At 43.3% G+C, this 57,671-nt stretch carries 47 protein-coding genes and 1 riboswitch (1 of these 48 running past the window's edge); of the genes, 34 read left to right on the top strand and 13 right to left on the bottom strand.

Translation table 11 applies throughout. The features are described 5' to 3' along the window. The 3 genes from MWG72_RS08315 to MWG72_RS08305 all read left to right on the top strand — a co-directional run. Nucleotides 1-279 carry the final stretch of a flavin reductase family protein gene (locus MWG72_RS08315; RefSeq protein ID WP_247143742.1) on the top strand. Its footprint begins 744 nt before the window's first position, so the window shows 279 of its 1,023 coding nt (coding positions 745-1,023); its start codon lies beyond the left edge, outside the window; it ends in the stop codon at nt 277-279. Nucleotides 280-321: 42 nt separating this feature from the next. Beyond that, complete coding sequence (locus MWG72_RS08310) at nt 322-1,488, top strand: fatty acid desaturase family protein (RefSeq protein WP_247143741.1); 1,167 nt, start codon at nt 322-324, stop codon at nt 1,486-1,488. Between the two features lie 261 nt (nt 1,489-1,749). Continuing rightward, a complete protein-coding gene (locus MWG72_RS08305; protein ID WP_004280391.1) occupies nt 1,750-2,100 on the top strand; it encodes a hypothetical protein in 351 nt (116 codons plus the stop codon). 69 nt (nt 2,101-2,169) lie between these two features. On the opposite strand, the gene MWG72_RS08300 is transcribed toward MWG72_RS08305, so the two are convergent. After that, nucleotides 2,170-2,892, bottom strand: coding sequence for an HAD family hydrolase (locus MWG72_RS08300; protein WP_247143740.1), 723 nt, complete (start codon nt 2,890-2,892; stop codon nt 2,170-2,172). Between the two features lie 292 nt (nt 2,893-3,184). Here MWG72_RS08300 and MWG72_RS08295 point away from each other — a divergent pair, with 292 nt between their 5' ends. The 4 genes from MWG72_RS08295 to uca all read left to right on the top strand — a co-directional run bounded on the left by MWG72_RS08295 (nt 3,185) and on the right by uca (nt 9,460). Then, nucleotides 3,185-4,078: a LysR family transcriptional regulator gene (locus MWG72_RS08295; protein ID WP_004647024.1), complete on the top strand. Its 894-nt coding sequence runs from the start codon at nt 3,185-3,187 to the stop codon at nt 4,076-4,078. 205 nt (nt 4,079-4,283) lie between these two features. Beyond that, nucleotides 4,284-4,395: riboswitch (guanidine-I (ykkC/yxkD leader) on the top strand. 28 nt (nt 4,396-4,423) lie between these two features. Then, the gene (locus MWG72_RS08290) at nt 4,424-5,161 is read left to right on the top strand and encodes an urea amidolyase associated protein UAAP1 (RefSeq protein WP_247143739.1); all 738 of its coding nucleotides are present in this window, start codon (nt 4,424-4,426) and stop codon (nt 5,159-5,161) included. Between the two features lie 11 nt (nt 5,162-5,172). Beyond that, the gene (locus MWG72_RS08285) at nt 5,173-5,835 is read left to right on the top strand and encodes an urea amidolyase associated protein UAAP2 (RefSeq protein ID WP_247143738.1); all 663 of its coding nucleotides are present in this window, start codon (nt 5,173-5,175) and stop codon (nt 5,833-5,835) included. Between the two features lie 4 nt (nt 5,836-5,839). After that, nucleotides 5,840-9,460, top strand: coding sequence for an urea carboxylase (gene uca / locus MWG72_RS08280; protein WP_247143737.1), 3,621 nt, complete (start codon nt 5,840-5,842; stop codon nt 9,458-9,460). 42 nt (nt 9,461-9,502) lie between these two features. On the opposite strand, the gene MWG72_RS08275 is transcribed toward uca, so the two are convergent. After that, a complete protein-coding gene (locus tag MWG72_RS08275) occupies nt 9,503-12,277 on the bottom strand; it encodes a TrlF family AAA-like ATPase (protein WP_247143736.1) in 2,775 nt (924 codons plus the stop codon). A 703-nt stretch (nt 12,278-12,980) separates the two neighbouring features. On the opposite strand from MWG72_RS08275, the gene MWG72_RS15535 reads away from it, so the two are divergent. From MWG72_RS15535 to MWG72_RS08260, 4 genes are read left to right on the top strand one after another with little or no spacing between them, the layout of a single operon-like run. Continuing rightward, a complete protein-coding gene (locus tag MWG72_RS15535) occupies nt 12,981-13,112 on the top strand; it encodes a hypothetical protein (protein ID WP_004647016.1) in 132 nt (43 codons plus the stop codon). Beyond that, nucleotides 13,105-13,548, top strand: a complete 444-nt coding sequence (locus MWG72_RS08270; protein WP_004280384.1) for a CopG family ribbon-helix-helix protein — start codon at nt 13,105-13,107, stop codon at nt 13,546-13,548. Before MWG72_RS15535 ends, MWG72_RS08270 begins: the two co-directional genes overlap by 8 nt. Nucleotides 13,549-13,559: 11 nt before the next feature. Continuing rightward, the gene (atzF, locus tag MWG72_RS08265; protein WP_247143735.1) at nt 13,560-15,368 is read left to right on the top strand and encodes an allophanate hydrolase; all 1,809 of its coding nucleotides are present in this window, start codon (nt 13,560-13,562) and stop codon (nt 15,366-15,368) included. Then, nucleotides 15,365-16,387: an ABC transporter substrate-binding protein gene (locus tag MWG72_RS08260; protein ID WP_247143734.1), complete on the top strand. Its 1,023-nt coding sequence runs from the start codon at nt 15,365-15,367 to the stop codon at nt 16,385-16,387. Before atzF ends, MWG72_RS08260 begins: the two co-directional genes overlap by 4 nt. 68 nt (nt 16,388-16,455) lie before the next feature. Here the strand turns inward: MWG72_RS08260 and MWG72_RS08255 are convergent, their stop codons facing one another. The 7 genes from MWG72_RS08255 to MWG72_RS08225 all read right to left on the bottom strand — a co-directional run bounded on the left by MWG72_RS08255 (nt 16,456) and on the right by MWG72_RS08225 (nt 22,434). Next, a complete protein-coding gene (locus tag MWG72_RS08255; protein ID WP_004280373.1) occupies nt 16,456-16,785 on the bottom strand; it encodes a DMT family transporter in 330 nt (109 codons plus the stop codon). Nucleotides 16,786-16,793: 8 nt separating this feature from the next. Beyond that, entirely contained in the window at nt 16,794-17,675 is an 882-nt protein-coding gene (locus tag MWG72_RS08250; RefSeq protein WP_247143733.1) for a hypothetical protein, read from the bottom strand. Beyond that, the gene (locus tag MWG72_RS08245) at nt 17,672-18,679 is read right to left on the bottom strand and encodes an isopenicillin N synthase family dioxygenase (RefSeq protein WP_247143731.1); all 1,008 of its coding nucleotides are present in this window, start codon (nt 18,677-18,679) and stop codon (nt 17,672-17,674) included. The genes MWG72_RS08250 and MWG72_RS08245 overlap by 4 nt, the downstream gene beginning before the upstream one ends. 77 nt (nt 18,680-18,756) lie before the next feature. Continuing rightward, a complete protein-coding gene (locus MWG72_RS08240; protein WP_004280366.1) occupies nt 18,757-19,638 on the bottom strand; it encodes an ABC transporter ATP-binding protein in 882 nt (293 codons plus the stop codon). After that, complete coding sequence (locus MWG72_RS08235) at nt 19,638-20,582, bottom strand: ABC transporter permease (protein WP_247143729.1); 945 nt, start codon at nt 20,580-20,582, stop codon at nt 19,638-19,640. Before MWG72_RS08235 ends, MWG72_RS08240 begins: the two co-directional genes overlap by 1 nt. 246 nt (nt 20,583-20,828) lie before the next feature. Beyond that, the gene (locus tag MWG72_RS08230) at nt 20,829-21,845 is read right to left on the bottom strand and encodes a CmpA/NrtA family ABC transporter substrate-binding protein (protein WP_247143727.1); all 1,017 of its coding nucleotides are present in this window, start codon (nt 21,843-21,845) and stop codon (nt 20,829-20,831) included. A 10-nt stretch (nt 21,846-21,855) separates the two neighbouring features. Beyond that, entirely contained in the window at nt 21,856-22,434 is a 579-nt protein-coding gene (locus MWG72_RS08225) for an ANTAR domain-containing response regulator (RefSeq protein WP_004280362.1), read from the bottom strand. A 503-nt stretch (nt 22,435-22,937) separates the two neighbouring features. Between MWG72_RS08225 and nirB the strand changes: the two genes are divergently transcribed. The 13 genes from nirB to MWG72_RS08160 all read left to right on the top strand — a co-directional run bounded on the left by nirB (nt 22,938) and on the right by MWG72_RS08160 (nt 38,826). Then, nucleotides 22,938-25,484 carry a nitrite reductase large subunit NirB gene (nirB, locus tag MWG72_RS08220; RefSeq protein ID WP_247143726.1) on the top strand — a complete coding sequence of 849 codons (2,547 nt, stop codon included), beginning with the start codon at nt 22,938-22,940 and terminating at the stop codon, nt 25,482-25,484. 24 nt (nt 25,485-25,508) lie between these two features. Then, nucleotides 25,509-27,119 carry a nitrite reductase small subunit NirD gene (nirD, locus tag MWG72_RS08215; protein WP_004280358.1) on the top strand — a complete coding sequence of 537 codons (1,611 nt, stop codon included), beginning with the start codon at nt 25,509-25,511 and terminating at the stop codon, nt 27,117-27,119. Nucleotides 27,120-27,302: 183 nt separating this feature from the next. Further along, the gene (locus tag MWG72_RS08210) at nt 27,303-30,080 is read left to right on the top strand and encodes a nitrate reductase (RefSeq protein ID WP_247143725.1); all 2,778 of its coding nucleotides are present in this window, start codon (nt 27,303-27,305) and stop codon (nt 30,078-30,080) included. Further along, nucleotides 30,077-30,703 (top strand): molybdenum cofactor guanylyltransferase, encoded by a 627-nt coding sequence (mobA, locus tag MWG72_RS08205; RefSeq protein WP_247143724.1) that lies wholly within the window; start codon nt 30,077-30,079, stop codon nt 30,701-30,703. Before MWG72_RS08210 ends, mobA begins: the two co-directional genes overlap by 4 nt. Nucleotides 30,704-30,932: 229 nt before the next feature. Then, nucleotides 30,933-31,958, top strand: a complete 1,026-nt coding sequence (gene moaA / locus MWG72_RS08200; protein ID WP_247143723.1) for a GTP 3',8-cyclase MoaA — start codon at nt 30,933-30,935, stop codon at nt 31,956-31,958. A 2-nt stretch (nt 31,959-31,960) separates the two neighbouring features. Next, complete coding sequence (locus MWG72_RS08195) at nt 31,961-32,227, top strand: MoaD/ThiS family protein (protein ID WP_247143722.1); 267 nt, start codon at nt 31,961-31,963, stop codon at nt 32,225-32,227. Nucleotide 32,228: 1 nt separating this feature from the next. Then, complete coding sequence (locus MWG72_RS08190; protein ID WP_005100271.1) at nt 32,229-32,768, top strand: molybdenum cofactor biosynthesis protein MoaE; 540 nt, start codon at nt 32,229-32,231, stop codon at nt 32,766-32,768. A gap of 68 nt (nt 32,769-32,836) precedes the next feature. Then, entirely contained in the window at nt 32,837-33,760 is a 924-nt protein-coding gene (gene moaCB / locus MWG72_RS08185) for a bifunctional molybdenum cofactor biosynthesis protein MoaC/MoaB (protein ID WP_247143721.1), read from the top strand. Next, on the top strand, nt 33,757-34,998 hold the full coding sequence (locus MWG72_RS08180; RefSeq protein ID WP_247143720.1) for a molybdopterin molybdotransferase MoeA: 1,242 nt from the start codon (nt 33,757-33,759) through the stop codon (nt 34,996-34,998). The genes moaCB and MWG72_RS08180 overlap by 4 nt, the downstream gene beginning before the upstream one ends. Nucleotides 34,999-35,045: 47 nt before the next feature. Beyond that, nucleotides 35,046-35,813 carry a molybdate ABC transporter substrate-binding protein gene (modA, locus tag MWG72_RS08175; protein WP_247143719.1) on the top strand — a complete coding sequence of 256 codons (768 nt, stop codon included), beginning with the start codon at nt 35,046-35,048 and terminating at the stop codon, nt 35,811-35,813. A gap of 6 nt (nt 35,814-35,819) precedes the next feature. Then, the gene (gene modB / locus MWG72_RS08170; protein WP_034609008.1) at nt 35,820-36,503 is read left to right on the top strand and encodes a molybdate ABC transporter permease subunit; all 684 of its coding nucleotides are present in this window, start codon (nt 35,820-35,822) and stop codon (nt 36,501-36,503) included. A 1-nt stretch (nt 36,504) separates the two neighbouring features. After that, nucleotides 36,505-37,146, top strand: a complete 642-nt coding sequence (locus tag MWG72_RS08165; RefSeq protein ID WP_005096928.1) for an ATP-binding cassette domain-containing protein — start codon at nt 36,505-36,507, stop codon at nt 37,144-37,146. A gap of 330 nt (nt 37,147-37,476) precedes the next feature. After that, the gene (locus tag MWG72_RS08160; protein WP_005170866.1) at nt 37,477-38,826 is read left to right on the top strand and encodes an MFS transporter; all 1,350 of its coding nucleotides are present in this window, start codon (nt 37,477-37,479) and stop codon (nt 38,824-38,826) included. Between the two features lie 302 nt (nt 38,827-39,128). Here MWG72_RS08160 and cynS read toward each other — a convergent pair whose 3' ends face one another. Then, a complete protein-coding gene (cynS, locus tag MWG72_RS08155; RefSeq protein ID WP_174894403.1) occupies nt 39,129-39,578 on the bottom strand; it encodes a cyanase in 450 nt (149 codons plus the stop codon). Nucleotides 39,579-39,864: 286 nt separating this feature from the next. On the opposite strand from cynS, the gene MWG72_RS08150 reads away from it, so the two are divergent. The 3 genes from MWG72_RS08150 to MWG72_RS08140 all read left to right on the top strand — a co-directional run bounded on the left by MWG72_RS08150 (nt 39,865) and on the right by MWG72_RS08140 (nt 42,923). Continuing rightward, nucleotides 39,865-40,674, top strand: a complete 810-nt coding sequence (locus MWG72_RS08150) for a formate/nitrite transporter family protein (RefSeq protein ID WP_004280337.1) — start codon at nt 39,865-39,867, stop codon at nt 40,672-40,674. A 66-nt stretch (nt 40,675-40,740) separates the two neighbouring features. Continuing rightward, entirely contained in the window at nt 40,741-42,471 is a 1,731-nt protein-coding gene (locus tag MWG72_RS08145) for a bifunctional protein-serine/threonine kinase/phosphatase (protein ID WP_247143717.1), read from the top strand. A gap of 254 nt (nt 42,472-42,725) precedes the next feature. After that, a complete protein-coding gene (locus tag MWG72_RS08140; protein WP_121980329.1) occupies nt 42,726-42,923 on the top strand; it encodes a hypothetical protein in 198 nt (65 codons plus the stop codon). 157 nt (nt 42,924-43,080) lie between these two features. Here MWG72_RS08140 and MWG72_RS08135 read toward each other — a convergent pair whose 3' ends face one another. Further along, nucleotides 43,081-43,248 (bottom strand): hypothetical protein, encoded by a 168-nt coding sequence (locus MWG72_RS08135; RefSeq protein ID WP_004280333.1) that lies wholly within the window; start codon nt 43,246-43,248, stop codon nt 43,081-43,083. A gap of 329 nt (nt 43,249-43,577) precedes the next feature. On the opposite strand from MWG72_RS08135, the gene MWG72_RS08130 reads away from it, so the two are divergent. Continuing rightward, a complete protein-coding gene (locus MWG72_RS08130; protein WP_004646984.1) occupies nt 43,578-44,495 on the top strand; it encodes a LysR family transcriptional regulator in 918 nt (305 codons plus the stop codon). Nucleotides 44,496-44,996: 501 nt separating this feature from the next. Continuing rightward, nucleotides 44,997-47,204 (top strand): TonB-dependent receptor family protein, encoded by a 2,208-nt coding sequence (locus MWG72_RS08125; RefSeq protein WP_247143715.1) that lies wholly within the window; start codon nt 44,997-44,999, stop codon nt 47,202-47,204. Nucleotides 47,205-47,266: 62 nt separating this feature from the next. On the opposite strand, the gene MWG72_RS08120 is transcribed toward MWG72_RS08125, so the two are convergent. Together MWG72_RS08120 and MWG72_RS08115 are read right to left on the bottom strand one after the other, a co-directional pair. Beyond that, nucleotides 47,267-47,875 (bottom strand): MarC family protein, encoded by a 609-nt coding sequence (locus MWG72_RS08120; RefSeq protein WP_004646981.1) that lies wholly within the window; start codon nt 47,873-47,875, stop codon nt 47,267-47,269. A gap of 28 nt (nt 47,876-47,903) precedes the next feature. Next, complete coding sequence (locus tag MWG72_RS08115) at nt 47,904-49,940, bottom strand: choline transporter (protein ID WP_247143713.1); 2,037 nt, start codon at nt 49,938-49,940, stop codon at nt 47,904-47,906. 270 nt (nt 49,941-50,210) lie between these two features. Here MWG72_RS08115 and betI point away from each other — a divergent pair, with 270 nt between their 5' ends. The 5 genes from betI to MWG72_RS08090 all read left to right on the top strand — a co-directional run bounded on the left by betI (nt 50,211) and on the right by MWG72_RS08090 (nt 57,395). Beyond that, on the top strand, nt 50,211-50,789 hold the full coding sequence (betI, locus tag MWG72_RS08110) for a transcriptional regulator BetI (protein WP_247143711.1): 579 nt from the start codon (nt 50,211-50,213) through the stop codon (nt 50,787-50,789). Nucleotides 50,790-50,810: 21 nt separating this feature from the next. Continuing rightward, nucleotides 50,811-52,286, top strand: coding sequence for a betaine-aldehyde dehydrogenase (gene betB / locus MWG72_RS08105; protein WP_247143709.1), 1,476 nt, complete (start codon nt 50,811-50,813; stop codon nt 52,284-52,286). Between the two features lie 11 nt (nt 52,287-52,297). Continuing rightward, nucleotides 52,298-53,953, top strand: coding sequence for a choline dehydrogenase (gene betA / locus MWG72_RS08100; protein WP_247143707.1), 1,656 nt, complete (start codon nt 52,298-52,300; stop codon nt 53,951-53,953). A 128-nt stretch (nt 53,954-54,081) separates the two neighbouring features. Next, nucleotides 54,082-54,852: a TorF family putative porin gene (locus MWG72_RS08095; protein ID WP_247143705.1), complete on the top strand. Its 771-nt coding sequence runs from the start codon at nt 54,082-54,084 to the stop codon at nt 54,850-54,852. A gap of 341 nt (nt 54,853-55,193) precedes the next feature. Next, a complete protein-coding gene (locus MWG72_RS08090; RefSeq protein WP_247143704.1) occupies nt 55,194-57,395 on the top strand; it encodes an OsmC domain/YcaO domain-containing protein in 2,202 nt (733 codons plus the stop codon). The last annotated feature ends 276 nt before the right edge of the window (nt 57,396-57,671 follow it).

Below are 57,671 nucleotides of genomic sequence, written 5' to 3'. Positions count from 1 at the left end.
TTCCAGATTGTGGTCGATGAAAAAATTAAAGCACAGCCGGTACAGTTTTTAAGATCGCAGCAAGAGTTTCAGGCGCAGTCCAACTTACTGGAAAGTGCTGAAAAATCTGGTTTGCGACCAGCGCATGGCTGCCGGATGGGCATCTGCAACACCTGTTCCTGTACCAAGGTCAGTGGTTCGGTACGGAATGTCCTGACCGGTGAAATTGATCATGGCAATAATACCCAGATCAAACTGTGCATTTCTCAGGCAGTGAGTCCTGTGGTGATTAATTTATAAACCATTGATAAGCCATTAATTAAACTATAAGAAGGTGCTCCCATGAATATGCAAATTGATTTTAAACGACATAGCAAAAGCCAATTTCTCAGTCCGGAACAGATTGAGGAATTCGGTGCCAAAGTCGATGCAATCCGCCGCGAGGTCATGGATGATCTGGGGGAAAAAGACGCCGAATATATTTATAAAATCCGCAACTTTGTCCGCTATAGCGAAATTGCCTCACGTGGCATGCTGATGTTTGCCGGCTGGTTGCCACCGGTATGGCTGGCGGGGACAGGTCTGCTCGGTCTTTCCAAAATCGTGGAAAATATGGAACTCGGTCACAATGTCATGCATGGCCAGTTCGACTGGATGAACGATCCGAGTCTGAACGGTGTGACGTATGACTGGGATACGATTTCAACTGGCGATGACTGGAAATACACGCACAACTATATTCATCATACTTATACCAATATTGTGGGGATGGATCATGATGTGGGTTATGGGCTAATTCGAGTTAGTGAATCGCAAAAATGGGAACCACGCTTTCTGTTCAATATTCCATTGGGCATTCAGTTAATGGTGTTTTTCGAATGGTATGTTGGCCTGCAACGCCTGCATTTGGAAGACGTGATTGCTTATAAAACCAAGACCTGGAAAGAAGTTTGGGAAGAAGCAGCACCTTTGCGCCAAAAAATGCGCCGTCAGGTGTTAAAAGATTATGTATTTTTCCCGATCATTGCCGGGCCAAATGCCATTCCGGTATTTACCGGAAATGCGGTGGCCAATGTGATTCGCAGTCTATGGGCTTCTGCCGTCATTTTTAACGGTCATTTCACTGAAGATGCTGAAACCTTTGAAATGGATAATACCGACGATGAAACCCGTGCCGAGTGGTATCTGCGCCAGATTCGTGGTTCGAGCAATTTTAGCGGGACGACCTGGCTGCATATTTTGAGTGGTAATTTGAGCCATCAAATTGAGCATCACCTGTTTCCGGATATGCCGGCCAATCGCTATGCGCAGGTTGCGCCAAAAGTTAAAGCGCTCTGTGAAGAATATGGCATTCATTATAACGAAGCGAGTTTCATCAAGCAGTTTTCTACCGTTTGGGTAGGTCTCGCTAAATGTTCTCTACCGAATCACTGGACTGAGCAGGTGGTTGAAAAAACCCATGCTGCCAAATCTGTATTCAACTACTTTAAAGCGAAACTATTGTCATAATTTTTAAGCTTTACTTATTTTACCGTTTTGGTACTCCTCAATAGATTTGGATGGTCTATTGAGGAATTTTTTTTTGACCTTTATCAGATTCAATATCATTAAAATCCTCCTGTTTATGAATAAAATATGGATACAGATTTCAAAAAATGACGAAAGCAAAACAGATCCAGTACTGCTGAAACGCTTTGCCTACAACAACCTGCTTCAGCCCTAAGGGCTTCTCTCTATAATGGCCGCGTCGTTACACTTAAGGTCTCAGTTTTGAAACATCTTAAATATTTTTCAGCAATTCCATTATTAGTACTTTTAACTGCTTGTAACACCACTGAAGCACCCGCACCAGATTATCAGGGCAACTGGAAAAACACCGTGGAAAATCCAAAACTTGAAAATATTCTGGTTATTTCAAAAAATGGTGAAAATTATCTGATTACCAATACGATCAAAGATAAGGAAACCGGTAAAACCGAGAAAAAGAATCCAATGCCCGCTGCAGTGAACGAAAATGGCATGCTTCAGTTGAACGCAGGTGCAGGTATGGTCGATTTTGCAATCGATGAGAAAACCGGAAATCTGGTTGGTTCAGGCTCAATCTATAAAAAAGCCAAATAGTCAGCAAGATTTTTAAGCCACAAATAGTATTCAAGATGTCATGAACAAGGATGCTTCATGGCATCTTTTTTAGTGGATGTTGTTATTGAATGAACTTAATAATTCAGCAAAATTTTCGACATAATAATTTGCTTTGGCTTTGATCAAATCTATTTCATGAGCGGAGTGCTGGTCATACATTGCCACTACCTCGATGCCCGCATGATTGGCTGCTTCTACACCGACTAGAGAGTCTTCAATAATTAGACATTCCTCAGGTCGAAGGTTAAAGGCTTGCAAAACATTCAGATAAACTTCGGGATGAGGTTTAATGTTCTGGACATTTTCACGGGTGAGAATCAAGGAAAAGTCCTCATCAAAGCTGATTTTAGAATTAATATTTCGATTGTTATCCTGATAGCGCTGTACATTGAATAAACTGGTGGTGGTGGTCAAAGCCAGTGATATCTGTTGCTGTTTTAAAGCTTGAATCAGAAGGTCTGCCTGAGGTTTCAATTCGACGATATGATCCAGAAAATGTCGGGAAATTGTATAACGACGATTTTTTACTTCTTCTTTAGCTGGTTCAAAACCGTATTGTTCTTTTAAAAATCCACAATATTCCAGATAAGGATCTGGTCTATGTCTCAAGGCGGTAAGTTGAAGATCGCGCTGTTGCTGAATCTCTTGTAAATCGACTTTTCTGTTGGAGAGCTCATCAATCAGGGCTGCATCGACCTGATTCCAGATGCCTACAGAATCAATCAACGTACCATCCAGATCAAAACAGACCAGCTTTTTATCCTGAAACATATAAGATTTCTCTGTATTTTTACCATTTATTCGGTGGGGCTGAGTATATCGCATACGCTTTAAATGTTTAACTGACCTGAGCAAACCGGGCTGGAAATTTTGCGTTGAGGTACTTGTTGAGGTACTTTTTAATGGATTTATTCATCTGGCAAAAGTATTTTTTTCGGAAAATTACAGCGAGTTTAATCCTGAAAATAGTGGCAAAGTGTTATATTTTAATCTGACCCTCAATAGACTTATGCGGATGAAAGACCTGTCCGAATGAGGAGAAAGTTAAAGGAAATGTATTTCTGTGTTTGAACTTGACTGTAAATTGCTCAGTATTTTTTATTATGTCTATAAATTTAAAAACGTATCTCAGGCAGCCGATCATTTAGATATGAGCCAGCCAGCGGTGAGCAATCTGCTGAATAAAATTCGCCAGCATTATGGTGATCCTTTATTTTTACGTATTGGCAATGAGATGCTACCTACGGATCTGTCCAAACAGCTCTTTCCCTTGGTCAGCGAAGCACTGAGCAAAGTTGAAGCAATCAATAATTTCACGATCAATTTTGATCAGGTCACTTCACAGCAGCGCTTTACACTGGCGATGACCGATGTATCACATCTGGTGTTATTGCCAAAAATTTCCCAGTATCTGAAGCAGCATGCATCCCATATCCGTCTGAATGTGCGTCCGATTACCTCGGAAACCAGTTATCAAATGGCCAATGGTGAGATTGATCTGGCTTTGGGCTTCTTGCCAAATCTGGAGAATGGCTTTTATCAGCAGAAACTGTTTGAGCAATATTATGTGGTGATCGCGGCGAAAGACCATCCGCGCCTGACCGGTGACAGCATCACGACAGAAGAGTATTTACGTGAAACCCATATTGATATTGATGCCGGGATGGGGCATTACCATATTGAAAATGAATTGCTGAATCTGGAACTCAAGCGTGACATTCTAATGCGTCTGCCAAGTTATCTCGGGGTAGGACTGGTGGTACAGGAAACCGATGCGATTGCGACCGTGCCTTATTATTTGAGTGAAGTTTTATTATCACGTGGCAATCTCAAGATTTTTGAGGCACCGATTGCTTTCCCGACCTATTCCGTAAAGCAGTATTGGCATATGTCTTGTCATCATAAAACCAGTCATCAATGGTTACGTAATATGCTGCATGAGATTTTAAGTAAATAACTTTGCAGTTTGGATATCTTGATAAAGTCCTCATCTGTAGATTTTACAATCCTAGTTCAAGCTGGGATTTTTTATTTTGGTACATCTTGATGCCTTTTTCAGAGCCTTGCACCTGAAGTGATCAGTTCCATCTCAAAAAAAAGTATTACGAATATAAAAAATAGTATTACCAGTTTGGCACGTCCTTTGCATCTATCTACTCAATCATAAAGTGATCTAGGGTTCCGATACATGAAGATTCATGTAGGTCTGCGACCGAGAGTTCACGGCTTAAGTTTCAAGCTCAAGCTACACGGAGGGATAAAAGCCCGGGAGGTAAACCGTACAAGATTGGGATGGATGCATATGAGCACAACTACTTATCACGAAGATCAAGTCCTCTGGACTGAACGTTTACCGGGTGGACACCACTGGTCAGCACGCATCCAGCGTGGCGCAGTTTTACAACTTAAATCTTTAGGCGCAAATGCCAATGTTTCACTGTTTTGTGTGAATAGCGAAGATAAGCTTGAAGCCTATAACATGCCAGACAGCTTAAAAGGTCAACACAGCGCATTTTTAAGTACAGGGCACATTTTGGCGTCTGATTTAGGTCGTGCGATGATCTCGATTGTTAAAGATGACCATGGTTGGAATGATGCCTTTTGTGCGCCAAGTACCGCCCCGCAAATTGGAGCACAGTTTGGCACGAAGACCTTCCAGGATGCCCGCAACGACATGTACCGCAATGCTAAAGACAGCCTACTTTTAGAGATGACCAAATTTGGTTTATCTGCGACGGATCTGAGTAATACCTTAAATCTATTCTCTAAAGTGCAACCAGATGACAACGGTAACTTGTCTTATGTCGTATCTGACAATACTGATCAGGTGATTGAACTACGTTTTGAAATGGATTGTTTGGTGTTTTTATCCAGTGCACCACATGCCTTAGACAATTCTACTGAATATGCACCTGCCGATATTCAGCTCTCACTCTTTAAAGCACTGCCTTTAGGCGACACCGATGTCTGCCGTGACTCATGCCCGCAAAATCAGCGTGCGTTTCAAAATAATAACCGCTACTACGCTTTAACTGCTTAAGGGGAATGATCATGACTGCACTCGTAAACCCAACACAAAATCATGAAAAATCAGTACTTAACGAAGTTTGTCCTGCCGGTGAAGCATGGATGTGTGAAGTCAAAAAAGGCCAGTATTTCCGTATTGTTGATCTTGAAGGTAATCAAGCGGTGGATACTTTGTTTATTTCCGCACATAACCCTGAAGAGCGTTATAGCGCAACCGATACTTTGGCTATGAACCGTCAAATTTATCTAGAAAAAGGTACGACTTTATATACCAACTTTGGCAATAAAATTGCGAGTATTCATGATGACAACTGCGGTCGCCACGATACTTTAGGCGGTGCATGTTCATGTGAAAGTAACACAGTCCGTTATGCGCATGATAAATATCCAATGCACAGTTGCCGTAACAATTTCATGATTGCATTGTCACAACATCCGATTGCGAAAAAGCATGGTCTGAATGTGCGCCATATCGGTCCAAATATTAATTTTTTTATGAATGTACCTGTAACTTCAGATGGTCACCTGAAATTTGATGATGGGATTTCTGCACCCGGCAAATATGTGGAAATTAAAGCTGAGATGGATTTGATTGTGTTGATCTCAAACTGCCCACAACTGAATAACCCATGTAATGCCTATAACCCAACAAAAATTCAACTGATTGTCCGTGAAGGCGAGGTATAAGACTATGACTTTAAAATATGGGTTTAATAAAGTTCTCATCGCCAACCGTGGTGCAATTGCTTGTCGTGTCATCCGTACCCTTAAAAAATTAGGCATCCAATCGGTTGCGGTGTATTCGGAAGCAGATCGTGATTCCTTGCATGTGACTTTAGCTGATGAAGCGGTCTTTATTGGTGATGCACCTGCAAGCCAAAGCTATCTGAATGTCGATAAAATCTTAGAAGTGGCCAAACATACCGGTGCGCAAGCGATTCATCCGGGCTATGGATTCCTGTCTGAAAATGCCGAATTCTGTAATCTCTGTGAAGCACAAGGCATTGTGTTCTTGGGCCCAAATGCCGAGCAAATGAAAGCATTTGGTCTGAAACACACTGCACGTGAATTGGCAATTCAAGCCAATGTACCGTTATTGCCAGGTAGCCAATTATTGGCTGATGAAGCTGAAGCCCTGCTTGAGGCTGAGCGTATTGGCTATCCTGTGATGCTGAAAAGTACCGCAGGTGGTGGTGGTATTGGCATGCGTTTGGTGTGGAATGCGGAGGAGCTGAAAGAAGCTTATGCAACCGTGTCTTATTTAGCGCAAGCCAACTTTAAAGATGCAGGCCTTTACTTAGAAAAATTCGTACAAAATGCTCGTCATATCGAAGTGCAAATCTTTGGTGATGGCAACGGTTTAGTTCTAGCACTGGGCGAGCGTGATTGTTCGGTGCAACGTCGTAACCAAAAAGTGATTGAGGAAACGCCTGCACCACATTTAAACGATACGCAACGTGCCTATATTCAAAATGTCGCGATTCAATTGATGCAATCGGTGAATTACCGTTCGGCAGGTACCGTTGAATTTGTGATGGATACCGACACCCAAGAATTCTATTTCTTGGAAGTGAATACCCGTCTACAAGTAGAGCATGGTGTAACCGAGCAAGTCTTTGGTGTCGATCTAGTGGAATGGATGGTGACTTTAGGCAGTAGCGATTGGGTTGCACCTACATCAACACTTGAGTCTCAAGGTCATTCGATTCAAGTGCGTCTTTATGCTGAAGATCCAATCAAAAACTTTCAACCAAGTGCTGGACTTTTGACTCACGTTGAATTTGATGCCAATGCCCGTAATGAAACTTGGGTAGAAACCGGCTCCAATGTCTCGTCGTTCTATGACCCGATGATTGCCAAAATTATCGTCACAAGCGATTCTCGTGATTCTGCCATTCAAGCCATGACGGATACTTTGGCTAAAACTTCGGTTGCCGGCATTGAAACCAATCTTGAATATCTGCAAAACATTATTGAGGGTGAGGTCTTTAAAGCAGGCACGCAAACCACACGCTTCTTAAATACCTTTGAGTGGAAAACCCAAAAGATTGAAGTCCTTCAAGCAGGCATTCAAACCGCCGTGCAAGATGTCACAGGCCGTTTGGGCTATTGGGATGTCGGCGTACCGCCATCAGGTGCGATTGATCCGCTGTCTTTAAATGTCGCAAACCAATTGTTAGGCAATGTACCGAATACCGCAGGTTTGGAATGTACGCTACAAGGGCCAAGCCTAAAATTTCATTGTGATAGTCAAATTGTGCTTGCTGGTGGTGATATGCCATCTACTTTGGATGGCGTAGCCGTTCCAATGTGGCAAACTGTCAATGTACGCAAAGGTCAGGTGTTAAAATGTGGCAAGATCGCCACAGGTTGTCGTACCTACATTGGCATTAAAGGCGGTCTAAATGTGCCTGAATATTTAGGCTCACAAGCAACTTTTACTTTAGGTCAATTCGGTGGTCATGCAGGGCGTAACTTACTGATTGGCGATATGCTTCCAATCACGGCATTTACATCCGATGAAGTTCGCGCATTAAGCGATGATCAAATCCCGACATTCTCCAATTCTTGGGAAATTGCGGTGATGTATGGTCCACATGGCGCGCCTGATTTCTTTACCAAAAACGACATTGATACTTTCTTTGCGAATGAGTTTGAAATTCACTTTAACTCAAGCCGTACTGGTATCCGTTTAATTGGACCTAAACCTGAATGGGCACGTCAGGACGGTGGTGAAGCGGGTCTGCATCCATCGAATATCCATGACAATGCTTATGCCATTGGGGCGATTGATTTTACCGGTGATATGCCGATTATTTTAGGTCCAGATGGCCCAAGCCTTGGTGGTTTCGTGTGTCCTGCGGTGGTCATCAATTCGGAACTTTGGAAACTCGGTCAGCTTAAAGCAGGCGATAAAGTCAAATTTGTGCCTGTGAGCTACCATCAAGCGAAATTGCTGAATGAAAAATATCATGCGCAATTAACTGCTAAAGATACGCAAGCAGTCACTTTTGATGAATCATTCTATCCTGAAATCAGCACCTTAAAATCTGCCATTTTAGATACCTTGAAAGGTCAAAATGGTACGCCTGATGTGGTGTATCGTCCTGCCGGTAGCAACTATATGTTGGTGGAATATGGCGAGTTGGTTTTAGATTTAAACCTGCGTTTCCGTATTCATGCGCTGATGCAATGGGTGAAAGATCAAAATATTCAAGGCATTATTGACCTGACACCGGGCATTCGTTCACTGCAAATTCATTTTGATTCGACCCAACTCGATCAGATGGATTTATTGCGTATGCTTCAAGTGGCAGAAGAGCAACTGCCTGATGTGACCGAGATGCAAGTGCCATCACGTACCGTGTATTTACCATTGGCGTGGGAAGATTCACAAACCCAACTCGCAACCGAACGTTATATGCAAACCGTGCGCCCTGATGCGCCGTGGTGTCCGGACAATATCGAATTTATCCGTCGTATTAATGGCTTAAAAGACAAACAAGCTGTGAAAGATGTGGTCTATAACGCCAGTTATTTGGTCATGGGCTTGGGCGATGTGTACTTGGGTGCGCCTGTGGCAACGCCACTTGATCCGCGCCAGCGTTTGGTCACCACCAAATATAACCCTGCACGGACATGGACACCTGAAAATGCTGTGGGTATTGGCGGTGCGTATATGTGTGTCTACGGTATGGAAGGTCCGGGTGGCTATCAGTTTGTTGGTCGTACTTCGCAAATGTGGTCACGCTACCGTAAAAACCCTGATTTTGAGCAAGGTATGCCGTGGTTACTGCGCTTCTTTGACCAAATTAAGTTTTATGAAGTGTCTGAAGCGGAACTCATGCAAATGCGTGAGGACTTTAAAGCAGGGCGTTTAAAATTACGCATTGAAGATGGTGTATTGAATCTGAAAGAATACAACGACTTCTTAACTGAAAACCAAGAATCTATTTCGGAATTTAAAGCGGTGCAACAAGCCAACTTTGATGCAGAGCGCCGTCGCTGGCATGAAGCAGGTCTTGCGGAATATGTCTCTGAAAGTCTAGATGCTGTGGATGATGGCGAAGGTGTTGAAGTGCCTGAAGGTGGTTGTGCGGTGGAATCACATATGCCAGGTTCAATTTGGAAAATTGAATGTCAGTCAGGCGATATTGTGGAAGAAGGTGCGACCTTAGCTGTGATTGAAGCGATGAAGATTGAGATACCAATTATTGCACCTGAGCGTATGCGTGTGGATGCAATTACCATTGAAAAAGGGCAGACGGTAAAAACGGGGCAGGTATTGTTTACGTTGGCGCCAGTGGCTTGATGAATTAATAATAAAAAAGACCGCTTAGGCGGTCTTTTTTATTTATGAAGCTAGATTATATTTTTGTTCTCGTAATTTAAAGGCTCTATCTCCACCTTCAAGAATTTCACATATATGTGACTTAATTGTTTTCTGATTCAAGGTAGACGTGCATGTTGGATCAAAATCAAGTGACTCAATACTTCCAAATTTATATTGAAACTTATGCTTATTCATATTTGGACTATGAGTCCCATGTTGGTTGGCAACAATAATTAGCTCACTATCTGCATTTACCACGACATTAGCGTTGTGAGTCACAAGAATAATTTGTCTTTCCTTTTTCTTTTGTTTTAGAAAAGCTACCAATTCAGAGTATATTGCACGATTATCTAAGTCATCTTCAGGTTGGTCGATGATAATAGGGCACTTACTTTCACTACAATCTAAAGTCATTTTTAACACTACAAAAGCTTTTTTGCCTTGTGACATTTCATTGTAGTTGTCATCATCATAGATCACGTCAAATTTTATTTTAAACCATGAATTATCAAAGAATTCTTTAGTAAATGTTTCTAAAGTAGTACCACCTCTAAAACGAACTTCTCCTTCTTCTAAGGATTCTACTATTTCATGGTATTTATCTAATAGTTCTATTTGAGAAGTAACTTGCATTTCAGCAAATAGCTTGGCTTTTTCAGGCTGTTGGTTAATTGTTTTTTTGATAAATTCATTGAACTTGAATTTATCAAATATATTCGTTGCAATTATTTGTAGATCTTGGCTGATTGTAATTGATGATATAGCCTGTATTAATTCGGAAGCTACATTGGACATTGATAACCAAATTGTACGTTGAAACTCAGTTGTCAGACTTTCCAAAGATTTTTTTAATTCAGCAATTTTTTCTAAAATATCATCAATTTCTTGAATCTTAGCTTTTTCAATATTTAGCCTTTCTAATAATGGTTTTATAGCGTCAGAAGACCTTAGATAGACTTCGACTTTTTGAAATATGTTAGTACTTTTGATACTTAAAATTTCTTGTTCAACTTTTAGGATCTGATCAGAAATAGTTTTCTGAGATAGCTTTTTGAATTGCTCAAATTGAGTAGCTGTAAATTTTTCTATTTCACTTGCAAAAGATTCAAAGTGTGATTTTACTAGCACATAATTTAAACTAAGTTCAAATGGGTTTAACAGTTGATAGAAATCAGAACTGTGCTTATCTTCAAGTAGTTCTTTAAAAGTAATAAGACCTTCAAGATTTTTATTAAGAATTGTCAAAGTTTCATTCGAAGTATTAAAACTTGCCATTTCTTCTTGAGTTATATTTCCAATATCATTATTTTGGATTTGTATGGATAATTCATTAACTTGATTTTGAATATCATCCTTATTACCTTTCTGTGTCAATTGTGATTGATAGTCAGTTAAAGAGCTTAAAATTGAAAAATAAGTAGATACTTTTCCTGAAATTTCATGTCGTAAAAAATCACTTTGTTCTTTAAATTTAGAGAAAAGCTTATTGTCTTTTTGCTGTATCAAGTCTTTAACTATATCTTCAATACCTTGATCTTTTGACTTTGAATACATATGTCCTTGGTAAAAATATTCAATGGGTCTACTATAATCCTCCTTACCATCTTGCCAAATAATTCTAAAATTTGAACAAAGCTCATCAATATGCTGAGATTGTTCAAGGGAGTTTAGTGCGGTAGGTTTTAATTTATTTGCTAGACATTGTAATAGGGTGGACTTACCTGATGATCGCCCACCGATGATAGAAGTTAAATTACCATTAAAGTAAATTTTTTCGTTTGCAACATTAGTATTATTTAACTCGATATAATCTATTACTTCATATGAGTTTTTTATTTCAGGGCAATGTTGTCCGATATGAACACGACTTTCAGGTTCGTGAATAATTTGCTTTAAACCTTCAAAAGTTGGTTCAGCTTTAATCCAGCAATATTTTTGATCTGTTGGTTCAAATAAAGTATCTAGATCGTGAGCATCACTTCCATGTATACATGGCTTATAAGTACCATAATTATCAAGAAAGATAGATTGATCTGCAGTATTTTTCCCTAGAAAAAAGGGTTTATCAGTCAGAGTTGAAGAAAAAATGATGTCTGAAACTTTATATAGAGATTCTCTTAGTACCTTTAAAGTGGCTCCATCTTGTTGGCTATTCAAGAACTTTTCGTGACCTTGAAATGCAGAGGCGCCATCTTTATTTGAATTAGCTACCGCAACCAAACAATTTTTTCTGAAATTTGGATATTTTTTAAATGCTTTAATAATATCACTAGAATTAAGAACAAAAGAGGAAATACCATTCCTATATGCAGATTCATCACTGATATATTCTATGACTCCTTTCCTTCCTAATCGTTTAAGGTCATAAGGTGTTAGCTTGTATTGTTCTTCTTCAGTAACTGTAAATGTCAATGCATCACAGTACTGGTTTTCAAAATCTTCAATAATTTCTGGATTTAGTAGAAAATGCATATTTATAGCACTGCCTTTATCCGTGCTAGGTATAATTCTTAACTCTATATTCGGGATCAAAAGAATTTCACAAATCCTTTCTTTTTTTATTTTGTCGAAATCTGTTCTAGTATGAATTTGATCTTGAAAGTCTTTTACTTTTTTATAATTTTCAATACTAAAATAATCAGTGATGCCAATAGCTTTGATATTACATTCTACAGCTTTGTTGAAAAGTTGAATGCAGTAATCTTCAAAAGAAATATTGCCAAATTTATCGCTTTTTGCTGTACCTTTTGTATGTACGTGTAGATCCCAACGTCCCCACTCAGAGCCACGGCTCATCACTTTTCCCCTTAATATAGTTTTAAAGAACAATTGTTTAATTATTAGATTAATTGTAGATAAATATTGTTTGGAAAAGAACCTGTATGGAGGGTTTTTCTCAATTTAAATATATTTTCCGCCGAACAGTTAAATTCTCAATACTATGTAGCTAGAAACTATAAGCCTCAAACTAAATTGATATACATCAAAAGTGGTAAACTTATTGGGCAAGTTCAAAAAGCAAATCTAGCCACACTTTGATGCACAATCGAACCCCAATGGTGCAAAATGGCCTATTTTTTAGGCATCCTTAAAAAATAAATCATTGTTGTTTTGCCTCTTTTTACATATGTAATTAATTTCCCACGCATTCTGCTTAAATTTATTCTATTTGTATATTGTGGCACGCTTAATGCATTTATTTATATACAATATAAATAGAGGAGAGCAATACACTTGATCACTCATAATCACAAACATCGGTTAACCATTCATGTATAAAAAGAATAGCAAGGACATGAGCAATCAAAATGGAATAAACCGGTGAAATACAAAACTTACTTTTGCTTTAGAACAAGCCCCATTTCAATGTTATGGGGCTTTTTTTCGCCCTTTTAAGCAAGTTTATTTACCTCATCCAAATAACTAAAAATTGGCACGCTTTCTGCATTTTCCTAAGTAATACGAAATTCTGGTTTTGTAATATCCCTAGGAGATGCACATGAACAATCCGACATCAAATAAAAAAATGCATCCATGGCTTCACTTTCTGGTAGAGCTTCTCAGCGTACGTGCAGGCTTTCACATTAAACAGTCTTCCCAATATCAACCCAAGGATCAACATCGTGCCTAAACAAAAATTGGCACGGATCAGTATTACCGTGCCAGAAACAACGCTACATGCGATGGATCAAAAAATTGTCGAGCAGCACTATGAAAGCCGCTCGCAGGCCATTGTCGATATGATTAATCGTCACCTGATTGATGATCTGGTGATTCGCGATGAAGTCATGGTTGGCACACTTACTTTGCTCTATGACGTCAGCCTTAAACCGCTACGCAGTCAGCTGGTCGATCTGCAACAGCAGTATCTGGCGCAAGTGATCAACTCACTTCATATCCAGCTGGATGATGAAAAAATCCTGCAAGTCATGCTGATGCAGGGCGCGAGCAGTGATCTGAAAGAAATAAGCGAACAATTTATTGCACTGAAAGGCGTGATTAAAGGCCATCTCGAACTGATGGATGCCGTCATGCCACCTATTCCACAAAATACCGAACACACTTAAGGAGAACAGCTGTGCACAACTTATGGACTGTACAGGACTGGCAACACGCCTACCAGAATAACAATATCCAGCTTAGTGACCTGATTGAGTATGTAGCCGAGTTGAATAATGACGATCATGCCTGGATATCAATTGCGACAGCAGCACAATTACAGGCACAAATTGATGCATTGACTGGTGCAGATATTGAAAGCTTGCCACTTTATGGGGTGCCATTTGCAGTCAAGGACAATATTGATGTTGCAGGGTTCTATACCACAGCAGCATGTAAAGAGGCAGCTTATCTGGCGACTTCCGATGCAACAGCAGTAGCCAAATTAAAAGCTGCCGGCGCGATTGTCGTGGGTAAAACCAATCTGGATCAGTTTGCGACAGGTCTGGTTGGGGTGCGCTCCCCATACGGCGCCGTGAAGAACAGCTTTAATCCTGAATATATCAGTGGCGGTTCGAGTTCGGGTTCCAGCGTGGTGGTAGCCAATGGATTAGTGCCATTTTCACTGGGTACAGATACTGCAGGTTCAGGACGTGTACCGGCAGGCCACAATAACACTGTCGGACTCAAACCGACCAAAGGCTGGTTCTCGACTACAGGCCTGATTCCGGCTTGTCGCACCATCGATGTAATTTCGATTTTTGCCTTAACGGTGGATGATGCCTGGCAGGTGGCGCAAGTCATGCAGGGCTATGATGCCAGCGATGAGTATTCCAGAACGCATCCTCAAAATGTACCGAGCCAATTTTCAAAAGGGAAAATTGCCATTCCAGATACACTGGAATTTTATGGCGATGCTGAAACTGAAAAAGCGTTTAATCTAGCGATCGCACGTGTACAAAGCTTGGGTTATATGGTTGAGCCGATTGATTTTGCTCCATTTCAGCAACTGGCGACTGCACTTTACAACCGCTCTTGGGTGGCTGAACGTACTAGTGCCGTGGAAAAAATGGTGCAACGCGAGCAGACCCATCCGGTCATTGGCCAGATTATTGCGCAGGCAGACCGGTTCAATGCGGTCGATGTCATGCAGGATGAATATGAACGTGCCCACCTGAGCCGTGTTATTCAAAATACACTGGCAGATTATGATGCCTTGATGGTGCCTACTGCACCCACCATTTATCGCATTGCAGAAGTAGAAGCCGATCCTCTGGTAAAAAACAGCCACATGGGCGCTTATACCAATTTTGTCAATTTTGCCGATCTTTCGGCTTTGGCGCTACCAAATAGCATTCGTGCTGATGGTCTTCCAACGGGTGTGACCTTTATTGCGCCAGCCTGGATGGATGAAGCACTGGCCAAATTCGGGCAAAAATGGCAGCAATCGAGCCAGTTAAAGCTAGGCACCTCTGAACTTAGCTATGAAAAAACAACTGAAATCTCATCGGGTCACAGCGTAAAACTGGCTGTCGTCGGTGCACATCTGACCGGAATGCCGCTGAATTTTCAGCTGACCACACGTGGTGGCACCCTGATCAAGCAGACCCGGACTGCTTCGCATTACAAACTCTATGCTTTAAAAAATACCACACCGCCAAAACCTGGCCTGCAATACAACGCGAAAGGTTTTTCAATTGAAGTAGAGGTCTGGGACATTCCGCGTGCACTGTTCGGAGACATTGTTGCAGAAGTTCCGGCACCTTTGGGGATCGGTAATGTCCAGCTGATTGATGGTACTTGGGTCAAAGGCTTTATCTGTGAAGGCTATGCACTTGAGGATGCAACAGATATCAGTCATTTCGGTGGCTGGCGCGAATTTATAAAATCTAAACAACTTTCAAATACCAAATTTAAATGTGAATGCATAGGGGAAGTCGCAAAATGATCAAAAAAGCACTGATGTCCGTTTCCGTACTGTCTGCAATCCTTTTAAGCGGTTGTGACAATACCGCTAAAGTACCTGAACCAAATGCCAAGGCAGAAGGACGTGTGACTACTCAGCCCATCCGGATTGGTTATAGTGACTGGCCGGGATTTGTGGCCTGGCAGGTGGCGATTGAAAAAGGCTGGCTGGAAGATGCCGGAGTTAATGCCGATTTTAAATGGTTTGACTATTCTGCTTCACTCTCTGCATTCGCAGCGAATCAGCTGGACGCCGTACTGGTCACCAATGGTGATAATCTGGTCACTGGTTCTGGCGGCACCAAGGGTGTGATGATCATGGCGACTGATTATTCAGCTGGAAATGACGTGATTATTGCCAAGAATGGCATTAACTCAATTGAGGATCTGCGCAGTAAAACGATTGCAACTGAAAAAGGCCTGGTCGATCACTTGTTACTGTCCACTGCACTAGATGATGCCAAGGTTAAACTGAATGAAGTTAAACTGGTCAATACCATGACCAATGAATTGCCACAGGTTTTTGCTACTCCCGATATTGATGTGATTGCAGTATGGCAGCCGGTGGCGAATCAAGCGCTATCTGCAGTGGCCGGTTCAAAAATCATTTTCACCTCTAAAGACAAGCCGGGATTAATCTACGATACCTTGACCGTGAATCCAGCCCATCTGGAAGCCAATAAAGAGCAATGGAAAAAGGTGATTCAGGTTTGGGATAAAACTGTCAAATACATCAATGACCCGGCGACTCGAGAAGACGCTGCACAGATCATGTCTAAACGTGTCGGTGTCGATGCGAAAACCTATATGCAGTTCATTGATGGTACACATTTACTGGATCTGGCCGCCAACAGGAAAGTCTTTACCAAAGGTGAGGGTTTCGACTCGATCTATGGTTCCAGCTATCATGTGAACAAGTTCAATGTGGCCAACGGCATTTATACGACTGAAATGAACGTGGATGGCGTGATTGTTCCAACTCTGGTGCAAGAGCTGCAATAAAGCCTGATCTCTTACATAAGAAATCCCCGGTCTGGGGATTTTTTATTGGTCAGATGAGTATTAAAAAATTAAAGCTGCGTACTTTTGGAAAAGACATTGATAAAAATAATGCCAATGATCATAAACGCCAGACCGATCAGCGCGGGAAGATCCAGTTGCTGTTTAAACACCAAGAGGCCAACCGTTGAAATCAGGATAATGCCGGCACCAGACCAGATTGCATAGGCAATGCCCATCGGAATAGTTTTCATGGTCAGTGACAGGAAAAACAGGGCAACGGCATAACCGGCAATGGTGGCAAGTGAAGGCCAGAGCACGCTAAAACCATTGGAGGCTTTCAATGCAGAAGTTGCAATGACTTCTGCAATAATGGCAATCGAAAGATATAAAAAAGACATATTTCTCCCTATAACACCCGTTCTGCATGCTGCATCAGGTGATCCTGTTCTGACTTCAGCCAGCTTTCAGCTTGTGTAGTCGTGGGGGTTGCATATTGAAATTGGTAATCCGGCTGGTATATATCCAGCTCAAAAATCAGGTCAATGTTGCGACCATCTAAAATGACATGCTGAACCAGACTGCTTTCATTGAGAACTTCAAAATTTTCCAGCTTAAAGGCTTTGCCTGTTTCGCTTGTGCGGGTGCTGTAAGTTTTAGCTTGGCCATCAGTCCCGATAGAAACTTCAAAACTTTCCACCAAGGCAAACACGGTCGGATCGACTGCTTTCAAATCTATTTGAGCTACTGCACTTTGCACTTTAGGCAAACGCGTCAGGGCATAGGCAATATGATCAGCACAAATAATCAGGCCACCATCCATTTCCAGTGTCTGACCAGATTGAACATCAAGTGCAGACTGAAGGCGCAAGCCTAAAAATAAACCATGCTGTACCTGCTGGCGCCAGTCTTCGACATAGACATTACTTGGAGAAAACTCCAGAATGCAGTTGCCAATCGCATGTAGCTTGGCTGGTTCCGGCCACTGCACATGATTCTGGTAATTGGCGTAGTCTTTCACTTCCCAAGACAAGAGCTGGCTGGCGTTATCCCAAAGCGTATTGCCAATCCAGCCTTGGCGTTCCTGAACAGCAGTTCCCGTCTGGCTTTTTAGACGAAGATCAATGGTGAAACTGCGCGACTGAAACCAGTACACAATGGTGTTTTCATCGGTTAGGCCATTATAAAAACTGATACTTTTACGCCGGAAAGCACCGTATAAAAATTCTGGAATAATCTCTGGCTGAGGGGTGGTGGGCTTTAAAGTCTTAATCACTTCAAACAGATTCATGATGCTGTCTCCGTCTGTTCTTCAAGTCCAAAAGAGGAAAGTGGTACAGCATTTTTTAAGATCAGTTCACCGCTAGCAACGCGCTGTTTTAAATATTGAAAGGTCTGGGCGGTCTGATTAAACAGGTGCTCGCCCCCGATCAGGGCAGAATATTTGGAATTTTCAGTGTGAATAACCGGTTCAATCACGGTGTCATAATTGCAGGCGCAAAACAGCGGGAATGAATAACGTTCTTCCGAGACCTTTTTCACGCGGTGCTTGGTGGCAAGATATTTACCATTCGACAGAATTTCCATCATGTCACCGATATTCATCACCAGAGTGTTTTCAATTAGTGGAATGTCGATCCATTCGCCGGCTTTATTCAAAACCTGTAAGCCGGGTGCGGTGGGTAACAGCAGGGTAAAGCATTCGTAATCGGTATGTGCGCCAATCCCTTCGGCGTCCTTCACTTCAGGATTATAGGGATAATGAATCAAGCGTAGCTGACTTGGTGCATCAGTAATTATGCTTGCGAAAAAATCCTCACGAACGTCCAATGCCAGTGCAAAAGCAGAAAAAATCTGCCGGCTGATCTCACGCAGATGACTATAGTATTGGCTGACAATAGACTTGAAATCCGGATGATCTGGCCATAAGGTAGGCCCAAGCAAAGGACAGTTTTTTTGTGTAGCCTGATAATCATAATTGACATCATAGGCTTCTTTTAAGTCATAACTGTTGCCGGCAAACTGTTCTTCACCAATCGGCACATAGCCGCTATGGTTTTTTGATTTGCCAATATAATGCTGCATCTTGCTGTCCAGATCCTGTGCAAAATAGGACTGGGCCATTTCAATCAGGGCTTTGGCGTATTCAAAATTAAACTGGCTACCTTGCAGATAGAGAAATCCGACTTCTTTACAGGCTTGATCCAGAGCATTTGCTACTTCAAAACGATCGGCTAAATCTGGACTTTGCAGTTTAGAAATATCAACAAGGGGGAGTACATATTGCGCTTGCATGATAATCACCTCTAATGTTGGTCGTCCAACACAGCGATTAAAACCTTCGGGTCGTCCCAAAGGTATTTTGAATAAGATTATTTATTGTTGCTGACCTTGGTCATACGCGGAATGACCGGTAGTTCTGCCAGTGCCGGATCCAGTTCATCTTCTTCAGCATGCACCAGATAATCGACACGTTGTCTTAACTGTTTAAATTCAGGGCTAAGCATGACGTCTGGATGGCGTGGACGAGGTAAATCAACTTCAATAATTTCCTTGATTTCACCCGGATTGGCTTTCAGTGCCACAATCCGGTCAGCCAAAAGAATGGCTTCATCCATATCGTGGGTCACAAAAATGATGGTGATATCAATGTTTTGCCACAGGTCCATCAGGTGACGCTGCATTTTTTGCCGGGTATGCGGATCAAGTGCCCCAAACGGTTCATCCATCAACAGGATCTTCGGTTCATTGACCAAAGCCCGGGCAATCGCGACACGCTGTTTCATCCCGCCAGACAGCTCATGCGGATACTGGTTTTCATACTTTTCCAGACCAATGATATTGATCCATTCACGTGCCTGCGCTTCGGCCGCTGCACTACTTTGGCCTTTCATGCGCGGGCCAAACATGACATTTTCCTTGACGGTTTTCCATGGAAACAGGGTATAGCCCTGGAACACCATGCCACGCTCCGGACTTGGGCCGGTAATCGGCTGGCCATCCACCAGAATCTCACCACTGCTATAAGGATCCAGACCGGCGACTACACGGCTAAAGGTTGACTTGCCGCAACCGGAAGGCCCAATCACACAGATGAATTCACGCTTATGAATTTTCAAATTGAGTGCATTTAAAACCGTACGTTCGGTTTTGCCATGGCTGAATTTTTGCGTCAGTTGCTTCGCTTCCAGAATCACCGGACGGCTATAAATCTTGTCAAAGTATTCGCGGGTATTAAATTCAGTGTTTTGCATCAGTTAGCTCCCGGTTTCCATTTAAATAAGCGTTGTCCCAGTTTCATTAAAATCACATCACACAGCAGACCAATCACCCCGATAATCAGGATCGCGGCAAAGACATTATCAAAGTTCTGATAACGGGCTTGCTGGGTAATGAACCAGGTAATCCCGGAGGTACTGCCGATTAGTTCTGCTACGATCAGGTAAGTCCATGCCCAGCCGAGCAGCACACGCAGATTGCGGTAAATTTCAGGCAGGGCGGCAGGAATCACCACATGCAGCAGGCTTTTGAATTTATTGGTGCCCAAGGTAAAACCGGCTTCAATCAGGCTGCGATCGACCAGACGTGTGGTATTGGCAATAATCAGGATTTGCTGGAACAGGGTTCCTATCACAATAATGGCAATTTTGGGTGCATCATTAATTCCGAGAATTGCCACTGCCAGTGCACCAAAGGCCGGAGCAGGTAAATAGCGGAAAAACTCAACAAAGGGTTCGGTCAGCTGGGAAATTTTATTTGAAAATCCGCATAAAATACCGAGTGGAATACCAACCAAGGAAGAAATAAAGAACGCGGTAAAGACCAACTTGATACTGTGCCACAGACTTTCATGAAACCAGGGTGCATTGGCTTGGGTAGGCTCCGTGGTAAAAGCTGTGATCAGTGCAATTGCCACTTGATGCGGTGCAGGCAGATAAATCGGGTTGACCAGAATACCCTGCGGCGGAGCCAGACCCTGATCTACCGCAGACTGCGCAGCAGAAAAAAACTGGTCTTTATCAATACGACTCTCGACCTGTAAATAGGCAACACTACCTGAATCCGTAATCTGGACTTGTGGATGCCAGATAAATGGCAAATAACTGACTGCACACCAGATCAGAATTGGTATTAAAAACGACCCCAAGCCAAACAGTAACTTATTTCTTTGACTGAGTTCACGCGCAACGTAACTCATAGTGTTGCCCCTCAATATTACAATTTTTATAAAACGTAATACTGATTAAGCAAAATGGATGCCATTTCATCCCAAATCCTGAAATGACTTTAAAAAGGACTTATTTTTATAGCAAAAATTAGCAGACAACTCTTAATCATATTCAAGAAGTTAGATCAGAATGCAGAGATTTTTTAATCATTTTCTGGAAAATAGACTCAATGAAAAAGACCTGAAAAATCAGGCCTCTTTTTTCAGTAACATCATTTAGCCAATAATGTCTGCATGCTGGCTTTGCAAACTATAGATGCACTGTTCTGCAATCTGTTTTTTCTCGGCTACGGTCATTTCAATATCTTCCCATTTCTGCATCTGCTGCAGAAGCCAGATAAAATCATCGACTTTCGGTTGGGCACTTTTCCCAACAAAATTCCGGATAATATTCTTGATCTTGTAAAAGTCATAGACATGCCGCTGGGCGGAACATTCAAACTGAATAATCTGATAATCGACTAACATATCCCAGACTTCGGAAAGATCAGGGCGCTGCTTTAAATCATCCTGCGCTTTTTGTACTGCCTTGACCACTGCCTCTACGGTAAATGGATGCTGTTCTGCCCATTCCTGGGTCATGGCCAAGACTTTATCGGCAACTTTTGGAATGACATTCTGGCTTGCCGCGACGATAAAACTATAGCCTTCAAGTTTGGCCTGAATATTCCAGGGTTCTCCCACGCAAAAGCCATCGAATACCTGTTCCGCGATTCCTTTTACCATGGAAGGCGGTGGAGAGGTCATCAGCTGGATATTCTTGGCCAGTTGTGGATCAGTCAGCGCCAGCCATTCTTTTAAACAGTAATGGTGAATCGAATATTTATACACATAGGCCAGATTGATGGAATGATTCTGTTGTAAAGCCTGTACCAGTTTCTTTGAGGTATTCTGTTCATCATCCCCAGGCTGGATGCCGAGTTCATAGCACAAATCCTGGCGCAGGCTAATAAAAGCCTGATTCACGCTCAGTACTAGAGGGGTTTGCAAAGCCACCTGTAACTGGTCTGTACCCAGGGCAGCAGCGGGCAGCATGGCAGACAAGCAATGTGCAGCATCCAGAAAGCCATAGGCCAGACGGTCACGCAAACTAGACCAGGAGGCTTCATGGATTAAATTGATGGTTAATCCTTGCTCAGCAAAATACCCCTGTTTTTCGGCCCAGAGAATGGCAACACAATCAAGTAAAGGAATATAGCCAATATTGAGTTCAGTTTTTTCTAATGTGGACATATGCTTTTCCTTATTGGCCCAATAACAGCTTCTGTGCATCCAGTAAGCGTCTGGCCATTTCACCAATGGTAATCCGGTGACTCATGGCATTTTTACGCAATAAAGCAAAAGCTTGCTCTTCCGTTAATGCATGCAGCTGGATGAGCAACGCTTTGGCTTTATCGATATCTTTACGGTCAATCAGTTTGTCCTGGGTTTCTTTTAAATCATTCAGCAGCTTTTTATGCTTGCGAAACTGTTCAATTGAAATTTCCAGAATGCTTTCTAGTTTGGTGGGATCAATACCATCGACAATATAAGCCGTGATTCCGGCATCAATCGCACTTTTGATGGTGTCTTTATTGGAGTTCTGGGTAAACAGCACGGTCGGAAGTTCATATTGGCTGACACAGCTTTCAATAATATCCCGATGCGGATGATCCATATTCAGCAGGATCACATCTGCATGAATACCCTTAACATGTACCATATTCAGGTCATTCAGGATTAAACAGGCCACCACCTGAAAATCATGTGAAAGTAAGGATTCCTGGATGAATTGGGCGCGCTCCAGATCATCATCAATAAGAGCAATTCGTAATTTGGACATGGAATATTTTCAAGTAAGGCCTAAGGAATATTCAAGCAGGAGTAAAGCAAAAAACATGCCATTAAATTGGTGCATAAAATTCTATTTTTCTGTTCAATTTAGTGCATAGCTTTAGGGATTTCAGCTGATGGCTGATCAAAATGAAGCGTTTAGGTAGATCATCTGCCTGAAATAAGGCGTTTTCTTATTGGAAAAGTTGGCACGATTTCTGCATTTATTAAATCGTCAAAGATGACTTTCAATACTAACAACGGCCAACGATGTCCGTTCTGATCGTAATTGCACTTTCAAGGAGTGTGATTGGTATTTCGTTCAGCACAGGATAAATGACATGGTCAGTTGTTCAGCAATACAAAACGCACAAGCGTTTCAACCCTTCCTCCAGCATTACAAAGCGCTGGGTTGCGGTATTTACAACATATTCAATCAGCAGACATATCAATGCCTAGACGTGATATGCGGCTTTTTATCATCTTTAAAAAAACAATAGTTGGAGTGCAGATATGAAAATTCTCATGATTGGGCATGGCATGGTGGGGCATAAATTCATCGAATCTGTACTGGAACAGGCCGGTGATGACATTGAGCTGACCATTTTGGCAGAAGAGCCACATTTAGCTTATGACCGGGTACATTTGACCGAATATTTCAGCGGCAAGTCGGTCAAGGATCTGAGTCTGTGTCGTAGTGATTTTGCCGATGCCTATGGCATTGATTTGCGACTTAATACTAAAGCGGTTGAAATTGATCAGCTCCATAAAACCGTCACCACCAGCCAGGGTGATGTGCTGAGTTTTGACAAGTTGATTCTCGCTACCGGTTCTTATGCCTTTGTGCCACCAATCCCGGGCAATGACCGTCAGAATTGCTTTGTTTATCGTACCATTGAAGATCTGGATGCCATTCGTGCAGCCAGTCTGAATGCCAAAACTGGCGTAGTGATTGGCGGCGGCTTGCTAGGGCTGGAAGCAGCGAAAGCCCTGCGAGATCTGAATCTGGAAACCCATGTCGTAGAATTTGCTCCGCGTCTGATGGCGGTGCAGATTGATGATCTGGGCGGCCGGGTACTGCGCTCTAAAATTGAAGACCTTGGTGTCAAGGTACATACTCAAAAGGCCACGTCAAGTATTGAAGATGGTGACAGCACTCAGCATGTAATGAAGTTCGGAGATGGTTCGGTGCTTGAAACCGATATCATCCTGTTCTCGGCCGGTATTCGTCCGCGTGATGAACTGGCGCGCCAAAGTGGTCTACTGATTGGTGAGCGTGGCGGCATCATCATTAATGATTATTGCCAGACCTCACATCCGGACATTTATGCCATTGGTGAATGTGCACTTTGGGACAATAAAATTTATGGTCTGGTTGCACCAGGCTATGACATGGCGCGGATCGCGGCAAAACATGTCCTAGGCCAAGAAAGTCATGCATTCGCTGGTGCGGACATGAGTACCAAGCTCAAACTGATGGGCGTGGATGTCGCTTCTATTGGTGATGCACACGCCATGTCACCAGGTGCCTTGAGCTATTTCTATGCTGATGAAGCCGCGCAGGTTTATAAAAAAATCGTGGTGTCAGCAGACAAGACCAAGCTGCTGGGCGCGGTGCTGGTGGGCTGTGCCAAAGAATATAGTGATCTCCTGCAAATGATGCTGAATGGTCTGGCTGTACCGGAGCAACCGGAAAGCCTGATCATGCCGGGCTTTGATCAGTCGACTTCCAAATCAGGTGGTAGTGGTGTCGATTTATTGCCTGACAGTGCGACCATCTGTTCATGTAATAACGTTTCCAAAGCTGATATCTGTTCAGCCATTGATGGCGGTGCAACTTCATTGGGTGCACTGAAAAAATGCACGCAGGCTGCAACAGCGTGCGGTGGCTGTGCGCCACTGGTAACGCAGGTTCTCAAATCTGAATTACAACGTCAGGGTGTCACGGTGAACAATCACCTGTGCGAACATTTTGCCTATTCGCGTCAGGAACTGTATCACCTGGTACGCGTGCATGAAATCAAGACTTTCTCTGACCTGATTCAGCAACATGGGCACGGCATGGGCTGTGATATCTGCAAACCGACTGTAGCCAATATTCTGGCATCCTGCTGGAATGATTTTGTTCTGAAACCAAGTCATGCCGGTTTGCAGGATAGTAACGACTACTACCTCGGCAATATCCAGAAAGATGGTTCCTATTCGATTGTGCCACGTGTGGCAGGCGGCGAGATTACTCCGGATGGCCTGATTACCATCGGTCAGATCGCCAAAGCTTATGGTCTATATACCAAAATCACGGGCGGACAACGAATTGACATGTTTGGTGCACAGGTACATCAACTGCCTGAAATCTGGGAGAAACTGATCAATGCCGGTTTCGAGTCCGGACATGCCTACGGCAAATCCTTACGTACGGTGAAATCTTGCGTGGGTAGTACCTGGTGCCGTTTTGGAGTCGATGATTCTGTCGGCTTGGCGATTTTCCTGGAGAATCGTTATAAAGGCCTGCGTTCACCACATAAAACCAAAATGGCAGTATCCGGCTGTACCCGTGAATGTGCAGAAGCACAGAGCAAGGATGTCGGTGTCATTGCCACGGAAAAAGGCTGGAATCTATATGTATGCGGCAATGGCGGCATGAAACCGCGCCATGCTGAACTGCTCGCCTCGGATCTTGATACTCCCACACTCATCAAATATATCGACCGCTTCTTTATGTTCTATATCCAGACGGCGGACCGTCTGCAGCGCACCAGCGTATGGCGTGACAATATGGAAGGCGGGCTGGACTATCTCAAAGATGTCATTGTGCATGATTCGATCGGCATTGCTACTGAACTGGAAAGCCGTATGCAGCATGTGATTGGCACTTATCAGGATGAATGGCGCAGCGCGATTGAAGATCCTGAAGTACGCAAACGCTTTAAGACCTTTATCAATGCCAAAGCAGCCGAGCAGAATGACCCGCATATTCAGTTTGCGCCTGTACGTGGCCAGATTCGTCCAAAGACAGAAGCTGAACGTGATTTAAACCGTATTCCAGTGGTTGAAGCCTAAATACCACAGTCAGGGAGAATGAAAATGACAATTTTAAAAGACATGAACGAACTGAACTGGTACGAAGTCTGCAATCTGGATGAGATCACTCCGAATACCGGTGTGGCAGCCCTGATTGAAGATCAGCAGATTGCAATTTTTCGCGTGGGTCAGGAACAGCGGGTTTATGCACTCAGCAATCAGGATCCGTTTAGTCTGGCCAATGTCATGGCACGTGGCATTCTGGGTGATCTGCAAGGTGAGCGTGTAGTCGCATCCCCAATTTACAAGCAGCATTTCAGTCTGGTGACCGGTCGTTGTCTGGAAGAACAAGAGCAGAAATTACTGGTATTTCCAACCCGAATTGAAAATGGCAAAGTTCTGGTGAGTCCGACTCCACAAAAAACTTATATTTCCAGTAATGGTCAAAACACAGAGCGCTTAAAACTGGTACTGATCGGGAATGGACTGGCGGGTATGCGTTGTCTGGAAGACTTGCTGGATATGGCGCCAGATCGTTATGACATTACCGTGATTGGGGAAGAGCCATGGGGCAATTACAACCGGATCATGTTGTCACCGGTATTGTCTGGTGAGAAAAGCTTTGCCGAAATTATGCTGCATTCAGCCGACTGGTATGCTGAAAAAGGCATTCGATTCATTGCTGGGGATGCTGCCATCGCTATCGACCGTTCGCGTAAACAGGTCCACACCCAAAAAGGCGAAGTCGTTGCTTATGATCGTCTGATTCTCGCCACTGGTTCCAAACCCTTCATGCCACCTATTCCGGGTGCTGAACTTGAAGGCGTGATTAGCTTCCGGGATATTCAGGATGTTAACCGCATGCTGGATTACTGCAAAACCAAGCAAAATGCCGTCGTGATTGGAGGTGGGTTGCTGGGTCTAGAAGCAGCTTATGGACTGAAGCAGCAGGGGATGAATGTAACTGTGCTGCATCTGATGGACCGTATTATGGATCGTCAACTGGATATGAAAGCCAGTCAAATGCTGAAAAAATCAATTGAAGATAAAGGCATCCGAATCATCACTGAAGCCAACACCGAAGAGCTGCTCGGTATTGATGGTCACGTGACTCAACTGCGACTAAAAGACGGGACAGTGCTGGATGCCGATTTGGTGGTCTTCGCCGTCGGGATTCGACCAAATAAAACCCTGGCTGAACAGGCTGGTCTGCGCTGCAATCGTGGGGTGCTGGTGAATGACACCATGCAAACCTATGACCCGAGTATTTATGCAGTGGGTGAATGCATTGAGCATCGTGGCCAGACCTTTGGACTGGTTGAGCCATTATGGGGACAGGCCTTTATCTGTGCGACGCATCTGGCTGAACATGGCCGACTGACCTTTAAGGCACCGACTGTTCCGACCCAACTCAAGGTTAGCGGGTGTGATGTCTTCTCGGCCGGAAATTTTGAACCTCAGGATGATTTTGAAGATATCGTGCTGAATGATGAAAAACGTCAGATTTATAAACGGATCATCATCCAGCAAGACAAGGTCATTGGTGCTGTGCTATTTGGCGATACCGAAGATGGGGCTTGGTATGCAGAACTGATTGCAGACCAGACACCAATTAGTAATATCCGCAGTAAACTGCTTTTTGGTCGGGATTTTGCATTAAAAAAGGCAGGGTAATCAGATCAATCTCCCCCAACCCCTCTTTGAAAAAGAGGCGAATTTCCTCTCCTTTATTAAAGGAGGGTTGGGGAGGATTAAAACTTTTGAGATATAGAAAATATTTAAATCAAACCTGTAAAAGCTAGATATCAGAGATTTGGTGAAACACGTGAATTTGGATGATTAAGGAGCACAGCAGCAATGAATAGTATTCCGGTTATGGAACTACATAGCTCTACTGAATCCCAAATAAAAACTACTCAGACGACCTGTCCTTATTGTGGAGTAGGCTGTGGTGTCATCGCGCACGTAACCCATACCTCGATGGGTGAAAAGGTTCAGATTGAAGGCGATGTTCAGCATCCGGCGAACTTGGGCAAGTTATGTATTAAAGGCAGTCATCTTGCCGATACACTTAGTCTAAAAACCCGGCTTCTGCATCCGATGACAGGTCGAAAAGAACAGCGGCAAATAAGCACTTGGGATCATGCCATTTCAAGTATTGCCAGTAAATTTCAGCAATGTATTGAGCAGTATGGACGCGACAGCATCGCCTTTTATGTCTCCGGCCAGCTTTTGACTGAAGACTATTATGTGGTGAACAAGTTTGTAAAGGGCTATCTGGGTACTGCCAATATTGATACCAATTCAAGACTGTGCATGTCTTCTGCTGTGGCGGCACATAAACGGGCTTTCGGCGAAGACCTGGTACCGGCCAGCTACACAGATTTTGAGCAGACAGAAATGGTGATTCTGGTCGGTTCCAATACTGCCTGGTGCCATCCGGTGCTTTATCAGCGCATCATGAAAGCCAAAGAAGAGCGGGATTTATTCGTGGTGGTGATTGATCCCCGCTTTACCGCAACCTGTGAAGCGGCAGACTTACACTTGCCGATTTTACCAGGTCAGGATGTCGCGCTGTTTAATGGCTTGTTGCAGTATCTTCAGCAAAATGGTCATGCCGATCTGGATTTTGTTACCCAACATACTCAAGGTCTGGAGCAGGCGCTTGCCAGCAGCTCGACAGAGTCATTGATTGAAAGCGTGGCAAGACGTACCGGTATTGCTATTGAAAAATTAATCTTATTTTTTCAAAAATTTGCACAGACCGAAAAAATCATGAGCCTGTTTTCCATGGGCGTAAACCAATCCTCTCAAGGAGTAGACAAGGCCAATAGCATTATCAACTGTCATTTATTGACAGGAAAAATAGGCAAACCCGGTTCGGCACCTTTTTCCATGACCGGACAGCCGAATGCGATGGGCGGACGGGAAGTCGGGGGGCTGGCCAATATGCTGGCCAGTCATCTGGATTTGGATAACCCGCAGCATCAGCACCTGGTGCAGGATTTCTGGCAAAGCCCGGTCATCGCGCGGCAGCCCGGATTAAAAGCAGTAGATTTATTTCAAGCGGTGGAAAGCGGAAAAATCAAGGCCATCTGGATTATGGCCACCAATCCGATCGTGAGTTTGCCCAATGCAGATCAGGTTAAACGCGCTCTGGAAAAGTGTGAATTTGTGGTCGTTTCCGATATTTGTCTCGACACTGATACCACGCAATATGCCGATGTACTGTTACCGGCACTGGGTTGGGGCGAAAAAGATGGCACAGTCACCAATTCGGAGCGCCGTATTTCACGGCAAAAGGCCTTTTTGCCGGCTCCGGGTGAAGCCAAAGCAGACTGGTGGGCCATTTCCCGGGTGGCTCAGGTCTTAGGTTTTCGCGGTTTTGACTTTAACAATAGTCATGACATTTTTCTGGAACATGCCCGTTTATCTGCCTATCAGAATGGTTCACTTTCGCAACGCGCAGATACGCCAAATTTCCGCTATTTCAACCTGCAAGGTTTAACTCATCTCAGTTTTGCAGAATATCATAATCTGGCACCGATCCAGTGGCCAGTCTGGGATAAGCAAGAAGTTCATCAGGTTGGTCAACTATTTAGTCAAGGCCAGTTTAGTCATGCAGATGGCAAGGCCAGATTAGTGCCGACAGTTGCCGCCAATCCCATACATGCTATTTCTGCTGAATATCCGCTGATCCTGAATACCGGACGGATTCGCGATCAATGGCACACCATGAGTCGTACCGGATTATCTGCCAGTTTATCCCAGCATCGTACTGAGCCTTATTGTGAGTTGCATCCGCACGATGCGCTGAAATATGGCTTGAAAGATGCCGAGCTGGTCGAGGTGAAATCCGCTTGGGGAAGTTGTGTACTCCGTGTGCAATTTTCACAAAATATACGACGTGGCCAGATTTTTGCACCGATTCACTGGAACGACCAGTTTGCATCCGATGCGCGGATTGGCAAAGTGGTGAATCCGGTGGTTGACCCGATTTCCGGCGAGCCAGAATTTAAGCATACTCCGGTGATGATCCAGCCATTTTATACCCAGTGGCAGGGCGTGCTGTATGTGCGGGAAGGCTTTGAGCAGAAAATCCAGACCATGATTAAAAATACGGTGTGGTGGAGCAAAACTCAAACCACTCAGGCCATCCGGTATGAACTGGCAGACCGGCGCAGGTTTTCTGACATCACCGGGCAGATCAAGAGTCTCTTAGACTTTAATGATGAAAGCTTTGAATGGCTGAATCTCGAAGATCAAACGGCGCATATCAGTCATAGTGTGGTTCTTCAGGATGGCCAGTTAATTGCCAGTTTTTATATCGCACCGGCGGCACTATTGCCAGATCGTGACTGGGTGGCAGGCCTGTTTAGACGTGAACGTCTGAGTGCATTGCATCGTAAAGCATTGCTGGCAGGTCAGGCCATGTCGATGGGAAATAGTGAAGGTCCATTGGTCTGTAGCTGTTTTAAAGTTGGCAAGAACCGAATTATCCAAACCATTAAAGATAAAAATATCACGCATGAAAAACAGGTGACTGCATGTCTAAAAGCCGGAGGAAATTGTGGTTCATGTTTGCCAGAAATTAGAGGCCTGATTAAAGCCTGCCAGACGGAGTACATAGAATGAAAAGAAAAGCAGTTAAAACGGTGTCTTATCCGGAAACCGATGTGGTGATCCTGGCCGGCGGTTTAGCGCGGCGCATGAATGGCATCAATAAATTGCTGCACAAATTTGATGATGAAATCCAGCTCATTAAAATCCATCATCAGTTGAAGTCCCGGGCAAGCAAAGTTTGGGTCAATAGCCATCGGGATCATTCCATTTATAAACGGATGATTCCTTCGATCGACTTTTATCAGGACGATGAACCCGGCTTTCAGGGACCATTGATGGGCATGAAGAGTGCCTGGTCACATGTGGAATCTGATTATGTGCTGTTCGTGCCTTGTGATGTGACCTATATCCCCAAAAAGGTCATTTCACGTTTACATCAGGCCTTGCAACGACATCCCTTATGTGAAGTGGCGGTAGTTGAAATCAATGAAAAGGCATTGTTTCCATTCTGTCTGATGAAACGCAACAGCTTACCCACTCTTTTACAACATCTTGAAAATGATCAGCACAGTTTAAAACTCTGTTTTGCTGACATGCACATGCAGCGGGCAAGCTTTAAAAATCGTGCCCTGTTTTTTCACAGCATTAATTCATTTGATGAGCTACAGCAGCATCAACAGCTTAATTTTCTCTAGCATTTAAAATGCTAAAAGCCGAATCATTATATTCTGGCTCACCAAAATATTGCTTTTTTATTTTTCGAGCAAACTTTCGGACTAAAAAAGAACAAATATTATCCATTAGCCTACATTAAAAATAAATTTGTGCAAAGTTGGAACACTTATTGCTCATTCATTGTGAAGAAATAGGGCAGTAAATCAAGACTGTTAAATAACCGTGCAGATCTCATCATGGACCGCAGCAATGAACAGCATGACAGCTTTAGCACCTCGCAGTATCTTTCAGGATCAGTTTGGACGCCAGAAACGTAAGTTGCGGATCTCGGTGACTGACCGTTGTAATTTCAAATGCAGCTATTGCATGCCTGAACATCCGGAATGGATGAATAAAAAAGATTTGCTCAGTTTTGAAGCCCTGTATGCTTTTTGCGAGTTTATGGTGCGACACGGGATTGAGCAGATCCGGGTGACGGGTGGCGAACCGTTGATGCGTCAAGGCATCGTTCATTTTATTGCCCGCTTACAGACATTGAAAGCCTTTGGCCTGAAACGTATTTCCATGACCAGTAATGGCCATTATTTAAAAGATTATGCTCAAGCGCTTAAACAGGCAGGACTGGACGATCTGAATATCAGTCTAGACAGTCTTGATCCAAAGCAGTTTCAGCAACTGACCCAAAAACAATTACAACCTGTACTTCAAGGTATTTCTGCCGCACAGCAGGCAGGTTTGACCGTCAAGATCAATAGCGTGCTGATCAAAGGCATCAATGACAATCAGATTATTCCTTTGGTGAAATGGGCACAGCATCAGGCTGTAGAACTGCGTTTTATTGAGTTTATGCCTCTCGATGGCGATCAGAAATGGAATCCGTCTGATGTCATCAGTGAGCAAGATATCTTGGATCGACTGAAAACCGAATTTGATGTCCGGGTATCTCAAGGACAAGGCGCCAATCCAGCCCGTGGCTATCTGGTCAATGGGCAACCGCTCGGGATTATTTCCACCATTACCCATTCATTTTGCGGTGATTGTGATCGTCTACGCCTCAATGCTCAAGGTGAATTTTATAACTGTTTATTTGCCAGACAAGGCCTGAACCTTAAGGCAGATATCGAACAACTGGCGCTGGATCATTTCGCCACACAGACATTTCAGCACAAGCTTCACGCTTATATCTGGCATAAAGAGGCCGGTTTCCATGCGATCCAGCAATCACCAATACAAAAGCCGATCCGAAAAATCAGCATGCACAGCATTGGAGGATAAATATGTCACTCACTCAGCAAAAATTAATTCATATCAAAATAGAAGCCTTCGGTGCGATTGAACGACAAATCCCCGCAGATTTGAGTTTGCAATGCAAGTCTGAAATTCAGGTTTCTGAAGTTCTGAATCAGTTGCTATCTATCTATCCTAATATACAGCCCATGCTGGAACGCTGCGCCTGTGCAATCGGTGAAGACATTATTTCCAGACAGAACGTTTTAAAACGGGACAGTACGCTGGTGCTGTTATCGCCGGTAGCAGGAGGCTGAGATGCAACTCAAGTCACTAAAACAATTTGCCCGAATCCAGCAGACTGCTTTTAGTCTGGAGGATTTTGATGGTATCCAGCATTTTCCGGAATGTGGTGGAATCGGCATCTTTGTCGGAACAGTACGTAACCATCATCAGGGGAAAGCTGTGCGTGCCCTGAAATATACCGCCTATGCGCCTGTGGCTGAAAAAATGATTCGTGAAATTGAACAGCAGATTCAGACCAAATACCAGGTGTCTTATGTGCGGGTGGTGCATCGGATTGGTGAGTTGGGGATTGGAGAAACAGCCATCATTGCTATGGCTTATGCGGCCCATCGTCGTGAGGCCTTTGCGGCTTGTGAGGAAGCTGTGGAACGGGTGAAGCATGAAGTTCCGGTCTGGAAAGAAGAATTTTATATGGATGGTAGCAGTCAATATGTCGAAGGCTGTTGTATCCGAAAAGATCATGGACCTGAAACGGATTATTCCTATCCTACAGAAGATGTGCATTGTCACCATCACCATGTAGCACACGCTTGCCAATCACCATCTAATTAAATGCGTCCAATGAGGATGCATAAGGTGAATCACTTTAAACAGATTTTAAAATTAGTCCGGGATGAATCATGAAAAATGTAGGGATGAAAGCAGAAAGTTACCGTACAGCAATTGCCACTGGAATCCTGCATGCACCGCCACATTGCATTGAGTTGCTGCGTAATGGCAATACTGAAAAAGGTGATGCCCTGAAAACAGCACGCATTGCCGGCATTCTCGGTGCCAAACGTACCGATGAGCTGATTCCACTATGCCATCCATTGCCGATTTATCGTGCCGATGTGGAATATGAACTGTTTGATGCACATATCGAAATTATTGCTACCGTTGAAACCATTGGACCCACTGGTGTGGAAATGGAAGCTTTGACCGCAGTCAGTCTGGCCGGTCTGACCCTGTATGACATGCTGAAACCGCATTGTGAACCGGAAGATTTGTCGTTGGATCAATGCAGATTGCAGCAGAAAAAAGGTGGAAAATCGCATTTTACCCGGGTACTGAAAGAGAGTCTGCCGGCTTCAGTTATTGTGCTGTCCGATACGGTTGCAGCAGGCAAAAAGCCGGATACTGCCGGGCAAAACGTACTGGAAATTTTAAAAGAAGCCAGTTTTGGTCCTATAAGTTATCAAGTTATTTCCGATAGCCCAGAACAGCTCTTAACCCTGATTGATCAGCAGAAAAATCAGTATCCACTGATTCTAACCGTAGGGGGCACCGGCTTAGGCCCTAAAGACCTGACGGTCGAAACCCTGCAACCTTTACTGCAACGAGAAATTCCCGGTTTGATGGAAGCTTCACGTAGTTTTGGGCAAAAACGTACCCCTTATGCAGCATTAAGTCGTGGTGTGGCTGGCTATATTGAGAACAGTCTGGTAATGACCCTGCCGGGAAGTCGGCAGGGTGCAAAAGAATCCCTGATCGCGGTACTTCCAGCATTGGTACATTTGTTTGATGTGCAAAAAAATATTCCACATGCGGGAGGTTATCAATGAATCAGGCACTATCGCATTCAGCCTGCGGTGCTGAGCCGGGATTGATTTCTGTTGATCAGGCGCTGCAGATGATACTGGAACAGACGCATATCCTGGCAACTGAAAGCCTGCCGCTTGCTCAGGCTCTGAATCGCTATCTGGCAGAAGTGATTGATTCGGCCATTCCATTGCCACTGTTTTCACAAAGTGCTGTAGATGGCTATGCGCTTTGTAGTGCAGAAAATGTTAGTGCTCACAGCACTTTTGAACTCATTGGAGAGATTCGGGCAGGGGAAAGTACTGAAATTGAACTGCGTCCAGGTCAGGCGGTTCGGATTTTTACCGGTGCCAGGATTCCGGCAGGAACTACAACAGTCGCCCGTCAGGAAATTGTCGAATGCCATGCCAATCAAATCCTTATCACAACAGACCTAAAACCGCATGCGGATATACGTGATGCAGGCGAGGAAATCGCACAAGGACAACGTCTGGCAGATGTAGGACAAAAACTGCATGTAGGTGCAATTGCAGCTTTAAGTATGGCAGGCGTAAAGCAGGTTTTAGTCTATCGTTATCCTAAAATTGCTGCTGTGATTACTGGAGATGAAGTGGCTTCCAGCATTGAAGACCTGAATTCCGGAAAAATCTTTGACGCCAATGCTCCGCTGATTCAGGCCTGGTTTCAATCACAGGGTCAAAACGTAGATATTCTGCATGTTTCAGATAATGAGTATGAGCTGCAAACGTTAATACATCGTCTTAAAAACCAATACGACTTCATATTGACCACAGGCGGGGTTTCGGTGGGTGATTATGATTTCATTCGTCCTGTTGCCCTGGAGCAGGGTTTTGAGCAGATTTTCTGGAAAGTGAAGCAGAAACCCGGAAAACCGATGTTATTTGCCAAGTATCGTCGAGATGATCAAGGTTACTGTTATCTCTTGGGTTTACCGGGAAATCCGGCTGCCGTTTATGTCGGGATGCAAATCTATACGGTAACTTTACTGAATGCCTTACAGGGGCAAAAGCAGCTACCTGAATGGCTTAGTGCGGTAATGACGCATGATTTGAAAGCGGATGCACGCGAACGTTTTTTAAGAATGGCTGCAGAATTTGATCAGGGCACTTTAAAACTCAAGAGCCTGGCGAAACAGCAGTCGCATATGTTGAGTAATCTGATGCAGGCCAATTGTCTGATACGTATTCCGGCAGCAACAGAAATCCAAGCCGGGCAAGTGGTACAGGGTTTGCTGATTTGAAATGCCTGTCACAATTCTCAATATTCAAGCCACGCAGAATGAGAAAGATGGATTTATTCAAAGTTCTCCTCACTGGCATGCTGTTGACTAGCCCCATGCTGCATGCCGAGACAGTTAAAATCTATGCTGCGGCCAGCCTGACCAATGCGATTACTGATATTTCCAAGCTGTATGAGCAACAGCATCGGGATATCCAGATCGTTCCAGTTTTTGCTGCGTCTTCGGTATTGGCCAAACAAATTGCAGCGGGAGCCAGCAGTGATCTATTTTTCTCTGCAGACCTGGACTGGATGAATGACCTGATCAAGAAACAAAAAATCCAGGTGGGGCAGAGTAAACCTGTGCTGTTTAATGAGCTGGTATTGATTAGTCCTATCCAGCAAAAAAATCATTTTAAAATGTCAGCCGATTTTAATTTTGCTAAGGCCTTTCAAGGCTATTTGTGTACAGGACAAATGGAATCGGTGCCTGCCGGAAAATATGCCAAGCAAAGCTTAACCCGGCTGGGCTGGTTGAATCCGCTTTGGGGCAGAATTGTCGGTACGGATAATGTCCGTGCAACTCTCGCATTTGTAGAACGTGGCGAATGTCAGGTCGGTATTGTGTATAGAACCGATGCCTTAATAATGAGTAAAAAATTTAAAATTTCGGGAGTTTTTCCAGCCAGTACACATCGTCCGATTGTGTATCCGATTGCTTTAACCCGGCAAGGCCAGAAAAATCAGGCAGCAATCCAATTTTCTGAATTTATCCAGACGAGTCCAAGGGCCAGGCAGATTTTCCAGAAATATGGTTTTAAGCTCAAGGTTCCATAACTGATGATGCTTACACCAGAAGAATTGAATGCCTTGATGCTTTCAGCCAAAGTGGCGGGCTTTGCCACAGCAGTGTGCCTGCCATTTGCCATTACCGTGGCATGGTTACTGGCGCGTTATGAATTCAGGGCCAAATTTCTCGTAGAGGCAATATTGCAGATGCCTATGGTGCTACCGCCGGTAGTACTAGGCTATCTTCTGCTCCTGCTATTTGGTCATCAGGGTATGCTGGGGCAATATCTACATAAATGGGGAATTCAGCTGATATTTAACTGGAAAGGTGCGGTACTGGCAGCAATGATTGTGGCATTTCCTTTAATGGTTCAACCAATTCGCTTGTCTTTTCAAATGATCAACCGGCAGTTAGAACAGGTGGCAGGATCTTTGGGCGCCACACCATGGCGGGTATTCTGTAGCATTAGCCTGCCTCTGGCTTTGCCTGGAATTTTAATCGGCAGCATTTTATGTTTCAGCCGCAGTCTGGGAGAATTTGGTGCCACGATTACCTTTGTTGGCAATATTCCAGAAGAAACCCGTACCATTCCCATCGCCATTTATAGCCTGTTACAACAGCCTGATGGAGAAAGTATGGCTATGCGTTTGGTCATTTTATCTCTGATTCTGGCTTTTTCAGCCTTGATTGCAAATTACTGGATCATGCAGAAGTATCAACGTAAATTGGAGGGCTAAGATGCTGAAGTGTGATTTTCAGTTTAATTACGCAAATTTCCAGCTACAGGCCAGTCTGGATATGCAGACACAATTGATTGGTATTGTGGGAGCCTCAGGAAGTGGGAAAAGCACCTTTTTAAAAAATATTGCAGGGCTATTAAAACCATCACAAGGCTTTATTCATTTTCAGCAAAAAATATTATTTGATCATCAGCAGAAACTGAATATTCCTGTTCATCAAAGAAAAATTGCCCTGATTTTTCAGCAAGCTCTACTGTTTCCGCATCTGAATGTCATGCAGAATTTGAAATATGCAGAACAGCTAAATATAAAAAATAAAGGTCAGCAGAAATTTACGTTTGAAGACATTGTGGAGTTACTTGAATTAAAGCCACTACTTCGGCATCGGGCGCATCAGCTTTCTGGTGGACAGGCACAGCGCGTTTCTATCGGTCGTGCACTTTTATCTTCTCCCGACCTATTACTTTTGGATGAGCCTTTAAATGGACTGGATCAAAAGCTGAAAAACCAGATTTTACCTTTTCTGAAAATTGTGATTCATCAAACAGATTTACCCATGATTTATGTGACTCATCACGTAGATGAAGTGGCGTATTTACAGGCACAACTGCTGCATTTTGAAAAGGGAAAAATTATTTGATCCAGCCCTGCACCGATTTAAACCAGCAATGACTCCGGGCAGGTCATCCTATCGCTGTTTTGCTCATAATTTCTCAGAAGATATCTATTTTTCTCTCTATTTTTAAGAAAGAAAAGTCTAAATTTGAAAGTGAAATAAAAATTATTTTATATAAAAGAATAGTTTATTTTATGTTAAAAATAATCTGGCATGACCTATGCATATATCTAATTAAAGTCAAAGAAGACTCTACATTTGTATGACGGCCAATGACGTCCGTTCTGATCGTTACTGATATGCCTTGTGCATCACAGTGACTTAAATACGTTCAGTTCTGGTAAGGAAATGGCTATGTCTTCAAATACAAGTCTCAATAAAGCAACAAAAATAAGTCTATTTAACTTCAGTAGTTCAGCGATGCGGGCCTTCCATATGAGTTGGCTCGCTTTTTTTGTCTGTTTCTTTGCGTGGTTTGCCTGTGCACCGTTAATGCCAGTGATTGCCGGTGAATTCAGCCTGACCAAAGAGCAGATCGCCAATATCAATATTGCCGCAGTCGCCATTACAATTCTGGTGCGTCTGATCGTGGGGCCGTTGTGTGATAAATACGGTCCGCGTAAAACCTATACCGCCTTACTGATTATTGGCAGTATTCCGGTGTTTGGTGTGGCGTCGGCCAACAGTTATGAATCTTTCTTGTTTTTCCGTTTATTGATTGGCGCCATCGGTGCCAGCTTCGTGATTACTCAATATCATACCAGTATCATGTTTGCGCCAAATGTGGTGGGAACGGCAAATGCAACTACAGCAGGTTGGGGGAATGCCGGTGGCGGTGCGACTCAAGCCCTGATGCCTTTAATGCTGGCTGCTTTGGTGATGTTCGGTGTAGAACAGGCAATGGGATGGAGAATTGCACTTCTGGTTCCGGGTATTCTGATGATCATTGTCGGTGTACTGTACTGGAAATTCACCCAAGACTGTCCACAAGGCAATTTTAAAGAACTCCGTGCTGAAGGTATTTCTGTTGGTAGCGATAAAAAAGGCGGCCTTGCAATCTTGATGCATGCCGCACGTAACTACCGTGTGTGGATTTTGTTTGGAGCTTATGCAGCCTGTTTTGGTATTGAAATTTTCATCCATAACATTATTGCCTTGTACTTTGTCGACAACTTCCAGTTTGGCCTAAAAGAAGCAGGCATGGCTGCCGGGATTTTTGGTTTACTGGCATTGTTTGCCCGTGCCTTGGGTGGCATTGTTTCAGACAAAGTTGCGATTCAAAAAGGTCTGGATGGTCGAACCAAAGTCCTGTTTGCCTTGATCATGCTGGAAGGTCTGTTTCTTATTCTGTTTTCGCAAATGAACAGCGCGACCTTGGCTATTATGGCTATGACCATCTTTGCCTTGTTTACCCATATGGCATGTGGCGCTACCTATGCACTGGTGCCTTTTATCGACCGTGATGCCTTGGGCGGTGTGGCCGGTATTATTGGAGCAGGTGGCAATGTCGGCGCGGTGGCTGCGGGTTTCCTGTTAAAAGGCATGCTGGATATTCAAACCACTTTGATGGTACTGGGTGGCTTGGTGGTGATTGCTGCAAGTTGTGTGTTGATGATCCGTTTCTCTGTCGAGCATAAAGAAAAAGAACAGCGTTTATATGAACAGGCCGTGACTGAACGTCATCTGGCGGAAGTACAGCAATAACACAACACGCCCTGATATAAAATGAATTGACAAAAAGGATAGCAATATCCTTTTTGTTGTTTTTGCTAACGCAATAATAAAATGATGAGCTATATATTCAGGATAGGAAAATATTATTTAAAAAGTACAGAATGGTTGAATTTATCGAATAAAAGTAAAATCATTTATAGTTTATATGTTTAATTTGAGATGAAAAAATTATATATATTTTAATAATGATTTTTAAAAAAATAAATGAATTTAATAAGTGTAGATAAAATAAAAGCCATTTTAATAATGGCTTTTATGCTTATGGTGGAGGATTAATAAGTTTTATAAGGTAAAAACTTTCCGGATAATACGACATTCACCCGATCTCCGTTTGGATTATTCTCACGTTGAATATCCATATTGAAATCAATTGCACTCATAATTCCATCACCAAATTCTTCATGGATCAGTTCTTTAATAGTCATACCATAGACACTGACGACCTCATACCAGCGATAAATCAGTGGATCTGTCGGCACACTGGTTGGCAGAGAACCTTTATAGGGTACGATTTGCAGCCAGGCGATGGCTTCATCAGTCAATCCAAATATTTCACCAATTTTTTCTGCCTGTTCTTTATTAAAAGCCATCTGACCTAAACATGCAGCAGTCACCCATTCTTTAGAAAGGCCTATTTTTTCAGCGACATCTGCCCATTTGATAGACTTTAAAACTTTCGCTGAAATAATCATGTCTGTCACTTGTTGACGATGGCTAATCATAATCTTCTCCAATAGCTATATTTAAAAAATGACCGCTATAGATAATGCAGAGATTGTGCCAATATAATTACAAGGATTAAATTTTAAAATAATTTATATGATTTTTATTAGCTATTTAAAATAAATGGCATGCTATTTGCTTTTATCTATATTAAATATGGCAACGGCGCCATGACACAATTGATCTGTTTGAATAATACAAGGCAAAGACGCCTAAGGTTGAAATAGACCTTAGGCGTTTTTTATTTGCAAACAGGTAAGTAATTTATATAAAGGGGATAAAAATATGGCTTATCTTGCTCCTGCAGAGTTTGCAAAAAAAGTGGTCGATGCCGGTGAGGCAAAACTTCATATGGCAACGCGCGATGTTTTAATCCGTGCGTTTATGGCAGGCGCAATTCTGGCGCTGGCAGCAGTATTTGCCGTGACGATTGCGGTACAAACAGGGGTGCCGCTGATCGGTGCGCTGCTATTTCCAGTCGGTTTCTGCATGTTGTATCTATTGGGCTATGACCTGCTGACCGGGGTATTTGTATTGACTCCATTAGCCTGGTTAGACAAACGTCCTGGGGTGACGTGGGCACGTATTTTAAAAAACTGGGGACTGGTTTTTTTAGGTAACTTTGCCGGATGTTTAACCGTGGCAGTGTTGATGGCCGCAGTCTATACCATGGGTTTCGCAGCTGAACCGAATGCGGTCGGGGTGAAAATTGCCCATATTGGGGAAGACCGGACTTTGGGCTATGCCGAATATGGTTTTGCTGGCTGGATGACGATTTTTATCCGCGGCATGTTGTGTAACTGGATGGTGTCACTCGGGGTAATTGGTGCCATGATGTCAACCACAGTCAGCGGCAAATTCATCGCGATGTGGATGCCAATCATGCTGTTTTTCGCCATGGGCTTTGAACATTCAGTGGTGAATATGTTCCTGTTCCCATTTGCCATGATGATGGGCGGTGATTTCTCGATTACAGACTATTTCTTGTGGAATGAATTACCGGTGGCACTGGGGAATCTGGTGGGTGGTCTGGCACTGACAGGTTTGGCGCTCTATACCACGCATGTACGTACTGGCGATAAAAAAGAATTCTAATCTGAGCATGATGATTTATGTCTTGAGATTAAAGGGATCAATTCGATCCCTTTTTGAGTATTTAAAATGAATAAAAAATTAAAGATCAGTGTCGGGCAATATTCTTCCGCTGGAATCAAAGCACAGAATCAGGATTTCCATGGGGTCTATATTCCTGAAGGTCACGCGCTTAGCAGTAAGGGCATTGCCTGTGCAATAGCAGACGGGATCAGCAGCAGCAATGTCAGTCATATTGCAGCAGAAACTGCAGTCAGCAGTTTTTTATCGGATTATTACTCGACTTCGGAAGCATGGAGCACCCAAACTTCGGCAGCACGGGTCATCCGTGCGACCAATTCCTGGTTGTATGCACAAACCCAGCAAAGCCGCGGACGTTTTGATAAAGACCGGGGTTATATCTGCACCTTTAGTGCACTGATTTTGAAACAAAATAGGGCACATATCTTTCATGCTGGCGACAGCCGGATTTATCGCATTCAGGCACAAGTCATTGAACAGTTGACGGCTGATCACCGTATTTGCCTGTCATCAACAGAACATTATTTAAGTCGTGCACTGGGTGCCGACCATCGTATCGACGTCGATTATCAGCAGCTTGAATTATGTGAAGATGATTTCTTTATCTTGATGACAGATGGAGTCTATGAGTTTATTGATATGCAGCTCATATCGGAGATGCTGCAACAGCAACAACATCTGGATATCATTGCCAAGTCTATAGTCGAGCTAGCCTTTAAACGGGGCAGTGATGACAATCTCACCATTCAAATCATTAAAGTGGATCAACTACCAGAGGAAAAATACTTCCAGATTAAAAGTCATGTTTTATTTCCACAACAGCTAAGTCATGGTGATCTGTTTGAAGGTTATCGGATTGATAAAATCCTGCACCAAAATCATCGCAGCAGCCTCTATTTGGCGCATGATGAAGCGACACAAAATCAGTTGGTCATTAAAACCTTGTCTGTCGATGTGCAGGATGATCTTAAAGCCGTAGAACAATTTCAGTTAGAAGAATGGGTATCGAAACGCTTAAAACATGAAAATCTAATGCAAGGCTATCCACATAAGGGCAGCAAGAAATTTTTATTTCAAAGTTATGAATACTTGCAAGGGGAAAGCCTAAGTCGCTGGCTGCATCGTCAAAAAACTGCTTTAACTTTACAGCAGTTGCTTCCCACCATTGAACAGGTGGCCAAGGCACTGAATGCCATGCACCGTCTTGAAATGCTGCACCAGGATGTACGGCCAGAAAATGTCATGCTGCTTGAACCTGCTGATGCTTTAAAAGTGAAACTGATTGATTATGGATCGACAGCGGTCAGAGGTCTGGTTGAACTGAATCCCAAACATGCAGACGTTCCTTTGGGAACTCTGGCCTTTATGGCACCTGAGTATTTTATTGGACACTCGCCCTCAGTAAAATCAGATCAGTTCTCGCTGGCGGTGATGAGTTATTATTCATTGACCCGACAATTACCTTATGGGACAGACCTCGCGCACTGCAAGACCGAAAAGGCCTTAAAGCAGGTTCGATATCATCCTCTCTATGAGTATCGACCGGATCTGCCACATGGCCTGGATGCAATCTTTAAAAAAGCGCTTTCTATTCGCCCGGAGCAGCGCTATGAAGCACTTTCAGCATTTATATATGATCTGAAACACCCAGATCTCAAATTTAAAAAATCAGTTTCACGTCCTATGCTTGAAAAGCATCCAGTCACTTTCTGGAAATCCTGCACAGCGATTCTGTTTTTGTTATTGCTCGGGGTTGTTGCACTGCACTTTAGCCAATAAAAATAATTTAAATAAGCTATTGAATGATTTCTTTTAACTGAAGTAAAAAATCAGATGTGATTTGAGCTGAGATGTAGTCAAAATATCTATTTATTCTTATTGCAGATTTTTATGTTTTACGATGATTGACTCTGTGTTTTCGAAGATTATCTCTATAAAATAGAAAGTGCAGTCAAAAAACCAAATAAGCATAAAAACATTGGAATAATAATTGCTTATTTTTAATACCATTAGAATAAAAAGGCAGATGAGACATGAAAATTCAATTTTTTAAGCTGATTTTAATCTTGAGCAGCAGCATGGTGATGAGCCAAACCAGTCTCGCCGGAGATGGTGGCTTGCGTTTTGCTGAGAAAAATCAGGAAATAGCGGCACAAATTAAGGCCAAGAAAAAAACGGCAGAAATACAAGCGCAGTCCCTACAAGCAAAAGCCTCTACAGAAACGAAATAGTAAAATAGCACTCATCCAAGAAGGTGAGCTGTTCAGTTTAGATCAGATGTATAAGATGTGGTGATGCGAAAAACTAGTCCCTAACTTTTTAATACTGAAAAAAACTCCCCATCTATTTTAAGAATGGGGAGTTTTTTATTTTACATCTCAGGGAAAATTACTGAATTTGTTCCTCATCCTGTCTTTCCTGACGCAGCTGATCACGTTGTCTCTGTGGATCATGAAGGCCTAATTGACCTCGCTGGATCTCACGATCCTGCTTTTCTTGAGGATCAAGTTGTTCTTCAGTGAGTTCTTCATCATTTCGATCGATTGGATTCGACATAGTCTTTCATCCTCTAAAATACTTTCTAATTTTTATTGTATGAGTGCAGCAAAATTATTCTGTGACTTTTATGCCTGAGTTAGTTTTCTATCTTGTTGCTGCTGTAAGTTTAATCAATATTTTATGGGTTATTTTAATGATGGTTAAGTTAACCAAGAAAATTAAATTAATGAAATTAAGGGAATAGTAATTTAAACCTATAAACCTAATAGTTGAATATATCTCATTATTCTGGTTTTGAAATGAGAAAAACTAAATAAAATAAGAAAAATGGGTTATGCTTAAGACAGATTAAGTGTCATCCGTCTTTTAAATTTCCGGTATTTTTCATGATAGAACTTCGCCATTTAAGAACTTTAACTGCTCTGCGGGAGCATGGTTCTCTGGTTGCAGCAGCAAGTGATTTATGTTTAACCCCATCAGCCTTGTCACATCAGCTACGTGAACTCGACCAATGGTTTGGCATCGAAGTGGTCAATCGGCGTAGTCGCCCTGTGAGCTTTTCAAATGTTGGAGAGCGGTTGCTAAAACTGGCAGATGAAATATTACCGCAAGTTCAAATTGCACAGAGTGATATCAGCCGTATTGTGCATGGTCAGACCGGACGAATTGTTTTCTCCTCTGAATGTCATAGCTGTTTTGACTGGTTGATGCCGCTACTTAATCAATACCGGATGCAATATCCGGATGTAGACTTAGACTTTGCTTCAGGTTTTGAATCGAATCCGCATGAATTATTACAAACCGGAGAGTTTGATCTGCTGATTACGGCTGATCCGATTGCGCTCAAAGGCATTGAATATTTTCCGATTTTCGAATACGAATCACGCTTGGTTTTATCCAATACCCATCCGCTGGTACGTGCGAAAGAGATTACTGTTCAGGAACTTGCTGAAGAAACGCTGGTGACTTATCCGGTGGATAAACACCGTTTGGACATTATGTCGCGTTTGTTTATTCCAGCTAATATTCTACCAAAAGCCATTCGTACCACCGACTTGACCCAAATGCTGATTCAGCTGGTGGCAAGTGGTCGCGGGATTGGTGCATTACCCGATTGGGTGGTAAATGAATATGAGCAGAAAGGCTGGGTGACATCACGCCGTTTAGACTGCGTGGCGCCTGAAGGCTTGCGTCGTACTTTATACGCCGGCTATCGCACAGAAGAAAAACAGAAAGATTATTTTGAAGGCTTCTTGAAACAGCTGGATCGGTTTTCCAAGAAAAGACAGGTCTATTACAGCTAATTTGCGAATAGTTAAATATATTTAGTCCGTTATTTTTAAAAATCCTGCATCGTCAGGATTTTTAAAAATTGATTGTTTTTCTCTCAAGGATTTCAATTTTTCTATAAGGTGATGAGGTTAATCTTGTCTACTTTAAATCAGAAAATATACAACTTCGGCCAACTTTCGAAATTAAAGAACTGGTTTGGTTGATTATAAATTTTTCTACTTATCACATTTTGCCAAGTGGAAATACATCTGTGTAGAATTAAATTGCATATTATTAAATATCAAATACTTAAAAATTAAGTTCTTGGAACTTGTGAGGATGTGGTTCTGATCTTGCCAGTTGATTTTTAATAAAAAGATTAAATAAAATGACAAAACATACGCTGATCAGTCAATTTTTTGGCAGAAAATAACTCCTGAAAATAACAATGTTGATCTATGCTACAGCATAATTTTTAAACTGATTTCCTCTCATAAAACGGAATCACTTATACAGGACTGTATAAACTCGCCATGCACATGACAAAAATTCCTCTCAAGAAAAGCCCGCTAAGCCTCATGATCTTGTCGATTGTCTCAGGTCATCTTTATGCTGAAACTGCCGTAGAATCGGGCAACGTTCAACAGCTGAATACCATCGTGATCAGCGCTGAGCAAAATGCCAATCCGCAGCAGCAATATCAGAAAGAGCTGGCTCAGGTTTCTGGAGGAACGAATTTCATTGGTGAGCAGCAGTTAGAACAGCAGCGACTTGCAACCACGGCCGATGTGTTCCGTTTACAGCCAGGAATCTATGCCCAGTCTGCAGGGAATGAAGGTGCAAAAATTTCGATCCGTGGCTCAGGCATCAACCGGACTTCAGGTGCACACGCATCCGGTACGCACGTCCTGATTGACGATATTCCATTTACCGGACCGGGCGGTACAGCGTATGAACTGCTAGAACCCTGGTGGATTGATCATGTCGGGGTTTATCGCGGAGCCAATGGCTTTAAACAGGGTGGACTGGCCTTAGGTGGAACAATCAACTATAAATCCAAAACTGGCGCTGATCAGGATGGCTCTGAACTAAAATATGAAATGGGCAGCCATGGTTATCAGAAATATCAGTTTAGTACCGGCCGAAAGCTGGATCAGATGGATTATTATCTGGCACTGACGGGTACCCAGTTTGACGGAATTCAGGATCATGCTGAAGGCGATGGTAAGGGTCTGGCTTTTAATTTGGGTTATCAAATTAGTCCGGATATCAAAACCCGTTTTTATGCCCGTTACCGTGAGAGCAAACATTTAACTCCAGGGCGAATTACGCAAGAACAGCTCAAAAATGATCCTGAAGCAGCTAATAAAGATTTTGTAACTATCGATGCCAAACGGATTCAGCCGGGCAGTACCTGGCTGGCCAATACTACGACCTGGAATTTACAGGATGATGCTAAACTGACCGGCAGTCTGGCTTATCATCATTATCCGCTGGATTTACGTGAAAGTCGTTATCGTACCAATGTCGATTATGAAGATATTACAGCGCGCTTCCAGTATGAAAAGTCTTACCAGGTTCTAGGTCTGGAGCATCAGGGGCGTATTGCCTTGCGCACTACCACACACCGCCCGGACAGTGGGGTTACTGAAACTTTAAGATTTAATACAGAAATTGGTAATCAAACGTATCCGGCAGACACAGTTACCCGCCGTTATACCTATCGTGGTTCAGACAACGTGCTGCAATTTAATCAGGAAACTACATTAAATGATCAGTTCAAATTAGATCTGGGATTGGCAGCTGTGTATACCCATCGGGAAAGTGAAGTGACTTATGCAAATATTATTCCCGACCCAGATTTAGGTCCTGATGTAGATCCTAAAGTCAGTCGTTATGAATGGAATTTTGCACCACGAGTTGGATTGACCTATCAGCCAAATGACTCTGTGCAATGGTTTGCCAATTTAAGCCGGAGTATTGAACCGGCACATCCTTGGGCAATGGCTTGGTCTTCACCTTATTACTATTCTAAAGACAGTGGAGCTGCATCAAATCGAGTACGTGCGCCAATCTATTTGGATACGCAAACCGCCAATAGTTTTGAACTGGGGGGGCGTGGACAATCAGGTTTTGGAGACTGGGCACTGAGCTACTATTATTCCAAGATTAAAAAGGAGCTATTGTCTTCTGAAATGATTAAAAATTACGGGAATGATTCTGATTCTACTACTTCAGAGGAAAGAATTAGTGTAGAAGCAAATGCCACGCCAACGATTCATCAAGGGGTGGAGCTAAGTCTGGATACACCATTGCATGAATCCCGATATGGTGAACTGCGTCTGCAACAGGCTTATACCCTTAGCGATTTCCAGTATAAAAATGATCCATTGTTTGGCAAGAACCAGTTACCGGGAATACCAAAACATCTTTATCAGGCTCAACTGAGTTATGCTTTAAATAATGGCCTGTATATTGGCCTGAATACAGAATATGCGTCCAAAATGGCGCATGATTATGCCAATAGCCGATTCAGTGATGACTATCAGATCTGGGGCATTGACTTGGGTTATGCGCCAGAACATCAATCATGGAAAACCTGGATCAACTTTAAAAATATCACCGATGAGAAATATGCTGCGGTCGTGATTCCTGGTCTGAATGATCAAGGTGCTGATGTAGCGCGATCTTCACCAGGTGAAGGTTTTTCTACTTATGCCGGCGTGTCATTTAAATTTTAATTATCAATAAATAAAAAGAGCGGTAAACACCGCTCTTTTTATTTATTGATAGAAAGGATTTATCAGGTTTCTAAAATTCCGGTAACGCCTGTCACAATCATATCAATGGCAATAGTACCGATTAAAAGCGCTGCAACACGACCGACGATATCGACATACAGGTCAATGTAGTTGGAATATTTATGCTGTAAATGATCATGCAGATATTTCATCAGGATCAACAAGCTACAGGTCAGAAACAGGGTAAAGAAAATCACCAGAATGGTTTGCATTAAACTGAGCTGAATCCCGGTAATCACGGAAGCCGAAATGGTGCCGGGACCGATCATAAACGGCATGGCAATCGTACCCGCCAGATGACTGGGCGCTCCACGCATCACACCAATCGTATCAGCACCTTCAAAGACATAACGATAGCCAATCACCAGAAAAATAATACCGCCAAAAATCTGGAAGGACTCAAACCGTACATGCAAGACTTCATTAAAGAAGGCTTCACCGGTTTTTGCAAAAATGATGAACACAATAAAGCTGATCAGACTGCCCTGAATCAATGCCATGTTGAATACTTTTGCGTCGGAATTACGGATAATTCCGAGCATATAAATACTCATCAGAAAAGGGTTGAGCAGGGAGAAAAACAGGGCAAATGCATTCAAACTTTCTGACATCATTCAGTCCTTCCGTAGTTGAGATATCCTAGATTTCACGGTCCGGGAACAGCGGACGTTTACCTGGGCTGATCCGGTTAATATGCAGATACATCATATGGCGTTCATATTTATCCAGGATGTCATTGATCACCTGTTCCTTACTATAACCGACCAGATCGTTGCCCTGAGAGCCTTCAAACAGATAACTTTCCAGACGATAGTAATAACGTTTGGTTCGTTTACCCCGTGAACTGAAATTTGGCGTGTCATAGCGTACCGGCCATATTTCATAGACAAAGTTTTCTTCTTCATCGAGCTGAATGGTCAGATCCAGGTGATACAGTTCAGGTTCTTCCTCAAGCGATTTTTCCTGAATATTTACTTGAATGCCTTTGTCAATTAACTCGGTTGCAACGGCCTCAATGGCTGGTTTGCAAACATTATCCAGCATGGTCCGGGTCTGGTACAGGCTTGGATGCAGCATGACCCGGCTCAGACGCTTCTTCCAGTTCAGGATATCCACATTACCGACCACAGGCGCAGCATTCAGACTGGTACTGGCCTGCCGAAAATCCTCCAGACGCAAGGACTTATACAGTCCGGCCATCACAAAGAAAATCACGAAACTAAAAGGCAGGCCCATAATAATCGTGGTGTTCTGTAATGCTGTTACGCCATTCGCCATGAGCATTGCCAAAGTCAGCAAACCGATGGCAATGGCCCAGAACACACTCAGCCAGCGCGGTGAATCATGTTCAATATTAGTGAATTTGGTCGTGAAATTTCCCAATACCAATGCCCCCGAGTCCGCTGAGGTCACATAGAACAGTAAGCCGGTAATGGTGGCGACACCTGCAGTAAACATAAAGCCTGGATACTGCGCCAGCAGATCATAAAAACCATGTGCCGGATTTTCTAAAACTGTCGTAGCAAGTTGAGTATTACCATCAAAAATCACGCTGTATAAAGCACTGTTACCGAAAATAGACAACCAGGTCAGGGTAAATAACAGAGGAATAACCAAAGTCCCGGTGACAAATTCGCGAATGGTACGACCACGGGAAATACGGGCCAGGAACAGACCAACAAAAGGTGACCAGGCGATCCACCATGCCCAGAAGAACAGGGTCCAGCTATTCATCCACTCTTTCGGTTGTTCAAAAGGAAAACTGGTTAAAGAAAGTTTCGGGAACTGGCTGATATAGTCACCAAAATTTTGAATCAAGGCGGCTAATAAAAACTCGGTATTTCCTACAAACAGAATGAATAGCAGCAGCCCAATTGACACATAGATATTAATCTCAGACAGGATCCGGATGCCTTTATTGACACCGGCAGTGACTGAAATAATAGTAATAATCACAGCAACGGCGATGAGTGCGGTTTGAATCCAGATATTTTCCGGTAAATCAAACAGCACATGCAGGCCATAATTTAATTGCACAACGCCAATCCCGCATGTCGTGGCAATCCCGAAAATTGTGCCGAGTACTGCAGCCGTATCCACAGTATGGCCAATTGGACCATTAATTCTTTTTCCAAAAATAGGATAGAGTGCTGATCGAATGGTGAGCGGTAAATTGTAGCGATAGCTGAAATAACCTAGCGCGACCCCAATCAGCGCATACATACTCCAGCCAGTTAAACCGTAGTGAAACAGGGTCCACACCATGGACTGGCGCGCAGCTTCAAAAGTTTCACCTTCGCCCACAGGTGGATTCATATAGTGGGAAAGCGGTTCCGCCACCGAGAAAAACATCAGGTCAATCCCGATCCCGGCAGAAAATAGCATCGCCGACCAACTCAGCAGGCTAAATTCTGGTTTGGAATGTTTAGGGCCGAGTTTAATCTCGCCATAACGGGAACAGGCGATAAAGACGATAAAAACCAGATACAGCGTTGCCGCCAGCAGATAATACCAGCTAAAGGTACGACTGACCCAGTTTAAGATATTGATAATGACTTGATTGGCTTGTTCATTAAATAAAATGGTAATGATAGAAAACAGCAGAATAAGCGTCGCCGAAAAATAAAAAACCACTTTATTCAGACTATCTTGCTTCTCTTCATTTTTCTTTTGCATAAATCTCTAACCATCGTTTTGTTGCCGGATGATCTACAGTGCAGTGTGATTTAAAAGCAAAAGCCTGCGGTAAAGCTTCCTTGTTTTCGTGAATTACAAACTTTTGCAAATCCAAAACAAACTGCGCTGTACATCAAGGGTGAGCTGGCACTATAATTTTTATTAATTGAACGTTCAATTAAAAAAGCGTTTATGAATTGTTACATCATTCAGCTATTTGCTTTAGCAGAGTGATTTTTTATTGTTACATCCGTTATTCAGGTTAGTCCTATGCCCAAAGTTGGTATGCAACCGATCCGTCGTCAGCAACTGATCGATGCCACCTTAGCTGCAGTGAATGAGCTAGGTTTTGCAGAAGCTTCAATTAGTCAGATTGCCCAGAGGGCAGGTGTCTCAACCGGTATCATAAGTCATTATTTTCGAGGTAAAAATGGCTTGATTGAAGCCACAATGCGTTACTTGTTGCAGCAATTGGGTACATCTGTGGCACAGATAAAGTTACAGGTTGATGACTTACCGGAGCAGCGCTTACTGGCGATCGTACGTGGTAATTTTGCTGCTCCACAAACGGACAAGGCAGCCATGAAAGTCTGGTTGGCATTCTGGGCTAGCAGTTTGCACCAACCTGAATTACACCGTTTACAGCAGATCAATCATTACCGTTTACATTCCAATCTCAAATATGAATTCATGAAAAAGTTGAGCAAAGACCAGGCAGAGAAAGCTGCTCAAGGTCTGGCAGCATTGATTGACGGATTCTGGCTAAGAGGTGCTTTGGTAAGTGGCGAAATTGATCCAGAACTGCCGATTGAACTGTGTAGTGAATATATCCGGCAACAACTCAAATAACCCACCTGCGAGGAAATTCCATTGACAACATTCAAACTGCAACGTCCTTATATTCATGGACAATATGTCGATGCAACATCCAATAGCACGTTTCAAACGATTAATCCTGCAACTGGCGAAATTCTGGCAGACGTGCAAGTGTGTACGCGAGAAGATATCGATCGTGCTGTTGAATCTGCACAGCAAGGACAAAAAGTCTGGGGAGAAATGACAGCAATTCAACGTTCCCGTATTTTAAACAAGGCTGTTGCCATCCTCCGTGAACGTAATGACGAGCTGGCGCGTTTAGAAAGTCTCGACAGTGGTAAAGCTTTCAGTGAAACATCCACCGTCGATATTGCGACAGGTGCAGATGTGCTCGAATACTATGCAGGTATTTTGCCAGCATTAGAAGGCCAGCAAATCCCGCTCAGAAGCAGTTCGTTTGTTTATACTCGCCGTGAACCTTTGGGGGTGGTTGCCGGGATTGGTGCATGGAATTATCCGGTTCAAATTGCCTTATGGAAATCTGCACCTGCACTGGCAGCAGGCAATGCCATGATCTTTAAAGCCAGTGAAGTGACGCCTTTAACTGCATTAAAACTGGCAGAAATTTATACTGAAGCAGGTGTGCCGCATGGTGTCTTTAATGTGGTTACCGGCAGTGGTGAAATTGGTGGTTATCTGACTTCGCATCCTGATATTGCCAAAGTGTCGTTTACCGGTGGTGTCGCAACCGGCAAAAAAGTCATGGCCCAAGCTGCAAATTCCAGCCTGAAAGAAGTCACCATGGAGCTGGGCGGAAAATCCCCGCTGATTATCTGTGAAGATGCCGATCTGGATCTGGCGGCAGATATAGCCATGATGGCTAACTTCTACAGTTCTGGTCAGGTCTGTACCAATGGAACCCGGGTATTTATCCCTTTGGCCTTGAAAGCAGAATTTGAAGACAAGATTTTGCAGCGTATTCCTTATATCCGTATGGGGGATCCACTTGATCCTGAGACCAATTTTGGTCCAGTGTCCAGCTTCTCTCATATGGAAAAAGTGCTGGGCTATATTGAACAGGGCAAGATCGAAGGTGCACGCTTATTGTGTGGTGGCGGCCGTGCTGAAGATGAGCAGTTTGCCCAAGGCGCTTATGTGCTACCAACGGTATTTACCGATTGCCGTGACGACATGACGATTGTCTGTGAAGAAATTTTTGGTCCAGTCATGAGTATTCTGAGTTATGACTCAGAAGAAGAGGCGATTCGTCGTGCCAATGATACCGAATATGGTTTGGCAGCTGGTGTCGTGACACCGAATCTGGCACGTGCGCATCGTATTATTCATCAAATCGAAGCCGGCATTTGCTGGATTAATACCTGGGGCGAATCACCGGCAGAAATGCCTGTCGGTGGCTATAAACATTCGGGTGTCGGTCGCGAAAACGGTATTGTCACGCTACAGCAATATACCCAGACCAAGTCGGTGCAAGTTGAACTTAGTCCTTTCCAGTCTGTATTTAGCGCATAAGGGAGGATTGGATGAATTACGACTATATTATTATCGGTGCAGGTTCGGCAGGGAATGTACTCGCAGCGCGTTTAACTGAAGATCCGGATGTGAAAGTCCTATTGCTGGAAGCAGGTGGGCCGGATTACCGTCTAGACTTCAGAACACAAATGCCTGCTGCATTGGCTTATCCATTACAGGGACGACGCTATAACTGGGCCTATCTGACCGATCCCGAACCTCATATGAATAATCGTCGTATGGAGTGCGGGCGCGGAAAAGGTCTGGGCGGTTCTTCATTAATTAACGGCATGTGTTACATTCGCGGTAATGCTATGGATCTTGAACAGTGGGCCAGCCTGAAGGGGCTAGAACACTGGAGCTATGCTGAATGTCTGCCGTATTATAAAAAAGCTGAAACGCGCGATATTGGCGGCAATGATTATCATGGTGATTCTGGACCGGTTTCGGTGGCAACACCTAAAAATGGCAATAATGAACTGTTCCATGCCATGGTCGAGGCAGGTGTACAGGCCGGTTATCCACGTACTGATGACCTGAATGGCTATCAGCAGGAAGGTTTTGGGCCGATGGACCGTACTGTAACGCCGCAAGGCCGTCGTTCCAGTACAGCACGTGGTTATCTCGATATGGCCAAAGGCCGGGATAATCTCACCATTATTACCCATGCCATGACCAACCGAATTCTGTTTAATCGCAATCAGGCGATTGGCGTAGAATATTTTGAAGGTCAAAATACCTTACAGCCGATTCAGGTCTTTGCGGATCGTGAAGTTCTACTATGTGCAGGTGCAATTGCCTCGCCACAAATCCTGCAACGCTCCGGTGTAGGTCCGGCCGAACTGTTAAAAAGTCTGGATATTCCTGTGGTTCAGGATTTGCCTGGTGTGGGTGAAAACCTGCAAGACCATCTGGAAATGTACCTGCAATATAAATGCAAAAAACCGGTTAGCTTATATCCGGCACTCAAGTGGTATAACCAGCCGATGATTGGCGCTGAATGGTTATTTTTAGGTAAAGGTATTGGAGCCAGCAACCAGTTTGAAGCCGGTGGTTTTATCCGCTCTTCCGACGAATTTGAATGGCCCAATATCCAGTATCATTTCCTGCCTGTGGCCATTAATTATAATGGCACCAATGCCATTCATGAACATGGCTTCCAGGCTCATGTGGGCTCTATGCGTTCGCCGTCACGTGGCCGTGTTCGTCTGAAATCCAAAGACCCGTTTGAGCATCCAAGTATTCTGTTTAATTATATGAGTACCGAGCAGGACTGGCGTGAATTCCGCGATGCCATCCGCATTACCCGGGAAATTATGCATCAGCCGGCATTAGATCCCTATCGTGGTGAAGAAATCAGTCCGGGGAAACATCTACAAACAGATGCTGAAATTGATGAATTTGTTCGTAATCATGCAGAAACCGCGTATCATCCATCGTGTAGCTGTAAAATGGGTGAGGATGACATGGCGGTTGTCGATGGTTATGGACGCGTACATGAAATGCAGAGGCTGCGTGTGATTGATGCCTCGATTATGCCTTTGATCATTACCGGCAACCTTAATGCAACTACGATTATGATCGCTGAAAAACTGGCAGACCATATTCGTGGAAAGCCTGCTCTTGTGCCTTCATCTGCACCTTTTTACAAGGCGCCTCGCGCTTAAATCATGGTTTTATTCCTGTCGTTTAGCAAAGCAGGAGTAAAGCGAATTTCAATTTTGTCCCAAAGCGCAGATAAAGCCTCGACTGCTTTCGGTTTTATCTTCGCTTTGCTTAATACATTTTATATTTTATGAAAATATTCAATCAAACAGTGCTGTTTGGCTGTGCTGCTGTTTCAAGTTTTTACTGTTATGCCGATGCTGCGGAAGTAAAACAAATAGAAGCAAGTGGAAACTTGAGTGTGGTCTCCAAATACGTCTCCCGTGGTTTGACCAATGCACCTGAAAATGATGACGTTGCTGTACAGGCTGCATTGAATCTGGCTTATGGCAATTTTTATGTTGGATATTGGGGATCTACGCTTGGATACTCTTATGCCGAAGTACAGGGGCGTCCGGGACATCGTTCAGACAAATTCGAGCATGACTTTCTGGTGGGTTATACCTATAGCAGCGAAAATTATGACTGGGATTTATGGAATGCGACCTATTATTATCCGGGCGGTGAGAACACCACTGGAAATGAGTTGGGCTTAAATGTAAGTCGTGCGTTGAATGATCAAACCAGTATCGGCGCCAGCGTATCGACCTATCTGTATGATGTGGCTTATGCCAATCAGGGCGATACTTTTTATACGCTTAACCTGAACCATCAGTTGAATGATCGTCTCAATGCCAGCATTACAGCAGCAGGAAGCTATTTTAACGATGAAGGCAAATATGAGGGCGGTGAACTGGGCGATACCGAAAAGCAGTTTGCCTTTCGTTATGCTTCTGCCGGACTCAGTTATGCGCTTTTACCGCAGTTGAGTGTGTCAGGTGAATATATCTTTGGCGGTTATGACCGCTATGATGACAAGCAGCGTAATCTTGCAGTAGTTGCACTGAGTTATGATTTTTAAAATTATGAAATCATTCAGACTAGGCGGGTGAAAATCTGCCTTATCTGCAACTTTGATTAATAGTATAAGCCATGACTGGAAGTGGATTCATGCTCCGGCAGCTCAGGAAAGACTGAGGATCTGGTTTAATCTGCCAGAATTTCAGACAAATATTATCAATTTCATAAAATAATTCTATAATAGCGCCCATTCTCGGCAGCGTTATCCAGACACTTCGTCAAATGGTATAACCTGACCATTTTCTATTTTTCATTCAAGTTCTCCTCCGTGAACCGGCTTGTATATTCAGATTCAGCATCTTATCTGTCCGTGACGGCACATAAGAATATTTAGGTATCCACATGGAAATTAAGGTCAATTATCTCGATAATCTTCGTCAGGAAGCCAAGTTCGATGACTTCACGGTAATCGCCGATCAGCCGATCCGCTATAAAGGCGATGGTTCGGCACCCGGCCCATTCGATTATTTTCTGGCATCTTCAGCTTTATGTGCGGCTTATTTTGTCAAAGTCTATTGCGCGGCACGTGATATTCCGACCGACAATATCCGCCTATCTCAAAACAATATCGTTGATCCTGAAAACCGATATAAACAGATTTTTAAAATTCAGGTGGAACTGCCGGCTGATATTTCTGAAAAAGACCGCCAAGGGATTTTACGTTCGATTGATCGTTGTACTGTCAAGAAAGTAATTCAAACCGGTCCTGAATTTGTCATTGAAGAAGTAGAAAGTATCGATGCAGATGCTCAGGCCTTGTTAATGCCAAGTCTGGCTTCTGACCATACGACTTTCATTCCGGGTAAGGACCTTCCGCTGGAAGAAACGATTGCCAATATGTCTGCCATTCTGGCAGGCCTTGGCATGAAGATTGAAATCGCGTCTTGGCGTAATATCGTGCCGAATGTGTGGTCGCTACATATCCGTGATGCGCAGTCACCAATGTGCTTTACCAATGGTAAGGGTTCGACCAAAGAAAGTGCGCTGGCATCTGCCTTGGGCGAATTTATTGAGCGTCTGAATTGCAACTTTTTCTATAACGACCAGTTCTGGGGTGAGGATATTGCCAATGCCGAATTTGTGCATTATCCAGATGAAAAATGGTTCCAGCCAGGTCCAAATGGCGAATTACCAGCAGAAGTTTTAGATGAACATACCCGTGAAATTTATGATCCTGAAGATGAATTATTGGGTATCCATCTTTACGACACCAACTCTGGTAATAAAGCACGTGGCATCTGTTCATTGCCATTTGTACGTCAGTCTGATGGTGAAACCGTTTATTTCCCGTCGAATCTGATCGAAAACCTTTACTTAAGTAACGGGATGAGTGCCGGCAATACCTTGGCTGAAGCGCAAGTACAATGTCTTTCTGAAATTTTCGAACGTGGGGTAAAACGCGAAATTCTGGAAGGTGAACTGGCACTACCGGATGTGCCTGAACATGTTCTGGCAAAATATCCAAAAATTGTTGAAGGCATTAAAGGCCTAGAAGAACAGGGCTTCCCGGTTCTGGTCAAAGATGCATCTTTAGGCGGTCAGTTCCCGGTCATGTGTGTCACCCTGATGAACCCGCGTACTGGCGGTGTATTTGCCTCATTCGGTGCCCATCCTAACTTTGAAGTGGCATTAGAACGCAGTCTGACTGAGTTATTGCAAGGCCGTAGTTTTGAAGGTCTGAATGATCTGCCAAAACCAACCTTTAGCAGTAATGCTGTGACTGAACCAAATAACTTCGTCGAGCATTTCATCGACTCGAGCGGTGTAGTGTCTTGGCGTTTCTTCAGCGCGAAATCAGATTATGATTTTGTCGAGTGGGATTTCACTAATAACGGTCAAAATTCGAATGCTGATGAAGCTCAGGAATTATTCACGATTCTGGAAGACATGGGCCATGAAGTTTATATGGCGGTGTATCAGCATCTAGGTGCAACAGCTTGCCGTATTCTGGTACCGGGCTATTCGGAAATTTATCTGGTAGAAGATCTGGTTTGGGACAATACCAACAAGGCTTTGTTATATCGTGAAGATATCCTGAATCTGCACCGTCTGGATGATGAACAATTGGAAGCATTGGTTGAGCGTCTGGAAGAAGCAGATGAGGATGACTATACCGAAATCAAAACCTTGATCGGTATCGAGTTCGATGAAAATACTGAATGGGGCCAACTGACAATTCTGGAACTGAAACTTCTGATTTATGTAGCTTTACAGCAATTTGAAGAAGCCAAAGATCTGGTTGAGCAGTTCCTGCAGTTCAATACCAATACCGTTGAACGTGGCCTGTTCTACCAGTGCATGAATGTCGTTCTGGAAGTCATTCTGGATAATGAAATGGAACTGGAAGATTATGAACACAACTTCCGTCGTATGTTTGGTGATGCCCGTATGGATGCCGTTCTCGGTTCAATCGAAGGCACAGTTCGTTTCTATGGTTTGACCGAAACCAACATGCAGCTTGAAGGGCTGGACCGTCATCTACGTTTAATTGACAGCTATAAGAAATTGCATGCAGCGCGTACCAAGTTTGTGGCTCAGCAATAATCCATAGATGAATGACTAAAATTTTTCGTCATTTGTTTTAAATCTTAAAGATGGCTTACTCGGTTTCGAGTAGGCCATTTTTATCTCTGACCCTATATGCAATCTTTTCTATTATTTCTATTCTAACTTATTAATTCCAGCTCCCGAGGGAACTGGAATTACCTAAAAAATTAAAGTGAAGTGTTAATACTAACTGCTTCAAGATTGGGTATGTGAATGTGAGAAATAGATGTATTTTTCTCATTCACAGGAATTACCTTACATATTCGGGTAATT

Origin of the sequence: Acinetobacter lwoffii (assembly GCF_022967985.1) — a bacterium.
Taxonomy (GTDB): Bacteria; Pseudomonadota; Gammaproteobacteria; order Pseudomonadales; family Moraxellaceae; genus Acinetobacter.
This window is presented reverse-complemented; position numbering and strand designations above follow the sequence as displayed.

Bases quoted from the DNA above. Each gene is read 5' to 3' on its own strand.
- MWG72_RS08310 (WP_247143741.1), top strand. From the start codon at position 322: ATGAATATGCAAATTGATTTTAAACGACATAGCAAAAGCCAATTTCTC.
- MWG72_RS08300 (WP_247143740.1), bottom strand. From the start codon at position 2,892: ATGTTTCAGGATAAAAAGCTGGTCTGTTTTGATCTGGATGGTACGTTG.
- MWG72_RS08290 (WP_247143739.1), top strand. From the start codon at position 4,424: ATGAGCACAACTACTTATCACGAAGATCAAGTCCTCTGGACTGAACGT.
- MWG72_RS08285 (WP_247143738.1), top strand. From the start codon at position 5,173: ATGACTGCACTCGTAAACCCAACACAAAATCATGAAAAATCAGTACTT.
- uca (WP_247143737.1), top strand. From the start codon at position 5,840: ATGACTTTAAAATATGGGTTTAATAAAGTTCTCATCGCCAACCGTGGT.
- MWG72_RS08275 (WP_247143736.1), bottom strand. From the start codon at position 12,277: ATGAGCCGTGGCTCTGAGTGGGGACGTTGGGATCTACACGTACATACA.
- MWG72_RS15535 (WP_004647016.1), top strand. From the start codon at position 12,981: ATGAACAATCCGACATCAAATAAAAAAATGCATCCATGGCTTCACTTT.
- MWG72_RS08260 (WP_247143734.1), top strand. From the start codon at position 15,365: ATGATCAAAAAAGCACTGATGTCCGTTTCCGTACTGTCTGCAATCCTT.
- MWG72_RS08255 (WP_004280373.1), bottom strand. From the start codon at position 16,785: ATGTCTTTTTTATATCTTTCGATTGCCATTATTGCAGAAGTCATTGCA.
- MWG72_RS08250 (WP_247143733.1), bottom strand. From the start codon at position 17,675: ATGAATCTGTTTGAAGTGATTAAGACTTTAAAGCCCACCACCCCTCAG.
- MWG72_RS08245 (WP_247143731.1), bottom strand. From the start codon at position 18,679: ATGCAAGCGCAATATGTACTCCCCCTTGTTGATATTTCTAAACTGCAA.
- MWG72_RS08240 (WP_004280366.1), bottom strand. From the start codon at position 19,638: ATGCAAAACACTGAATTTAATACCCGCGAATACTTTGACAAGATTTAT.
- MWG72_RS08235 (WP_247143729.1), bottom strand. From the start codon at position 20,582: ATGAGTTACGTTGCGCGTGAACTCAGTCAAAGAAATAAGTTACTGTTT.
- MWG72_RS08230 (WP_247143727.1), bottom strand. From the start codon at position 21,845: ATGTCCACATTAGAAAAAACTGAACTCAATATTGGCTATATTCCTTTA.
- MWG72_RS08225 (WP_004280362.1), bottom strand. From the start codon at position 22,434: ATGTCCAAATTACGAATTGCTCTTATTGATGATGATCTGGAGCGCGCC.
- nirB (WP_247143726.1), top strand. From the start codon at position 22,938: ATGAAAATTCTCATGATTGGGCATGGCATGGTGGGGCATAAATTCATC.
- nirD (WP_004280358.1), top strand. From the start codon at position 25,509: ATGACAATTTTAAAAGACATGAACGAACTGAACTGGTACGAAGTCTGC.
- MWG72_RS08210 (WP_247143725.1), top strand. From the start codon at position 27,303: ATGAATAGTATTCCGGTTATGGAACTACATAGCTCTACTGAATCCCAA.
- mobA (WP_247143724.1), top strand. From the start codon at position 30,077: ATGAAAAGAAAAGCAGTTAAAACGGTGTCTTATCCGGAAACCGATGTG.
- moaA (WP_247143723.1), top strand. From the start codon at position 30,933: ATGAACAGCATGACAGCTTTAGCACCTCGCAGTATCTTTCAGGATCAG.
- MWG72_RS08195 (WP_247143722.1), top strand. From the start codon at position 31,961: ATGTCACTCACTCAGCAAAAATTAATTCATATCAAAATAGAAGCCTTC.
- MWG72_RS08190 (WP_005100271.1), top strand. From the start codon at position 32,229: ATGCAACTCAAGTCACTAAAACAATTTGCCCGAATCCAGCAGACTGCT.
- moaCB (WP_247143721.1), top strand. From the start codon at position 32,837: ATGAAAAATGTAGGGATGAAAGCAGAAAGTTACCGTACAGCAATTGCC.
- MWG72_RS08180 (WP_247143720.1), top strand. From the start codon at position 33,757: ATGAATCAGGCACTATCGCATTCAGCCTGCGGTGCTGAGCCGGGATTG.
- modA (WP_247143719.1), top strand. From the start codon at position 35,046: ATGGATTTATTCAAAGTTCTCCTCACTGGCATGCTGTTGACTAGCCCC.
- modB (WP_034609008.1), top strand. From the start codon at position 35,820: ATGCTTACACCAGAAGAATTGAATGCCTTGATGCTTTCAGCCAAAGTG.
- MWG72_RS08165 (WP_005096928.1), top strand. From the start codon at position 36,505: ATGCTGAAGTGTGATTTTCAGTTTAATTACGCAAATTTCCAGCTACAG.
- MWG72_RS08160 (WP_005170866.1), top strand. From the start codon at position 37,477: ATGTCTTCAAATACAAGTCTCAATAAAGCAACAAAAATAAGTCTATTT.
- cynS (WP_174894403.1), bottom strand. From the start codon at position 39,578: ATGATTAGCCATCGTCAACAAGTGACAGACATGATTATTTCAGCGAAA.
- MWG72_RS08150 (WP_004280337.1), top strand. From the start codon at position 39,865: ATGGCTTATCTTGCTCCTGCAGAGTTTGCAAAAAAAGTGGTCGATGCC.
- MWG72_RS08145 (WP_247143717.1), top strand. From the start codon at position 40,741: ATGAATAAAAAATTAAAGATCAGTGTCGGGCAATATTCTTCCGCTGGA.
- MWG72_RS08140 (WP_121980329.1), top strand. From the start codon at position 42,726: ATGAAAATTCAATTTTTTAAGCTGATTTTAATCTTGAGCAGCAGCATG.
- MWG72_RS08135 (WP_004280333.1), bottom strand. From the start codon at position 43,248: ATGTCGAATCCAATCGATCGAAATGATGAAGAACTCACTGAAGAACAA.
- MWG72_RS08130 (WP_004646984.1), top strand. From the start codon at position 43,578: ATGATAGAACTTCGCCATTTAAGAACTTTAACTGCTCTGCGGGAGCAT.
- MWG72_RS08125 (WP_247143715.1), top strand. From the start codon at position 44,997: ATGCACATGACAAAAATTCCTCTCAAGAAAAGCCCGCTAAGCCTCATG.
- MWG72_RS08120 (WP_004646981.1), bottom strand. From the start codon at position 47,875: ATGTCAGAAAGTTTGAATGCATTTGCCCTGTTTTTCTCCCTGCTCAAC.
- MWG72_RS08115 (WP_247143713.1), bottom strand. From the start codon at position 49,940: ATGCAAAAGAAAAATGAAGAGAAGCAAGATAGTCTGAATAAAGTGGTT.
- betI (WP_247143711.1), top strand. From the start codon at position 50,211: ATGCCCAAAGTTGGTATGCAACCGATCCGTCGTCAGCAACTGATCGAT.
- betA (WP_247143707.1), top strand. From the start codon at position 52,298: ATGAATTACGACTATATTATTATCGGTGCAGGTTCGGCAGGGAATGTA.
- MWG72_RS08095 (WP_247143705.1), top strand. From the start codon at position 54,082: ATGAAAATATTCAATCAAACAGTGCTGTTTGGCTGTGCTGCTGTTTCA.
- MWG72_RS08090 (WP_247143704.1), top strand. From the start codon at position 55,194: ATGGAAATTAAGGTCAATTATCTCGATAATCTTCGTCAGGAAGCCAAG.